Annotated in this window: 50 protein-coding genes and 1 riboswitch (2 of these 51 running past the window's edge); of the genes, 27 read left to right on the forward strand and 23 right to left on the reverse strand. The window is 66.4% G+C overall.

The window, feature by feature from the left end:
* Positions 1-408, forward strand: partial view of an O-acetyl-ADP-ribose deacetylase gene (locus EPO41_RS13150; protein ID WP_296325731.1) — the 3' portion only. Its footprint begins 87 nt before the window's first position; the window shows 408 of its 495 coding nt (coding positions 88-495); its start codon lies off the left edge, out of view; its stop codon occupies positions 406-408.
* 261 nt (positions 409-669) lie between these two features.
* Here the strand turns inward: EPO41_RS13150 and EPO41_RS13155 are convergent, their stop codons facing one another.
* Positions 670-1245, reverse strand: a complete 576-nt coding sequence (locus tag EPO41_RS13155; protein ID WP_296325732.1) for a DUF924 family protein — start codon at positions 1243-1245, stop codon at positions 670-672.
* Positions 1246-1292: 47 nt separating this feature from the next.
* On the opposite strand from EPO41_RS13155, the gene EPO41_RS13160 reads away from it, so the two are divergent.
* The 6 genes from EPO41_RS13160 (at position 1293) to EPO41_RS13185 (ending at position 7149) form a co-directional block, all read left to right on the forward strand.
* Positions 1293-2858: a sulfatase-like hydrolase/transferase gene (locus EPO41_RS13160; RefSeq protein WP_296325733.1), complete on the forward strand. Its 1566-nt coding sequence runs from the start codon at positions 1293-1295 to the stop codon at positions 2856-2858.
* Between the two features lie 14 nt (positions 2859-2872).
* Positions 2873-3880: a glutathione S-transferase N-terminal domain-containing protein gene (locus EPO41_RS13165; RefSeq protein ID WP_296325734.1), complete on the forward strand. Its 1008-nt coding sequence runs from the start codon at positions 2873-2875 to the stop codon at positions 3878-3880.
* A gap of 84 nt (positions 3881-3964) precedes the next feature.
* Complete coding sequence (locus EPO41_RS13170) at positions 3965-4798, forward strand: alpha/beta hydrolase (RefSeq protein WP_296325735.1); 834 nt, start codon at positions 3965-3967, stop codon at positions 4796-4798.
* Positions 4799-4982: 184 nt separating this feature from the next.
* Positions 4983-5969, forward strand: coding sequence for a tripartite tricarboxylate transporter substrate binding protein (locus EPO41_RS13175; RefSeq protein ID WP_296325736.1), 987 nt, complete (start codon positions 4983-4985; stop codon positions 5967-5969).
* 133 nt (positions 5970-6102) lie between these two features.
* Positions 6103-6918, forward strand: coding sequence for a universal stress protein (locus EPO41_RS13180; protein ID WP_296325737.1), 816 nt, complete (start codon positions 6103-6105; stop codon positions 6916-6918).
* A gap of 51 nt (positions 6919-6969) precedes the next feature.
* A complete protein-coding gene (locus tag EPO41_RS13185; RefSeq protein ID WP_296325738.1) occupies positions 6970-7149 on the forward strand; it encodes a hypothetical protein in 180 nt (59 codons plus the stop codon).
* An 84-nt stretch (positions 7150-7233) separates the two neighbouring features.
* Here the strand turns inward: EPO41_RS13185 and EPO41_RS13190 are convergent, their stop codons facing one another.
* The 3 genes from EPO41_RS13190 to EPO41_RS13200 are packed head-to-tail and all read right to left on the reverse strand — an operon-like array spanning position 7234 to position 9014.
* Positions 7234-8142 (reverse strand): hypothetical protein, encoded by a 909-nt coding sequence (locus EPO41_RS13190; protein WP_296325739.1) that lies wholly within the window; start codon positions 8140-8142, stop codon positions 7234-7236.
* A complete protein-coding gene (locus EPO41_RS13195; RefSeq protein ID WP_296325740.1) occupies positions 8139-8543 on the reverse strand; it encodes a phage holin family protein in 405 nt (134 codons plus the stop codon). Before EPO41_RS13195 ends, EPO41_RS13190 begins: the two co-directional genes overlap by 4 nt.
* 9 nt (positions 8544-8552) lie before the next feature.
* The gene (locus tag EPO41_RS13200; RefSeq protein ID WP_296325741.1) at positions 8553-9014 is read right to left on the reverse strand and encodes a hypothetical protein; all 462 of its coding nucleotides are present in this window, start codon (positions 9012-9014) and stop codon (positions 8553-8555) included.
* A 225-nt stretch (positions 9015-9239) separates the two neighbouring features.
* Between EPO41_RS13200 and EPO41_RS13205 the strand changes: the two genes are divergently transcribed.
* Together EPO41_RS13205 and mdoH are read left to right on the forward strand one after the other, a co-directional pair.
* A complete protein-coding gene (locus EPO41_RS13205) occupies positions 9240-10727 on the forward strand; it encodes a glucan biosynthesis protein G (protein WP_296325742.1) in 1488 nt (495 codons plus the stop codon).
* Positions 10728-10755: 28 nt separating this feature from the next.
* Entirely contained in the window at positions 10756-12546 is a 1791-nt protein-coding gene (gene mdoH, locus EPO41_RS13210) for a glucans biosynthesis glucosyltransferase MdoH (protein WP_296325743.1), read from the forward strand.
* On the opposite strand, the gene EPO41_RS13215 is transcribed toward mdoH, so the two are convergent.
* The gene (locus EPO41_RS13215) at positions 12539-13207 is read right to left on the reverse strand and encodes a glutathione S-transferase family protein (protein ID WP_296325746.1); all 669 of its coding nucleotides are present in this window, start codon (positions 13205-13207) and stop codon (positions 12539-12541) included. The genes mdoH and EPO41_RS13215 overlap by 8 nt on opposite strands.
* Positions 13208-13281: 74 nt before the next feature.
* On the opposite strand from EPO41_RS13215, the gene EPO41_RS13220 reads away from it, so the two are divergent.
* Entirely contained in the window at positions 13282-14661 is a 1380-nt protein-coding gene (locus EPO41_RS13220) for a leucyl aminopeptidase family protein (protein WP_296325935.1), read from the forward strand.
* 91 nt (positions 14662-14752) lie between these two features.
* On the opposite strand, the gene EPO41_RS13225 is transcribed toward EPO41_RS13220, so the two are convergent.
* The 5 genes from EPO41_RS13225 to EPO41_RS13245 are packed head-to-tail and all read right to left on the reverse strand — an operon-like array spanning position 14753 to position 21360.
* Entirely contained in the window at positions 14753-15688 is a 936-nt protein-coding gene (locus EPO41_RS13225) for a glyoxylate/hydroxypyruvate reductase A (RefSeq protein ID WP_296325747.1), read from the reverse strand.
* A 58-nt stretch (positions 15689-15746) separates the two neighbouring features.
* A complete protein-coding gene (locus EPO41_RS13230; protein WP_296325749.1) occupies positions 15747-17384 on the reverse strand; it encodes an ABC transporter ATP-binding protein in 1638 nt (545 codons plus the stop codon).
* Positions 17381-18400, reverse strand: a complete 1020-nt coding sequence (locus tag EPO41_RS13235) for an ABC transporter permease (RefSeq protein WP_296325751.1) — start codon at positions 18398-18400, stop codon at positions 17381-17383. The genes EPO41_RS13230 and EPO41_RS13235 overlap by 4 nt, the downstream gene beginning before the upstream one ends.
* Positions 18400-19491: a microcin C ABC transporter permease YejB gene (gene yejB, locus EPO41_RS13240; RefSeq protein WP_296325753.1), complete on the reverse strand. Its 1092-nt coding sequence runs from the start codon at positions 19489-19491 to the stop codon at positions 18400-18402. Before yejB ends, EPO41_RS13235 begins: the two co-directional genes overlap by 1 nt.
* A 15-nt stretch (positions 19492-19506) precedes the next feature.
* Positions 19507-21360, reverse strand: coding sequence for an extracellular solute-binding protein (locus tag EPO41_RS13245; protein ID WP_296325755.1), 1854 nt, complete (start codon positions 21358-21360; stop codon positions 19507-19509).
* Positions 21361-21549: 189 nt separating this feature from the next.
* Between EPO41_RS13245 and EPO41_RS13250 the strand changes: the two genes are divergently transcribed.
* Positions 21550-22476 carry a glycine/sarcosine/betaine reductase selenoprotein B family protein gene (locus EPO41_RS13250; protein ID WP_296325757.1) on the forward strand — a complete coding sequence of 309 codons (927 nt, stop codon included), beginning with the start codon at positions 21550-21552 and terminating at the stop codon, positions 22474-22476.
* A gap of 7 nt (positions 22477-22483) precedes the next feature.
* Positions 22484-23677: a CoA transferase gene (locus EPO41_RS13255; protein ID WP_296325759.1), complete on the forward strand. Its 1194-nt coding sequence runs from the start codon at positions 22484-22486 to the stop codon at positions 23675-23677.
* Positions 23678-23799: 122 nt separating this feature from the next.
* Here the strand turns inward: EPO41_RS13255 and EPO41_RS13260 are convergent, their stop codons facing one another.
* Positions 23800-25110: an OprD family outer membrane porin gene (locus tag EPO41_RS13260; RefSeq protein WP_296325761.1), complete on the reverse strand. Its 1311-nt coding sequence runs from the start codon at positions 25108-25110 to the stop codon at positions 23800-23802.
* A gap of 124 nt (positions 25111-25234) precedes the next feature.
* Positions 25235-25364: riboswitch (TPP riboswitch) on the forward strand.
* Positions 25365-25413: 49 nt separating this feature from the next.
* Here EPO41_RS13260 and thiC point away from each other — a divergent pair.
* The 6 genes from thiC (at position 25414) to EPO41_RS13290 (ending at position 38142) form a co-directional block, all read left to right on the forward strand.
* Positions 25414-27231, forward strand: coding sequence for a phosphomethylpyrimidine synthase ThiC (gene thiC / locus EPO41_RS13265; RefSeq protein ID WP_296325763.1), 1818 nt, complete (start codon positions 25414-25416; stop codon positions 27229-27231).
* 157 nt (positions 27232-27388) lie between these two features.
* Positions 27389-28684, forward strand: a complete 1296-nt coding sequence (locus EPO41_RS13270) for an MdtA/MuxA family multidrug efflux RND transporter periplasmic adaptor subunit (RefSeq protein WP_296325764.1) — start codon at positions 27389-27391, stop codon at positions 28682-28684.
* 12 nt (positions 28685-28696) lie between these two features.
* The gene (locus tag EPO41_RS13275; RefSeq protein ID WP_296325766.1) at positions 28697-31855 is read left to right on the forward strand and encodes an MdtB/MuxB family multidrug efflux RND transporter permease subunit; all 3159 of its coding nucleotides are present in this window, start codon (positions 28697-28699) and stop codon (positions 31853-31855) included.
* Positions 31852-35169, forward strand: coding sequence for an efflux RND transporter permease subunit (locus EPO41_RS13280; RefSeq protein WP_296325768.1), 3318 nt, complete (start codon positions 31852-31854; stop codon positions 35167-35169). The genes EPO41_RS13275 and EPO41_RS13280 overlap by 4 nt, the downstream gene beginning before the upstream one ends.
* Positions 35166-36713 (forward strand): efflux transporter outer membrane subunit, encoded by a 1548-nt coding sequence (locus EPO41_RS13285; protein WP_296325770.1) that lies wholly within the window; start codon positions 35166-35168, stop codon positions 36711-36713. Before EPO41_RS13280 ends, EPO41_RS13285 begins: the two co-directional genes overlap by 4 nt.
* Before the next feature lie 133 nt (positions 36714-36846).
* A complete protein-coding gene (locus EPO41_RS13290) occupies positions 36847-38142 on the forward strand; it encodes a PLP-dependent transferase (protein WP_296325772.1) in 1296 nt (431 codons plus the stop codon).
* A gap of 13 nt (positions 38143-38155) precedes the next feature.
* Here the strand turns inward: EPO41_RS13290 and EPO41_RS13295 are convergent, their stop codons facing one another.
* The gene (locus tag EPO41_RS13295; protein ID WP_296325774.1) at positions 38156-38752 is read right to left on the reverse strand and encodes a nitroreductase family protein; all 597 of its coding nucleotides are present in this window, start codon (positions 38750-38752) and stop codon (positions 38156-38158) included.
* A 43-nt stretch (positions 38753-38795) separates the two neighbouring features.
* On the reverse strand, positions 38796-39272 hold the full coding sequence (locus EPO41_RS13300) for a carboxymuconolactone decarboxylase family protein (RefSeq protein WP_296325775.1): 477 nt from the start codon (positions 39270-39272) through the stop codon (positions 38796-38798).
* 113 nt (positions 39273-39385) lie between these two features.
* On the opposite strand from EPO41_RS13300, the gene EPO41_RS13305 reads away from it, so the two are divergent.
* Positions 39386-39808, forward strand: coding sequence for a GNAT family N-acetyltransferase (locus tag EPO41_RS13305; protein WP_296325776.1), 423 nt, complete (start codon positions 39386-39388; stop codon positions 39806-39808).
* Positions 39809-39821: 13 nt separating this feature from the next.
* Positions 39822-40616 carry an SDR family oxidoreductase gene (locus EPO41_RS13310; protein WP_296325777.1) on the forward strand — a complete coding sequence of 265 codons (795 nt, stop codon included), beginning with the start codon at positions 39822-39824 and terminating at the stop codon, positions 40614-40616.
* Between the two features lie 3 nt (positions 40617-40619).
* Here the strand turns inward: EPO41_RS13310 and EPO41_RS13315 are convergent, their stop codons facing one another.
* The gene (locus EPO41_RS13315) at positions 40620-41624 is read right to left on the reverse strand and encodes a tripartite tricarboxylate transporter substrate binding protein (RefSeq protein WP_296325778.1); all 1005 of its coding nucleotides are present in this window, start codon (positions 41622-41624) and stop codon (positions 40620-40622) included.
* 162 nt (positions 41625-41786) lie between these two features.
* Between EPO41_RS13315 and EPO41_RS13320 the strand changes: the two genes are divergently transcribed.
* From EPO41_RS13320 to EPO41_RS13350, 7 genes are all read left to right on the forward strand, one after another.
* Positions 41787-42656, forward strand: a complete 870-nt coding sequence (locus tag EPO41_RS13320) for a protein-L-isoaspartate O-methyltransferase (protein WP_296325780.1) — start codon at positions 41787-41789, stop codon at positions 42654-42656.
* 179 nt (positions 42657-42835) lie between these two features.
* Entirely contained in the window at positions 42836-45511 is a 2676-nt protein-coding gene (locus EPO41_RS13325) for a hypothetical protein (protein WP_296325782.1), read from the forward strand.
* A complete protein-coding gene (locus EPO41_RS13330) occupies positions 45508-46569 on the forward strand; it encodes an alpha/beta hydrolase (protein ID WP_296325784.1) in 1062 nt (353 codons plus the stop codon). The genes EPO41_RS13325 and EPO41_RS13330 overlap by 4 nt, the downstream gene beginning before the upstream one ends.
* On the forward strand, positions 46566-47114 hold the full coding sequence (locus EPO41_RS13335; protein ID WP_296325786.1) for an HD domain-containing protein: 549 nt from the start codon (positions 46566-46568) through the stop codon (positions 47112-47114). The genes EPO41_RS13330 and EPO41_RS13335 overlap by 4 nt, the downstream gene beginning before the upstream one ends.
* Before the next feature lie 136 nt (positions 47115-47250).
* A complete protein-coding gene (locus EPO41_RS13340; protein WP_296325788.1) occupies positions 47251-48174 on the forward strand; it encodes a serine/threonine dehydratase in 924 nt (307 codons plus the stop codon).
* A gap of 299 nt (positions 48175-48473) precedes the next feature.
* Positions 48474-49055 (forward strand): hypothetical protein, encoded by a 582-nt coding sequence (locus tag EPO41_RS13345; RefSeq protein ID WP_296325790.1) that lies wholly within the window; start codon positions 48474-48476, stop codon positions 49053-49055.
* Positions 49056-49136: 81 nt separating this feature from the next.
* Positions 49137-49535, forward strand: a complete 399-nt coding sequence (locus EPO41_RS13350) for a hypothetical protein (RefSeq protein ID WP_296325792.1) — start codon at positions 49137-49139, stop codon at positions 49533-49535.
* Positions 49536-49544: 9 nt separating this feature from the next.
* Here the strand turns inward: EPO41_RS13350 and EPO41_RS13355 are convergent, their stop codons facing one another.
* The 9 genes in view from EPO41_RS13355 to EPO41_RS13395 are tightly spaced (at most 57 nt apart) and all read right to left on the reverse strand, a layout consistent with a single transcriptional unit that may run on beyond the window.
* Complete coding sequence (locus EPO41_RS13355) at positions 49545-50114, reverse strand: hypothetical protein (protein ID WP_296325794.1); 570 nt, start codon at positions 50112-50114, stop codon at positions 49545-49547.
* Between the two features lie 19 nt (positions 50115-50133).
* On the reverse strand, positions 50134-51075 hold the full coding sequence (locus EPO41_RS13360; RefSeq protein ID WP_296325796.1) for an oligopeptide/dipeptide ABC transporter ATP-binding protein: 942 nt from the start codon (positions 51073-51075) through the stop codon (positions 50134-50136).
* Positions 51076-51077: 2 nt separating this feature from the next.
* On the reverse strand, positions 51078-52064 hold the full coding sequence (locus tag EPO41_RS13365) for an ABC transporter ATP-binding protein (protein ID WP_296325798.1): 987 nt from the start codon (positions 52062-52064) through the stop codon (positions 51078-51080).
* Positions 52061-52915, reverse strand: a complete 855-nt coding sequence (locus EPO41_RS13370; protein WP_296325800.1) for an ABC transporter permease — start codon at positions 52913-52915, stop codon at positions 52061-52063. The genes EPO41_RS13365 and EPO41_RS13370 overlap by 4 nt, the downstream gene beginning before the upstream one ends.
* Positions 52915-53931, reverse strand: a complete 1017-nt coding sequence (locus tag EPO41_RS13375) for an ABC transporter permease (protein WP_296325802.1) — start codon at positions 53929-53931, stop codon at positions 52915-52917. Before EPO41_RS13375 ends, EPO41_RS13370 begins: the two co-directional genes overlap by 1 nt.
* Positions 53916-55520 carry an ABC transporter substrate-binding protein gene (locus tag EPO41_RS13380; RefSeq protein ID WP_296325804.1) on the reverse strand — a complete coding sequence of 535 codons (1605 nt, stop codon included), beginning with the start codon at positions 55518-55520 and terminating at the stop codon, positions 53916-53918. The genes EPO41_RS13375 and EPO41_RS13380 overlap by 16 nt, the downstream gene beginning before the upstream one ends.
* A 57-nt stretch (positions 55521-55577) precedes the next feature.
* Complete coding sequence (locus EPO41_RS13385) at positions 55578-56006, reverse strand: PaaI family thioesterase (RefSeq protein WP_296325805.1); 429 nt, start codon at positions 56004-56006, stop codon at positions 55578-55580.
* Positions 56003-57016, reverse strand: a complete 1014-nt coding sequence (locus tag EPO41_RS13390) for a zinc-binding dehydrogenase (RefSeq protein ID WP_296325807.1) — start codon at positions 57014-57016, stop codon at positions 56003-56005. The genes EPO41_RS13385 and EPO41_RS13390 overlap by 4 nt, the downstream gene beginning before the upstream one ends.
* 2 nt (positions 57017-57018) lie before the next feature.
* On the reverse strand, positions 57019-57671 hold the end of the coding sequence (locus tag EPO41_RS13395; RefSeq protein WP_296325809.1) for a class I adenylate-forming enzyme family protein. 847 nt of this gene lie beyond the right edge of the window; only the last 653 of its 1500 coding nucleotides appear in the window; its start codon lies off the right edge, out of view; its stop codon occupies positions 57019-57021.

Below are 57671 nucleotides of genomic sequence, written 5' to 3' on the forward strand. Positions count from 1 at the left end.
GGCGGTGGCGTCGACGGCGCCATCCATCGCGCTGCCGGTCCCGAACTCCTGGGCGAATGCCGCACCCTGGGCGGCTGCCCTACCGGCGAAGCCAGGATCACCGCCGGCTATCGCCTCAAGGCACGCCATGTCATCCACACGGTCGGCCCGGTCTGGCAGGGCGGCGCGCAGGGCGAGCCCGAGCTGCTGGCCCGCTGCTACCGCAACTCGCTGGCGCTGGCGGTCGTGGAGGGCCTGCGAAGTATCGCCTTTCCGGCCATATCGACCGGCATCTACGGCTACCCGAAGCAAGCCGCCGCCGACATCGCCGTCCGCGAAGTCCGCCTGATCGGCATGCCCGAGCATGTGGTCTTCTGCTGTTTCGATACGGCGACCGCCAATCTCTATCGCGAGATCTTGGGCGGATAGCGTCGAGCCAAGCCGGCCAGGAAGATCCTCACTTAAAGCAAACCGTCGTCTCGACCGAAGCCTCGCCCCTCGAATACCTCGGGGTAAACTCCACGAGGCGTAGCGGAGGGACCTTCGCTCAACCAAAAGCCGGCAAATCGAGGAGAGAAGATCTCTCCGCTCCGCGGCGGAGCCTGCCCCGAGGCATTCGAGGGGCGCTCCGGTCGAGATGACGGAGTTTATCGTTGGCGTCTCTTTAAGCGTTGGTGGGAGCGTGTCTTTTTATTGCCCGTACCGATTGGCGTTCTTCAGGTACTCGAGTTCCTCGGCCGTAGTGCTGCGGCCCAGCACCTCGTTGCGATGGGGGAAGCGGCCGAAGCGGGCGACGACGTCGCGGTGATCGGCGGCTGACTTCAGATTGTCCTCGCCGCCGATCGTCTCGAACAGGGCGCAGGCGAATTGCTGGTCGGCGAGATGCTCGCTGTGGCCGAACGGCATGTAGAAGAACAGCCGCATGTCGACGGGGAACACCGACGGATAGAAGCGCGCCAGCGCGTAACGCGCGATATCGATGGCCTTGGCATCGCCCGCAAAGGCGCGCGCGGTCTTGCGGAAGCAGTTCCGGGTGAACTGGTCGCAGAGGAGGATCAGCGCCAGCGCGCCCTCCGGTGAATCCTTCCAGGCATCGAGCTCACCCGCGATCGCCCGTTCGATCGCGGCACCAAAGCGGCCGACGGTCTCGGCGTCGAATTTCGGTGTGCTCCGCCACCAGATGTCGCGCGGCTTGCCGTGATCGGGATGGCCGAGCGGCAGGAACCAGAAATCGATGATGTCGCGGATGGACGGCGCCTGTGTCATGCGGCTTAGTTAGACAGGGCACGCAGAAGCCGTCGAGAGAGGAAACCGTGGGCAAGGTAAAGAACGTTTTGTTCATCATGTGCGACCAGCTGCGCGCGGACCATCTGTCCTGCGCCGGGCACCCGCACCTGAAGACGCCGGCGATCGACGCGCTGGCGGCGCGCGGCGTGCGCTTCCCGCGCGCCTACGTGCAGTCCGGCGTCTGCGGCCCCAGCCGCATGAGCTTCTATACCGGCCGCTACGTGTCGAGCCACGGCGCCACCTGGAACAGGGTGCCGCTCTCCTTGCGCGAAAAGACCCTCGGCGAGTTCCTGTCGGCTGCCGGGATCAGGGTAGCGCTGGCCGGCAAGACCCATGTGCTGCCCGACCTGGAGGGGCTGGAACGCTTCGGCATCGAGGGCGGCTCGGCGCTCGAAGCGTTGATGCGGGCCGGCCGCTTCGAGGAGCTGGACCGTTACGATGGACACTCGCCGCCCGGCGCGGAGAGCGGCTACGCCGACTATCTCCGGCGGCACGGCTACGTCTCCGACGATCCCTGGAGCGACTTCGTCATCGCCGCCGACGGGCCGGGCGGCGAGAAGGCCTCGGGCTGGTTCATGCGCAACGTCCACCTGCCCGCGCGCGTGAAGGAAGAGCATTCCGAGACCGCCTACATGACGCGCGAGGCGATGCGCTTCATCGACGAGATGGGCGAGAAGCCGTGGTGCCTGCATCTCAGCTACGTGAAACCGCACTGGCCCTACATGGCGCCGGCGCCCTATCATAACCTGTACGGCGCCGCCGACATGCTGCCGCTGAACCGCGACGAGCAGGAGCGCGCAAACGAACATCCCGTTCTCGCCGCCTATCGCGAGATGGAGGAATCGGTCTCCTTCAGCCGGCCCGACGCGCCGGGCATCGTGCGGCCGGCCTATATGGGCCTGATCCGCCAGCTCGACGACTGGCTCGGCCGCCTGTTCGCGCACATGGAACGCGCCGGCCGGCTCGACGACACGCTGATCATCTTCACCGCCGACCATGGCGACTTCCTGGGCGACCATTGGCTGGGCGAAAAGGAGATGTTCTACGATGAGGCGCAGCGCGTTCCCTTCATCGTGGTCGATCCCGACCCAGAGGCCGACCTGACGCGCGGCACGGTCGACGAGCGCTTCGTCGAGGCGATCGACGTCGTGCCGACCATCCTCGAAACGCTCGGCCTGCCGCCGCAGGATCACCTGCTGGAAGGCCGCTCGCTGCTGCCGCTGCTGCGCCGGATCCATCTCGACACCTGGCGCGATGCGGTCTTCTCCGAGCTCGACTATTCCTTCCGCGAGGCCCGCACGATCCTCGGTCGCAAGCCCGATGAATGCCGCGCCATCATGGTGCGCACCGACCGCTGGAAATATGTCTGGTGGCAGGGCTACCGGCCGATGCTGTTCGACCTGGCCAACGATCCGAAGGAGCGCCGCGATCTCGGTGGCGACCTCACCTATGCCCCGATCTTCCGCGAGATGGAGGACCGGCTGAACGCCTGGGCGAAGGCGCGCAAGAGCCGCGTCACCGTCGACGACGCCTATGTCGCGGCGCGCACGGCGAAGCATCGCCAGCACGGCATCTTCTTCGGCCAATGGTAAGAATGAACGGTTACATGAGCACGAACCCCTACATCCTCCACGGCTTCGGCCCCTCGCCCTATTCGGTGAAGATGCGCGCGATCCTGCGCTACCGCCGGCTGCCCTTCATCTGGAAGGCCGTGGGCTGGCCGCGCGACGTCGCGGTCGCGGCCGGATTGCCGCCGGTGATCCCGGCACTGACCTTTCCCGACGGCACGGTGATGAACGATTCGACTCCTCTCGCCCATGCGCTGGAGCGCGCGCATCCCGGCCAGCGCTCGATCGTGCCGGACGATCCGGCGCACGCCTATCTCAGCGACCTCTTGGAGGATTTTGGCGACGAGTGGGTCACCAAGATCATGTTCCACTATCGCTGGTACTATGCGCCCGATCGGAAATTCGCCCAGGATTGGGTGATCACCTCACGCAATCCGCAGATGCAAGAGGCCGAGCGGCGCGCGGCGATGCAGGCCTTCAACGACCGCCAGGTGGGCCGCATGGCGATGGTCGGCTGCACCGACGGCAACCGGCCGGTCATCGAGGACAGCTACCGCTTCATCCTCGACGCGCTCGATCCCCATGTCCGCAAGATGGAGTATCTGTTCGGCTCGCGGCCGTCGCTGGCCGATTTCGGCCTCTTCGGCCAGCTGCAGATCCTCTCGGTCGATCCGACGCCGATGATGGAGATGCGGGAGCGGGCGCCCGACGTCTATTGCTGGCTGCTGCGGCTCGACGATGCCTCGGGCGTCGAGGGCGAATGGCTGACGGCCGATGCGCCGCTGCCGGACGCGGTGACCGCCCTGTTGAAACATTGCGGCGAGACTTACCTGCCGTTCCTCGCGGCCAATCGGGCGGCGCTGGAGAGCGGGGCCCCGTCAGTCGATCTCGACATCCTCGGCCAGCCATGGAGTCAGGCGCCCTTCCGCTACCAGGCCAAATGCTACGACGCGCTGCGCAAGAAGCTGGCGGCGCTGCCGGCCGACGTGCGCCGGCGGCTCGATCCCGTGCTCGACGCGACGGGCTGCCTGCGCTGGCTCGAATAAGGCTCGTCCCTTCCTAGGTCGAATGGCGCATGCACGCCGTGTGAAGTAGGAGTCTCTTCTGATTGAGAGCGGAGGAGAGACGCAGTGACCACAGCGACCGAAGAGACGTTCGAAGGTAAGGGCGACCTCAAGATCTACCTGCGCTCTTGGTCGCCCGACGGCGCGCCGCGCGCCGTCGTCGTGATCTGCCACGGCGTCAATTCCCATGGCGGCCAGTATCTGTGGCCGGCCGGCGAGCTGGTGAAGAAGGGCCTTTCCGTCTTCGCCCTCGATCTGCGGGGGCGTGGCAAGTCGGAGGGCGAGCGGTTCTACGTCGAAGACGTCGCCGACTACGTCTCCGACCTGGCGAGCGCCATAAAGATCGCCAAGGCGCGCCATCCCGGCCTGCCGGTCTTCCTGCTGGGCCACAGCGCTGGCGGCGTCGTCTCCGCGACCTACACGCTCGACAACCAGGCCGAACTCGCCGGCTTCATCTGCGAGAGCTTCGCCTTCCAGGTGCCGGCGCCGGGCTTCGCGCTCGCGGCCATCAAGGGGCTGAGCCACATCGCACCACGCCTGCCGGTGCTCAAACTGAAGAACGAGGACTTTTCGCGCGACCCTGCGGCCGTGGCGGCCCTGAACGCCGATCCGCTGATTGCCCACGAGATCCAGCCCGCCGCCACCGTCGCCGCGCTGGTCCGCGCCGACGAGCGGCTGCGCGAGGAGTTCCCGAAGATCACCTTGCCCTTGCTGATCCTGCACGGCACCGCCGACAAGGCGACGGTCTGCGAGGGCAGCCAGTTCTTCCGCGACACGGCGGGCTCGGCCGACAAGACGTTGAAGCTCTACAAGGACCACTTCCACGACCTGCTGGCCGACACCGGCAAGGAAGGCGTGATGGCTGACATCACCGCCTGGATCGACGCGCATCTGACCTAGGCGCCGGACAGCGGCGGCAACTCGCGCCGGCCCTCTTCAAAAAAACACGTGACTTTCAAGCAAGCGGCCCGCTGAGCGACCTCACGGGCCGCAGCGCGAGCCGTGGCCGCCGGTTCGCGGTGACGCCCATCGGACGGGCTGTTAGCGTCCGCGCACCGATCAAGAAACGTCGTTCGGAGGAAGCATGCCCGTGTTCAAGACCAGCCGTCGCGCCCTGTTGGCCGGCGCCGCCGCCACCCTCGCTGCGCCGAGCCTCGCTCGCGCCCAGGACGCCTTTCCCAACAAGCAGATCAAGTTCATCGTGCCCTACACGCCGGCCGGCGCGACCGACAACATCTCGCGCATCGTCATGGCCAAGGTCTCGGAGATGCTCGGCCAGCAGGTGCTGATCGACAACCGCGCCGGTGGCGGCGGCACGATCGGCACCGACGCGCTCGCCAAGGCGGCATCCGACGGTTACACGATCGGGCTGGTCACCATTTCCATGTTCTGCATGGCCCCGGCCCTCTACGCCAAGCTGCCTTACGATCCAGTGAAGGATTTCTCGCCGATGGCGGGCATGTCGGTCTGGCCCAACATGCTGGTGGTCCATCCCAGCGTGCCCGCCAAGACCGTGCCGGAACTGATCGCCCTGCTGAAGGCCAATCCCGGCAAGTACAACATGGCCTCGTCCGGCTCAGGGACCACAATCCATCTGGCTGGCGAGATGTTCAAGCAGCTCACCGGCACCGACATGCTGCACGTTCCCTACAAGGGCAGCGCCGGGGCGATGCAGGACCTGATCGCCGGCAACGTGCACATCATGTTCGACAACATGCCGAGCTGCTGGCCGCACGTGCAGGCCGGCAAGCTGCGGGCGCTGGGCGTCACCAGCCGTGAGCGCAACAAGGCCGCGCCCGACGTGCCGGCGATCATCGAGTTCGTGCCGAACTACGTGGTCGAGGTCTGGATGGGCTTCGGCGGCCCGGCCGGCGTGCCGCAGCCCATCGTCGACAAGCTGGCCGCCGTCGGCACCAAGGCGCTCGAGGATCCCGACGTGAAGGCCAAGTTCGCGGCCCTGGGCAGCGACCCCTGGCCGATGGCGCCCAAGGGACTGCAGGACCGTATCGTGAGCGAGATCGCGGTCTGGGCGCCCATCGTCAAGGCGAGCGGCGCCAAGGTGGACGGCTGAGGCCGGCCCACCCCGATATCCAACCGGCGCGCCGTTCTCCGCTCGGGAGGACGGCCGTCGCGGCGCTCTTCGATGTGCTCACTGATGCCCGGTTCATGCTAATTCCCTCGTCAACGACGGCGGGGGAGACAGCATGTACAAATCCATTCTGGCGGTTTCCGAGGGCGGCCCCGACGCGGCCATGTCGTTCCGCCTCGCTGCCCGGATTGCCGTCCTGTTCGATGCCATCGTCGACGCGGTCCATTTCTCGGAGGCCCGCCGGGGCGATGCCGACATCGCGCTCCAGTCGATGCCTTTCCTCAAGACCGACTCCGACACGCGCCTCGAGGGCCGCGCCCGCGAGTCCGAGCGCGCCTATCGCGAGCTGATCGCCTCGCTCAAGGGCGCAACGTTCAGCGGTTCGGGCCTGACGCGTGCGCGCCTCGTCGCCATGGGGCGCGAATCGAGCCTGTTGCTGCTCGGCCGTCCCGGCACCGATCCCGAGAACATCGCGCCCGGGACCGTTCATGCCGCACTGTACGAGTGTGCGCGGCCCGTGGTGATCGCGCCACCACATCCCGGCCACCGGCCGATGTCGTCGGTCGTCGTCGCCTGGAACGGCAGTGCGCAGGCGGCCCGTGCCGTGGGCTATGCGCTGCCGTTTCTCGCCAGGGCCGAAAACGTGACGATCCTCGTGGCCGGCGCGGCGCCCGATACCGTCGGCACGCCGTTCCTCGTGCGCACGCTCGGCCGTCATGGCATCGCGGCCGCGGTGGAGACGATGGATCCGGGCGACGTCTCGGGCCGCACCCGCGGCCGCGCGCTGCTGGACTATACAAGGGAGAGGGGCAGCGGCCTGCTGGTCATGGGCGCCTATGGTCACGGCGGGCTGTCGAACTTCCTGGGGCTCGGCGGCGCGACGGCCAAGGTGATCGCTTCATGCCCCGTGCCGCTTCTGCTGGCGCATTGAGCGAGAACGAGAAGGTTCGGACTCCGCGACCGAACACCTGTACAAGGAGCAATGAGCAACGAAGCATTCGGCAAGCACATGGTGTGGACGGTGGACCCGCGCACCCAGTCTGAAATCGGCATCGGCTATTCGAGCCTGGTGGAAGCCCAGGCGGAGGCCTCGAAACTGGAGCAGGTGGGCTACAAGATCCTGCGGATCAGCCCGATGACCCTGCCCAAGCCCAACTCCTGACGACCGCCGCACAAGTTCGGTCGTTTTCGTCGAGACATAAAAGGCCGCCCCTTCGGGCGGCCTTCTTCTTGGCGATGCTGGCGGTTACGCGGGCCGGGAGGTCGAGGTCGGCACCATCGTATCGACCAGCTTGCCAGCAACGTCGCCGACCTTCTCGCCGATATGCGCATCGGCGAGTTGTTCGGTGACCGTATCCTTGGCGGTTTCGAGGACGTCGCGGCCCTTGTCGATCGCCTGGGCACCGACCTTGCCCAGCACATTGCGCTCGGCCTGCGAGACCGGCAGCGCCGCGCCGAAGATCGCCCCCAGCGCGGTGCCGATCGCGGCGACAAGGATGGGCTGTTCTTCCAGCAGCTTCGACACGGCCTGCTTCGTATCGGCGGCAAGCTTCGTCGCGTCCTGTTCGAGATGCTGTGCGGCGTCCTGGCCGTCATGGAGCAGTCGTCTCGCCTGATCGACCTGTTCGCCGGCTCGATCGCGCAGATCGCCCGCGGTCCCGCGCAAAGTGTCGGTGGTCGCGGCGGCGGTCTCCTTGACGGAGTTCGCGGTGTTGGTCGCCAAGCCCGTTACCTTGTCGGTCACCTTGCCGGCCATGTCCGAAACCTTGTGGCTGGCCTGACCTGCCAGCGACTTCGCGGTATCGGCAGCCGTGCCCGCCGCGGTCTTGACGCCGCTTGCCGCGGCGACGGCGGCGTCGGCGCTCGCGGAACTGGCCGCGCGGATTGCGCTGGAGGCAGACGACATCACGTCCGAGCCGGTCGTTTTGGTGAGCATCATGGTGAGCCCTGCGCCGATCAGAAGCGCGGCGCCGGGATTGCTGCGCGCCGAATCGGCCAGGCTCTTCACCAAAGTGAGGCTGCTGTCGCGCAGCACTCCGACGAGTTCGGCCGACAGGGCCTGACTGGTCATGCCGTCGCGGAGCTGGCCGAGCGTGTTGGACAAGCCGGCGCGCTGGGCCTCGGCCTCGCGCTGGAGTTGGGCGCTCTCTCTCATGTCAGGCTCTCCTTCGCCATGCGGGCGTCGTTCTGCAGGGACGTGATGGTACGGGTCGGGGTGGGGTCGACGGCGCCGATCGTCTTCTTGCCGGCAAGGAGGACGACGATGCCGCCCAGTGCGGAACCGCCGGCGACGATCAGGATCGCGAGCGCGGGAGCGACTCCGCTCTCGATCAGTGCCGCGACGACGGCTTGCAGGACCAAGATGACGGCGGCGATGAGGAAGGCCGTGCCTACCAACATCATGGCGAGACCGCTGACGACGCTGGTCTTCAGCGCTTCGGCCTTTTCGCCCAGCTCGACGCGGGCGAGACGGATTTCGGTCTGGATCAGGTCGGCGCTGCGACCCAGGGCATCGGTCACCAAGGCGACCACGCCCGGCCTTTCTGTGGTGTTCATCCCCGCCTCCTAAACGTCGATCCTGCCGACACTGGGCTCGTTCGCCCGCGGTCCCGCTGCTTCCGTCGAGGCGCCCATGCCGGCCTTGACGATGCGGGCGAGCGCGAAGCCCACGATGGCAGAGCCCGCGAGCAGGGCGAGCGGTTGGCGCTTGCCGAAATCGGTGGCCATGGTCAGAAGCTCGCCGGCCGACTTGTCCCGCAGGTCGTCGGCCAGGCGGTCGATGCGCTGGCCGGTCGAGCGCACATAATCGGCAACCGCGGGCGACTGGTCCTGCAACGAGCCGGCGAGCGTGGCCGCGGTCTTGCCCAGCGCCGAGACGGCCGCGGCGCCGCTCTCCGCGGACCGGCTGGCAAGTTCCTCGGCCTTGCCGCTCAGCGCGGTCTTGATTTCGGAAACCGCCGCGCCGAGGTCCGGCCTCGTGTTCCCGGATTCCGGCTGGGTGGTGCTGTCGTGCATGGCGTCGGGCATGATGCGGTTCTCCCTCGACAATCTCGTCTCCGGCGGTAGGCCGTGATGATCGCGGGCTGCCAACGTGCACTTGCCCCTTTTCGTTCCGCCATGATCGAGCGCGGGGACGATCATGTACCCTGGCGAACACAACCGGTGTTCCGGTGGGGCCTCATGGCGAGGGAGGGCAACCGTCCGGTTCCTTGCTGCGTTGCGGCACGACCTTGCCATCGCATGAGGGATTCCGTGGTCCGATTTGTTGCGTTGCTCGTCGTGCTTGTGGGGACCAGCCTCTCGACGGCGCAGGCAAGCGAGTTTTTCGACAAGCTGATCGATCGAGCGCGGCACTCGGCGACGCAGGCTTACACAAAGGGAGCGCCGGTCGCGGACACGGCAAAGCTGGGATACGACGCCTATCGCGGCATCCGCTTTCGGCCGGACTCGATCCTGTGGCGCGACAAGAAAAGCAGCTTCCACGTCGAGTTCTTCCCGACCGGCTTCCTCTATCAGACGCCGGTCAAGATGTACGTGATCCAGCGAACGGGCTCTGAATCGGCGGGAGCGGCGACAGCCCTCTCGCCCTCGCCCGAGATGTTCGACTTCGGCACCGCCACGCCGCCGGCCAATGTCGGCTTCGCGGGCTTCAAGGTCACGCACCCCCTGAACGGCCAGAAGTTCGACGAGATCGTTTCGTTCCTGGGCGCCAGCTACTTCCGGCCGATCGGCAAGGGCCAGGTCTATGGCGCCTCGGCGCGCGGGCTGGCGATCGACACGGCCCAGCCGCGTTCGGAGGAATTCCCCGAGTTTCGGGAATTTTGGCTGGTCGAGCCGGCTCCCGGAGACAAGTCGATCACGATCTACGCGCTTCTCGAATCGCCGGGAGCCAGCGGCGCCTACGCCTTCACGGTAACGCCGGGCGCACGGACCACGGTCGACGTCGATGCGCGTCTCTTCATGCGACATGGCGTGTCGATGCTGGGCATCGCGCCGCTCACCAGCATGTTCCTGTCCGGCAAGTCCGGCCCCTGGCGCGATGACTTCAGGCCCGAGGTGCATGACTCCGACGGGCTGGCACTCCTGACCGGCGGAGGCGAGCGGATCTGGCGGCCCCTGGGCAATCCCGGCTCGCTGCAGGTCTCGTCTTTCGTCGACAACAATCCGCGCGGCTTCGGCCTGCAGCAGCGCGAACGCCGTTTCGATCGCTACCAGGACGGCGTCGCCAAGTACCAGACGCGTCCCAGCCTCTGGATCGAGCCGAAGGGCGACTGGGGTGAGGGCGAAGTCCGTCTGGTCGAGATCCCGACACCGTCCGAACATCACGACAATATCGTCGCCTTCTGGGTTTCGCGGTGGCCGGTCGAGAAGGGCGCGGCGCTGGAATACCGCTATCGCCTTTCGGCCTTGAGTGACGAAGCGTCGCTGGCACCCGAAGCGCGCGTCGTTGCGACGCGACAGGCATCCGTCGACGGCAACGACAAAGCCCGCCGTCTCGTCGTCGAGTTCGAAGGCGACGTTTTGACCAGGCTACCGGAGGAACGGGTGGTGGAGTCCAACGTAGAGGTGAGCGGTGGCAAGCTGTTGCGGGCCGAGATCGACCGGCCCTCTGGCTCCGCCAACCGCCGCCTCTTCCTCGACGTGGAGCCTGAGAGTCGCCGTACCGCCGACATTCGGGCCTTCCTGACCGTGGATGGCAAACGATCGAGCGAGACTTTCAGCACCCAGCTTCGGCCCTGATACCCATTGCCCGCGGAGGGCGCGTCTCATGCAAGCCACTGAAGACCACAGCCTCTGGAACCTCGACCGCCTTGCAGGTCGCGCGGGCTGGCGGCGGTTCCTCCTGCTCGCTCTCGCCGCCGCGACCACCGCTGCTGGCATTCATCTGCTGGCCACGGCGCTTGGTCCGCAGGTTCCCTACGGACTTGCCGTCGCCCTGCTCGTGGTATTCGCGCTGGGCTTCGGCTGGATCGCGCTCTCCTTCTGGGCCGCCCTGATCGGCTTCGTGTTGAAGGCCAGCGGCCTGCATCCTCTTTCGCTTCGCCGTAAGGGTGCCGGCGATGGCGAGGTTCCGGCGCTCCGCGGCCGAACGGCGATCCTGGTGCCCGTCTACAACGAAGCGCCGGACGAAGTCTTCGCCCGCCTCGCGACGACCTGGCGCTCGCTGGAGACGACCGGCCGGTCCGATGCCTTTGAGCTCTTCGTGTTGAGCGACACGACCAACGACGCGATCGCGGCCGAGGAAGCGGCGGGCATCGAGGGGCTGCGCCAGCAGTTGGGCATCGGTGAACGCCTGCACTGGCGCCGCCGCGCCAGGAATGTCGGCCGCAAGGCCGGCAACATCGCGGATTGGCTCGACAACCAGGGCGCCCGCTTCGACCACATGATCGTGTTCGACGCCGACAGCGTGATGTCGGGCGACACGATGGTGCGTCTCGCCGCTTTGATGGAGGCGAGTCCGCAGACCGGCATTATCCAGACCCATGCGGTAGCGATGGGACGCGAGACGCTGTTCGCCCGCGTGCTGCAATTCTCGTCGCGCCTGTATGGTGGCATGCTCGCCACCGGCCATGCCTTCTGGCAGATGGGCGAGGCCAATTACTTCGGCCACAACGCCATCATCCGCGTCGCGGCGTTCTCCCACCATTGCCGCCTGCCGGTGTTCAAGGGCCGCGCGCCGTTCGGTGGCGAAATCCTGAGCCACGATTTCGTCGAGGCGGCCTTCATGCGTCGCGCCGGTTTCTTCGTCTGGAACCTGCCGACCCTGGGCGGCAGCTTCGAGGAGCTGCCTACCAACGTCATCGACTATGCGGTGCGCGATCGCCGCTGGATGCAGGGCAACCTGCAGCATGCGCGGTTGGTTCCCGCGCGCGGCCTGCACTGGATGAGCCGGCTCCACCTGGTGATGGGAATCATGGGCTATCTCGCCTCGCCTCTCTGGCTGGGTTCGCTGCTGCTCAGCGCCGCCATCGTGCTGGAACACGAGATCGTCGGCCCGGTCTATTTCGGCAACCTGCCGTCGCTGTTCCCCAACTGGCCGCAATACAATACCGGCCACGTCCACGGGCTGCTGCTGGTGACGGCGCTGATGCTGTTCCTGCCCAAGCTGCTTGCGATGGTGCTGGGCCTGTTCTCGCCGGCGCCCGCCTATGGCGGACGGCTGGCGCTGATCGGCAGCGTACTCCTCGAGACGCTGTTCTCGATGCTGCTGGCACCGGTGATGATGCTGTTTCACTCGACATTCGTGCTGGGCATCCTGGCCGGGCGCGCGGTTGGCTGGCCGCCGCAGGCCCGCGGCGATCGCGGCATGACGTGGGATCTCGCGCTGGGCCGGCACCTCGGCCAGATCGTCCTGGGAGTCGCCGCCGTCGCGGTGATGGGCTACTGGGCGCCGTCGTTCCTCTACTGGCTGCTGCCGGTGGTCGCGGGTCTGCTCCTGGCGCCGCTCCTCGCTGTTTTTTCCAGTCGGCGCAGCCTGGGCGTCGGGGCGCGCCGCTGGCGCATGTTCATGACGCCGGAGGAACGGCAGGACAAGACGCCGAGCCTGCCGGCTACTTGAACTCGTACTTGTCGATCAGCCAGGGCTCGTGCTCGGCGGCATCGATCCATTCCCTCATGGCGGGATGGGCCAGCACAGCCTTGCAATAGGCGTCGGCGTCATTGTCGAGGGTGACGCCGTAGGTCTTGAAGCGCGTCGCCACGGGGGCGAACATCGCGTCGGCGGCGCCGAAAGTGCCGAACAGGAATCCTTCGTCCTTCTGGAAGGCGCCGGCAAAGCGCTTCCGGCAGTCGCGCCACAGGAAGGTGATGCGCTCGATATCGGCGCGCACGCCCGGCGTCATGCCCTTGCCGGGAAACGAGGCGCGGATGTTCATCGGCATGTTGTCGCGGAGATCCGTGAAGCTCGAATGCATCTCCGCCGAGATCGAGCGGGCATGGGCGCGGGCGGCGGCGGAGGGTGGCCACAGGCCGGCCTCGGGCTTGAGGTCGTTCAGGTATTCCGCGATCGCCAGCGAGTCCCACACCGCGAGTCCGCGATGCAGCAGCACCGGCACGCGGCCCGACGGCGAGTGCTTGCGGATCGCCGCCTGCGTCTCGGGCCTGTCGAGGGGCACGACAATCTCATCGAACTCGATGCCGGCGATCCTGACCATCAGCCAGCCGCGCAGCGACCACGACGAATAATTCTTGTTGCCGATCACAACGGTGAATTCGGCCATGTACGCCCTCCTTGCCAGCCATGGAGTTTGGCCGGCAATGTTAACCGTTCTCCTTGAATATTGTGAGCATGGCCATGTCGCTGCCGTTCGTCGACCGTTCTTCTTCCTCCTTACCCCTGCAGTTTGTGGGTCGTTCGAAGTGGGGTGCCTGGCTGAAGGCGCAGTCCGCGGCGCGGCGTGCCTGGGTCGACTCGCTGGGGATCTCCGGATCTCCGGGCGAAGTCGCCGTGTTGCCGGGCGATGACGGCAAGGCTTCCGGTGCAGTGCTGGTGATTCCCGACGCCCCGACCCTGTGGGATTTCGGTGCACTCGCGTCGAAACTGCCGGCCACGACGTGGCGCCTGGACGGCGAGACCGCGCCGGTCTCGATGACAGACGTCGCCGTGGCGATCGGGCTCGGCGCCTGGAAGTTCGAGCGCTATCGCGCGACCAAGAGCAAGGGCGGCCCGCGCTTCGTGTGGCCTGCGACTGCGGACAAGAAGCGCGCGATCGCCATCGTCGAGGCGATCTCGATGGCGCGCGACCTGATCACCACGCCGTCCTCCGATATGGGCCCGGCCGAGCTGGCCGCGGCGGCGCAGGGCCTCGCCAAGGCGCACAAGGCCAAGGTGAAGGTGATCGTGGGCGACGATCTCCTGAAGCACAACTATCCGACGATCCATGCGGTTGGCCGCGCCTCTGCGCGCCCGCCGCGGCTGATCGATCTCACCTGGGGCAAGGCGAGCCACCCGAAGGTGACGCTGGTCGGCAAGGGCGTGTGCTTCGACACCGGCGGCCTCGACCTCAAGCCCGCGACCGGCATGCTGATGATGAAGAAGGACATGGGCGGTGCGGCGAACGTGCTCGCGGTCGCATCGATGATCATGGCGACCGGCCTGCCGGTGCGGTTGCGCGTGCTCGTGCCGGCGGTCGAGAATTCCGTGGCTGGCAATGCCTTCCGCCCGATGGACGTGATCAAGACGCGCAAGGGCATCACCGTCGAGATCGGCAACACCGATGCCGAGGGCCGTCTGATCCTGTGCGATGCGCTGCATGAGGGCGCGTCGGAGAAGCCGGCGATGATGATCGACTGCGCCACCCTCACGGGCGCGGCGCGCGTGGCCTTGGGGCCGGACCTGCCGGCGCTGTTCTGCAACGACGACGCGCTGGCCGACTCGCTCATCGCGGCGGGCAAGGAGGTCACGGACCCGATGTGGCGGATGCCGCTGTTCGCGCCCTATCGCCAGATGCTGTCCAGCAAGGTGGCCGACATCAACAACGTCTCGGCGGGCGCCTTCGGCGGCTCGATCACGGCCGCGCTCTACCTCAAGGAATTCGTGCCCGACGACGTGCCGTGGGCGCATTTCGACATGATGGCCTGGAACAACAGCAGCCGGCCGGGCCGGCCGGAAGGCGGCGAGGCCCAGGTGGCGCGCGCGATCTACCGCACGATCGCCGACAGGTTCGGGAAGTAGCAGGGGAGCGCGCCATTCCAGTGGCGCTCATACCTTTTGCCTGATCAACGAAGCTTGAGTGCCACTGGAGTGGCGCGCGCCGATGAGAGGCTCAGTACCCCGTGACCGGGTCGACCGTGTTGAGCAGCGGCTGGCCGATGCGCACGCGCTTGATGTTCTCGATCACGCCGGGCGAGGCGGTGCGCGGGTTGGTGGCGCCGGCGATGTGCGGCGTCACCTTGACCTTGGGATGCGTCCAGTAGGGATGGCTTTCGGGCAGCGGCTCGGTGTTGAACACGTCGAGCGCCGCGCCGGCGAGGTGGCCGGAATCGATCGCGGCCAGCAGGTCGGCGTCGACCACGTGGCCGCCGCGGCCCATGTTGATCAGGTAGGCGCCCTTCGGCAGCGCCGTGAACAGCTTGGCGTCGAGCAGCCCCTTGGTGTCGCGCGTGAGCGGCAGCACATTCACCAGGATGTCGGTGCGGGCGAGGAAAGCCGCCAGCCCGTCGGGGCCGTGGAACGTCTCGACGCCGGGCAGGCTCTTCTGCGTGCGGCTCCAGCCGGCGGTCGGAAAGCCGAGGGCCGTGAACTTCTTCGCCGTGTCCTGGCCGATCGTGCCGAGGCCGGTGATGCCGATGCGGCGATGGATGGTGTCGACGAAATCCTCGGGCTTCCACCGCTTCGCCCGCTGGCTCTCGCCATACTTGTCGATGTCGCGGTGGTGACGCAGCGCGAAGTAGATGGCGTATTCGCTCATCTGACCGACCAGCCCGTCGTCCATGATGCGGGTGATCGGTACGCCGGCCGGGAGCTGGTCGTCGGCCAGCAGGTGGTCGACGCCCATGCCCAGCGACACGATCAGCTTCACGTTGGGGAAGGAGGCGATCAGGCCGCGGTCCGGCTTCCAGGCCAGGACGACCTCGATCTCGTCCTTGTTGCCGAGATTGTCGCGGGTGCGGAAATCGAGTGGACCCAGGCCCGCTTCGAGGACCTTGTTCCAGAGGACGCCGTCGGTATCGCGGCTGAGATAGGCGATAGCGCCGGCCATGCGGTCTTTTACTGGGCGAGCATCGCCGGGTCGAGCCCCATTCCCTCTTTCTTCGCGACTAGGTGGCGACGACCCGGCTGTCGCCGCCGATCGCTTCGAGGTTGAAGGCCGCGGCGATGAGCGCCTGCGTGTAAGGAGTCTGGGGTGCCTCGAAGATCTGGGTCGCCAGTCCCCGTTCGACCACCTTGCCGTGACGCAGGACGACGACCTCGTCGGCCAGGGCCCGCACGACCTTCAGGTCGTGGCTGATGAAAAGATAGGCAAGCTTGTGCCGCTGCTGGAGGTCGCGCAGCAGGTCGACGATCTGGGCCTGGACGCTCATGTCGAGTGCCGAGGTCGGCTCGTCGAGCACGATCAGGCGCGGCTTCAGGACCAGCGCGCGGGCGATCGAGATGCGCTGGCGCTGGCCGCCGGAGAATTCGTGCGGGTAGCGTTCGCGGCTCGACGGATCGAGGCCGACCTCGCGCAGGACTTGGTCGATCAGGACGTCGCGCTCCTGCTTCGTGCCGATGCGATGGACTTCCAGTCCCTCGCCCACAATCTCGCCCACGGACATGCGCGGGCTGAGCGAGCTGAACGGGTCCTGGAAGACGATCTGCATCTCACGGCGCATCGGCCGCAGCTCGCGCTGACCGAGCCCCTGCAGCTCGCGGCCGTCGAACCGGATGCCGCCCTCGCTGCGCTCCAGTCGCAGCAGAGCGAGGCCGAGGGTCGTCTTGCCCGATCCCGATTCGCCGACCAGGCCGATCGTGTGGCCCTCACGCAAGGCGAGGCTGACGCCGTCGACCGCCTTCACATGGCCGACCGTGCGGCGCATCACGCCGCGCCGGATCGGGAAATGCACCTTGAGTTCGTCGAGCCGCAGGATCTCGGGCGCCGCCGGGTCGGCCGCCGCCGGCCGGCCCTTGGGTTCGGCCGAGAGAAGATGCTGGGTGTAGCTGTGCTGCGGCCGGTCGAAGACCTCGGCGACCGGGCCCTGCTCGACGATGCGGCCCTGGGTCATCACGCACACGCGGTCGGCCATCTTGCGCACGATGCCGAGGTCGTGGGTGATGAACAGCAGCGCCATGCCGTAGCGGGCCTGCAGCGACTTGAGCAGCTTCAGGATCTGCGCCTGGATGGTGACGTCGAGCGCCGTCGTCGGCTCATCGGCGATCAGCAGGTCGGGTTCGTTGGCGAGCGCCATGGCGATCATCACGCGTTGGCGCTGGCCACCCGAGAGCTGGTGCGGGTAGGCGTCGAGCCGGTTGGCGGCGTCGGGAATGCCGACCTGCTCCAGCAGTTCGAGCGTGCGCTTGCGCGCCGCCTCGCGCGACAGGCCCTTGTGCAGGATCAGCACCTCGTTCACCTGCCGCTCGATCGTGTGCAGCGGGTTGAGCGAGGTCATCGGCTCCTGGAAGATCATCGAGATCCGGTTGCCGCGCACCGACAGGAGCTCGCGTATCGAGGCGCCGACCAGCTCCTTGCCCTGGAAGCGGATGCTCCCCGTGGGATGGCTGGCGGCCGGATAGGGCAGGAGCTGCAGGACCGACAAAGCCGTCACCGACTTGCCGGAGCCCGATTCGCCCACCAGTGCGACAGTCTCGCCGCGTTTGATGTCGAAGCTGACGCCGCGCACCGCGCGTACCGCCTTGTCGCCGGTGCCGAAGTTGACGGAGAGGTCCTTGACCTCGAGCAGGATGGGATCGTCGCTCACGCCAGCACCTTGCGCGGGTTGAAGGCATCGCGCACCGCCTCGCCGATGAATACCAGCAGCGACAGCATGAGGGCGATTACGAAGAAGCCGGTGAAGGCGAGCCACGGGGCGGTGAGATTGTTCTTGCCCTGCAGCAGCAGCTCGCCCAGCGAGGGCGAGCCCACCGGCAGGCCAAAGCCCAGGAAGTCGAGCGAGGTGAGCGTCGTCACCGACCCCGCCAGGATGAAGGGCAGGAAGGTGAGGCTGGCCGTCATCGCATTGGGGAGGATGTGCCGGAACATGATGCGCGCATCCATCATACCCAGCGCGCGGGCGGCGCGGACATAGTCGAAGTTGCGGCCGCGCAGGAATTCGGCGCGCACCAGTCCGACCAGCGCCATCCAGCTGAACAGCAGCATGATGCCCAGCAGGACCCAGAAGCCCGGCTGGATGAAGCTTGCCAGGATGATCAAAAGATAGAGCGTCGGCATGCTCGACCAGATCTCCAGGAAACGCTGCATCAGGAGGTCGACCACGCCGCCGAAATAGCCCTGCACCGCGCCGGCGGCGATGCCGATCACCGTGCTGGCCACCGTCAGCGCCAGCCCGAACAGGACGGAAATGCGGAAGCCGTAGATCAGCCGGGCCATCACGTCACGACCGCTGTCGTCGGTGCCCAGCCAGTGCTGCCGCGAGGGTGGCTGCAGGGTGGTGCGGCCTTCGCCCTTCAGCACCGTGTCGTAGCTGTAGGGGATCGGCGGCCAGAGGATCCAGCCTTTCTCCTCGATCAGCTTCCGCACTTCCGGGTCGGAGTAGACGGTGTTGGTCGGGAAATCGCCGCCGAAGGTCGTCTCGGGATAGTCCTTCACCAGCGGCGAATAGAAGGCGCCGTCGTAGCGGATGAGGATCGGCTTGTCGTTGGCCAGCAGCTCGGCGAACAGCGAGAGGAAGAACAGCAGGCCGAAGATCGCGAGCGAGATCATGCCGCGCTTGCTGGAACGGAAGGCCGCGAGCCGGCGCCGGTTCATCGGGTTCATCAGCCGCGCGCCTCGAAATCGATCCGGGGATCGACCACCGTGTACATGATGTCGCCCAGGATCCCCATCACGAGGCCGATCAGGCCGAAGAAGTAGAGCGTGCCGAACATGATCGGATAGTCGCGGTTCAGGGCCGCCTCGAAGCCCAGCAGGCCGATCCCGTCGAGCGAGAAGATCACCTCGATCAGCAGCGATCCGGTGAACAGGACGCCGACGAAGGCGGCAGGAAAGCCCGCGATCACGATCAGCATGGCGTTGCGGAAGACATGGCCGTAGAGCACGCGACGCTCGACCAGGCCCTTGGCGCGGGCGGTCAGCACGTACTGCTTGTGGATCTCCTCGAGGAAGGAGTTCTTGGTGAGGAAAGTGAGCGTGGCGAAGCCGCCGATCACCATGGCGCCGATCGGCAGCGCCATGTGCCAGAAATAGTCGAGCACCTTGTCGACGGGCCCCAGCGAGCTCCAGTCGTCGGAGACGAGGCCGCGCAGGGGGAACCACTTGAAGTAGCCGCCGCCGGCGAACAGCACGACGAGCAGGAGGGCGAAGAGGAAGCCCGGGATGGCGTTCAGCACGATCAGGGTGGTCGACGTCGACACGTCGAAGCGCGAGCCGTCGCGCACCGCCTTGGCGATGCCGAGCGGGATCGACACGAAATAGATCAGCAAGGTGGTCCAGAGGCCAAGCGAGATCGACACCGGCATCTTGTCGATAATGAGGTCGACCACCCGCTTGTTGCGGAAGAAGCTCTCGCCGAAATCGAAGACGAGGTAGTTCTTCATCATCAAGAGGAAGCGCTCGCCGACCGGCTTGTCGAAGCCGTACATCTTCTCGATGCGCTCGATCAGCTCCTTCGGCAGGCCGCGGGCGCCGCGATAGGTGCCGCTCGACGAGTCCCCCTTGCGCAAGGTCTCGCCGCCGCTCGAACTGCCGGAGAAGCGCTCCGTGGCGTCGACCGCGGTGCCCTGGATCTGGGACAGCATCTGCTCGACCGGGCCGCCGGGGGCGGCCTGGATGATGAAGAAGTTGATCACCATGATGCCGAACAGGGTCGGCACCACCAGCATGAGACGGCGCAGGATGTAGGCGATCATGGAGCGGCCGGACGCCTACTTCCTGTCGCGCTGCAGGGCGCGGTCCTTGGCCTCGTCGATCCACCAGGTGTCGAAGGCGACCGGGGCGTACTTGGCGCTCTTGGCCGGCCGGTCGAACCGGTTCCAGTAGGCGACGTAGGCGGTGTTGCTGTGCCAGTTGGGCACGACGAAGCTGCTCCACAGCAGCACGCGGTCGAGCGCGCGCGTGACGTTGATCAGGCTCTCGCGGTCGGGCGCGGCGATCAGGGTCTCGATCAGCTGGTCGATCGCCGCATCCTTGATGCCGATCGTGTTGCGGCTGCCCTTGCTGTCGGCCGCCTTCGAACCCCAGAAGTCGCGCTGCTCGTTGCCCGGCGACAGCGACTGGCCGAAGCCGTCGACCATCATGTCGAAGTCGAAATCGTCCTCGCGGCGCTTGAACTGCGCGGTGTCGACCGTGCGCACGGTCATGTCGATGCCGATGCGCTCGAGGTTCTGCTTGTAGGGCAGCACGACCCGCTCGAAGCTGGCGTCGCCCAGGAGCATCTCGAAGGCGAGTTTCTTGCCCGTCCTGGTCTCCGTCATCTTGCCGTCCTTGATCTCCCAGCCGGCCTCCTTGAGGAGGGTCAGCGCACGGCGCGCCAGGTCGCGGACGTTGCCGGTGCCGTCGGTCTCCGGCAGCTTGAATTCCTTGGTGAAGACTTCCTCGGGGATCTTGCCGCGCAGCGGCTCGAGGTACTTCAGCTCGGCAGGCGTGGGCAGGCCCGACGAGGCGAGCTCGGAGTTGCCGAAGAACGAGATGTTCCGCTTGTACATGCCGTAGAACAGGTTCTTGTTCGCCCAGGCGAAGTCGAACATCGTGGCGATGGCCTCGCGCACGCGCTTGTCCTTGAAATAGTCGCGGCGCGTGTTGAAGGCGAAGCACTGCATGCCGGTCGGCAATTCGTGCGGGATCTCGGCACGCTGGATGCGGCCGTCGCGCACCGCCGGGATGTCATAGGCGGTCGCCCAGTTGCGCGCGATGTTCTCCTGGCGCAGGTCGAGGTCGCCGGCCTTGAAGGCCTCGAACTGGACGGTGACGTCCCGATAGTACTCGTAGCGGATCACGTCGAAATTGTTGCGCCCGCGATTCATCCAGAGGTCCTTCGCCCACCAGTCGTCGACGCGGCGATAGGCGATGGAGCGGCCGACATCGAACGAGTCGACCTTGTAGGGGCCGCTGCCCAGCGCGGGCTCGAGCGACACCTTCTCGAAGTCGCGGCTGGCCCACCATTTGGAGGGCAGGATGGGCAGCTGGCCGATGATCAGCGGCAGCTCCTTGTTGGTGTCGTCGCGGAAGGTGAACTTCACCTTGCGGTCGCCCACCTTCTCGGCCTTGAGCACGTCGTTGTAGTAGAAGGCGTAGTTCGGCAGTCCCTTGGACTTCAGGATGTCGAGGGAGAAGATCACGTCCTCGACCGTGATCGGGCTGCCGTCGTGCCAGCGCGCCTGCGGCCGGAGCGTGAAGGCCGCCCACGACCGGTCCTCGGGCCATTCGATCGTCTCGGCGATCAGCCCGTATTCGGTCGAGGCCTCGTCGCGCGAGTTCCAGCAGAGCGTGTCCCAGAGCTGGGTGATGCCGGCCGCCGGAACGCTCTTCACGATGAAGGGGTGCAGCGAATCGAAGGTGCCCCGTGCGCCCAGCCGGACGGTGCCCCCCTTGGGGGCGTTCGGGTTCAGGTAGTCGGGCGGGCCGGCATCGGCCTTGTACTTGGGCTCGCCGTGCATGGCGAAACCGTGACTGACGTGAATCTTGCCCGCCGGCGCCGCAGTCTGGGCCCGCAGAATCGCCGGGGCGCCGACCCAAAGGGCCGCGCTGCCCGCCAATACGCTGCGCCGTCTGATCGCCATGCGATGCGCTCCCCAGCCTGTCCGGTCTCGTTTCATATATAGCGCGACGGAGTTGGGCGGCACTATGGCCGGGGGGTTACATCGGGGTCAGCTTTCCAGCCCCTGGAACACCCTTGCCCGACATATCGTCATGCGAACACCGGCGTCTGCTCGTTTGACTTCGCGCGTCCCAGCGCTCAGTTTTCGACCATGGTCGATACGATAGATTTCGCGCCGGAATACGACGCGCCACTGGAATACATGCGTCGGACTCGCGAGTATTACCTCGCCCTGGGTTACGACAATCCCTATCGCTGGGCGCACTATACCGATGCGCCATTCACGCCCCTGAAGAAGCCGTTGAAGGACAGCACGCTGGCGCTGATCTCGACGGCGGCTCCCTACCAGCCGGACAAGGGCGACCAGGGTCCGGGCGCGCTCTACAACGCCTCGGCCAAGTTCTATTCGGTCTATTCGGGCGATACCGCCCAGGACCATGACACCCGCATTTCCCACATCGGCTACGACCGCAAGCATACGACGGCGACGGACAGCAACACCTGGTTCCCGCTGCCGCTGATGCGCGAGTTCGCCAATCAAGGTCGCTTCAAGCTGGCGGCCCGTTTCCACGGCGCGCCGACCAATCGCAGCCAGCGCGTCACGCTGGAGACCGACGCACCGGAAATCCTGGCGCGCTGCCGCCAGGACCAGGTCGACGCCGCGCTGCTTGTCCCTACATGACCCGTCTGTCACCAGACCGTGAGTCTGGTCGCACGATATCTGGAACGGAACGGCATCCCCACCGTGGTGATGGGGGCGGCGAAGGACATCGTCGAATGGGTGGGCGTGCCGCGCTTTCTGTTCAGCGATTTCCCGCTCGGAAATTCCTGCGGCAAGCCGCACGAGCCCGATACCCAGCGATTCACGCTGGATCTCGCGTTGAAGGTCCTGGAAAGCGCCATCGGCCCGCGCACGACGGTCCAGTCGCCGTTGCGCTGGAACGACGACGGGGACTGGAAGAACGACTACAACAATCTCGAGCGCATGCCGCCCGAAGAGGTCGCCAAGCGGCGGGCCGAATTCGACAAGGTCAAGCAGGTCGCGCTCAGCCAGCGCCAGAAGGCGGGCGTGGCGTAGGAGTGACATGAGCAAGCCGTTTACGGGCGTAAAGGTCGTCGATTTCACGCGTGTGCTGGCGGGCCCTTACAGCTCCTACCAGCTCGCCCTGCTCGGGGCCGATGTCGTCAAGATCGAGTCGCGCGAAGGCGACGACATGCGTTTCGGCACCCGGTCCAACGACTGGGAGAAGCGTGGCCTCGCGGCGCCCTGGGTCGCGGTGAACGGCAACAAGCGGTCGATCACCCTCGACCTCAAGCAGCCCAAGGCGATCGAGGTCGTGAAACGTCTGGTCGAGACGGCAGACGTGGTGGTCGAGAATTTCCGCCCCGGCGTGATGGACAAGCTCGGCATCGGCTACGAGACGCTGAAGACGATCAATCCGAAGCTGATCTATTGTGCCGTGTCGGGCTTCGGCCAGGTCGGACCTGAGTCCAGGACCGCGGCCTTCGACGGCATGATCCAGGCCATGTCGGGCCTGATGTCGATCACCGGTTTCGAGAACAACGGCCCCACTCGGGTGGGCTTCGCCGGCGCCGACGTGATGTCGGGCGCGACCGCCGCGCTGGGCATTGCGTCGGCCCTCTACCAGCGCACGCATACCGGCAAGGGCCAGCTCGTCGACGTCGCCATGATCGATGCCGTGATGGGCTATCTGGCGCAGCAGTTCACCGAGCACATGATGACCGGCCGGGTCCACGGGCAGGCCGCCAACCTGTCGGTGACGCGCAAGCCGACGGGCAATCTCTTCAAGACCCGCGACGGCTGGATCGTGCTCGCCGTGATGACCGATCCGCAGTTCAAGCGGCTGATGAAGGTGCTGGGCCGCGAGGATGCGCTGGACGATCCGCGCTTCGTCGACTGGGCGACGCGCATCGCCAACAACACCGCCCTGCACGAGATCGTCGAAGGGGCGATGAAGACCGAGGATTCCGGCACCTGGATCGAGCGCTTCGCCAAGGCGGACGTGCCGGCCGGCCGCGTGCACTCGATCCCGGAGACGGCGCAGCTCGACTTGTTCAAGCATCGCACCGTGCTGCAGACCGTCGAGACCGAGCATGGGCCGATCAAGGTCGTGGGCTCGGGCTTCCGGCTGGAGCATGGCGGCGGCTCGATCGACCGCCCGCCGGCGACGCTCGGCCAGCACACCGACGAGGTGCTGAAGGAAGCCGGGTATTCTGATGCCGAGATCGCCGAGATGCGCACCGGCCAGGTGGTTTAGAGCGGGTCGGTCGTTCCTTCGTCAGTCATCCTGAGCGAAGTGAAGGATCTCACGCCAGCCACGTAGTCGTCCGGTCGTTCCGTCAGGTCCTTCGCTGCACTTAGGACGACAGATAAGCACTTCTATTGCCGCAGGCGTGGACCTTTCCAGGTCAGCTCGTAGTTCAGCTGCACGCGATACTCCGTATAGGAGGTGAGCGTGTTGTTGAGATACTGATCCACGAAGGCGACGCGGTTGCGCAGGTTGAGGGGTTTCAGCCAGTCCGGCGCGTCCGGCATGGCGTCACCCCGGATCGCAAGCTCGAGATCGTATTCCCAGTTGTTCGACAGCGCGGCGTGCGTCTGCGGATTGACGGCGCTGCCGCCATAGGTCGCCGTCGCGAGGAAGATCACGCCAGGGAGGCCTGCACCCTTGAAGTCGTAGCTCGCGCCTGCGGTCACGGCCATCTCGCCGGCCCTGTTGAAGTCCAGCGACTGCATCTTGTTGTAGCCGATGAAGATGCCGTAGGGGTTGCGCCAGGCGGCGGCCGAGCCGATCTGCGTGTAGGACACGCGGAAGGCCATCGGCCCCCAGAAAGCATCTGCGCGGAAGCCGCCCCAGAAGGTGCTGAAGGGCGTGCCGGTGAGGAGGTTCATGCCGTTGCTGCCCTGCACGGCGAACTGCGCCGCTAGCTGGACGCGCAGGTCTTCGTTCACCCTGATCGTGCCGCCGACATCGCCGTAGCTCGACCAGAGGATGTCCGGGACGAAGTAGGTCGAGGCGCGGGCCTGCAGCTCGTTCATGCTGCCGTACTTCGCGCTGAAGAGACCCATGCCCTTGTTCACGTTCGGCGCGCCGGCCGCTTCACCCATGTTGATGAAGGCCGAATAGTCGCGAGGCTTGATGGCGGCGACGTAGCCCGCGAAGTAGTTCACCGGTCCGAGGACGCCGCGCAGCGCATAGGCCTCGAAGGTCTGGGGGAGTTCGCGGTCGTCGCGCGGATTCACTTCGAGTTCATCGAGATACTGCCGGAACACGGTGGCGGTCTGCTTCTGCCAGCGGACCGAGGCGTAGGCCTGGCCGAGGGTGAAGTAGCCGTAGCCGCCCGGCTTGAGGAGCGACGTGCCATCGGAGGTGGTGTCGCGGCCCTGCGGCGCCCAGACCGGTTGCGTCGTGTAGCCGACTGCGCCGAGCTGCAGCGTGTCGTAGAACCATCCGGTCTGCAGGCCGACCCAGCCGCCGGTGACGATGGCCGCCAGATTGGGCGGCCTCTGATTTTGCCGGTCGAAGAGGTAGCTGCGAAAGTGCAGGACGGCCGTCGCTTCATCGTAGAGGAAACGTTGCAGTTCGGCCTTGAGGCCGGTGTCGGCCGTCTGCGCCCATGCCGTCGCGGGCAGCGACAGGACCGGAAGGAGCCAGCCGGCCGCCGTGGCGAACAGTGTAGCGCGCGACATCGATGACCCCCGCCCTTGCGGTGCCGAAGCTAAAGAGCGGGGGTTAAGGATTTGCGCAGGTTGAGGGACAGTTTACGAACGCCTGGGAGGCCGCTTGTCGTCGGCCCGCGACCGCTCTAGGGTTCGCGTGTCCAAGGGGGGTCCCGTCAAGGGGCTGAGATACCGATGGTCGCCAGTCCAGCTGGCGTCGGCGCGGTGACCCTTTGAACCTGATCCGGGTCATGCCGGCGAAGGGACTGGATACATCCTTTGCACGACACAACACCGGATCTCCGTCTGCCAACCAGCCACGGGAGATCCATCATGGACACCATCGTCACCACCACCGCCCCGACCGTCACGACGGGGCCGCTGCCTGCGTCCCGCAAGGTCTACGCGACGCCCGACGCCGCGCCCGACCTGCGCGTTCCCCTGCGCGAGATCGAGCTGTCGTCGACGGCCGAGCCGCCGGTGCGCGTCTACGACACGACCGGTCCCTACACGGACACCGACGTCGCGATCGACGTGCGCAAGGGGCTCGCCCAGACTCGGCGCGCTTGGGTTTTCGAACGCGGCGGCGTCGAGGAGTATGCCGGCCGCACCATCCAGCCGATCGACAACGGCAACGTGAAGGACTCTGTGCTGCGGCCGTTTCCCCATACGCCGCGGCCGCTGCGCGGTCTCGACGGCAAGCCGATCACGCAATTCGAATGGGCGCGTGCGGGCGTGATCACCAAGGAGATGATCTATGTCGCCGCGCGCGAGAATCTCGGGCGCAAGAAGGTGCTCGACGAGGCCGAGGCCCGGCTGGCCGATGGCGAGAGTTTTGGCGCGGCATTGCCCGCGTTCATTACGCCGGAATTCGTGCGCCTTGAAGTGGCCGCGGGCCGCGCCATCATCCCGACCAACATCAATCACACCGAACTGGAGCCGATGATCATCGGCCGGAACTTCCTGGTGAAGATCAACGCCAACATCGGCAACTCGGCCGTTTCCTCCTCGATGGAGGAAGAGGTCGAGAAGATGGTGTGGGCGATCCGCTGGGGCGCCGACACCGTCATGGACCTGTCGACCGGCCGCAACATCCACGACACGCGCGAATGGATCGTGCGCAATGCGCCGGTGCCGATCGGCACGGTGCCGATTTACCAGGCGCTCGAGAAGGTTGGGGGCGACCCGACCAAGCTGTCGTGGGAAGTCTTCCGCGACACGCTGATCGAGCAGGCCGAGCAGGGCGTCGACTACTTCACGATCCATGCCGGCGTGCGCCTGGCGCACGTGCCGCTGACGGCCAGCCGGGTCACCGGCATCGTGAGCCGCGGCGGCTCGATGATGGCGCAGTGGTGCCTCACCGAGCATCGCGAGAGCTTCCTCTACGAGCATTTCGGCGACATCTGCGACATCATGCGTAAGTACGACGTCTCCTTCTCGCTGGGTGACGGGCTGCGGCCGGGCTGCAATGCCGACGCCAACGACGCCGCGCAGTTCGCCGAGCTGGAGACGCTCGGTGAACTGACGAAAGTCGCCTGGGACAAGGGCTGCCAGGTGATGATCGAGGGGCCGGGCCATGTGCCCATGCACAAGATCAAGGCCAACATGGACAAGCAGCTGCGCGAATGCGGCGAGGCGCCGTTCTACACGCTGGGGCCGCTCGTCACCGACATCGCGCCGGGCTACGACCACATCACCTCGGGCATCGGGGCCGCCATGATCGGCTGGTTCGGCACGGCGATGCTCTGCTACGTGACCCCCAAGGAGCATCTCGGCCTGCCCGACCGCGACGATGTGAAGGTGGGAGTGATCACCTACAAGATCGCGGCCCATGCCGCCGATCTGGCCAAGGGCCATCCCGCAGCCCGACTGCGCGACGACGCGCTGTCGCGAGCACGCTTCGACTTCCGCTGGCGCGACCAGTTCAACCTCTCGCTCGATCCCGCCACGGCAGAGAAGTTCCACGACGAGACGATGCCCAAGGAAGCCCACAAGACCGCGCATTTCTGCTCGATGTGCGGGCCGAAGTTCTGCTCCATGCGCATCACCCAGGACATCAGGGACTATGCCAAGAAGGGCATGGACGAAATGAGCGCCAAGTTCCGGGCGGGCGGCGGCAGCCTCTACGTGGCCGACAAATCGGCCGGGTGATCGCATTTCTGGGGCGTCCGAGGGGTCTTTTCAGCCTTTCGGACGTTTAGACCCCTGTTGACCGGCAGTCGCCTTGCGTCTGCCATTTCAGTGGGGGAGACTCCACGATGCCGGCTCGTATGTGGTTACGGGCTGGTTTTCTGGAGTGTATGGGCGAATGACGCGGCTGCGAACCCTTCTCGGGATCGGTGTCGGCCTGGCCATCGTGGCTGGCGCAGGCTGGTACATTTCGCAGTCCGGCTCTGCGCCGCCTGCGCGGCAAGGACCAGGCGGCCGTTTCGCTGCGGGCGCGGCGGTCCCGGTGGGGGTCGCCACCGCCAGCCAGGGCGACATTCCCATCGTGTTGCGCGCGCTGGGCACGGTGACGCCGCTCCAGACCGTCAACGTGAAGACCCAGATCACTGGTCAGCTCACCGACGTCTATTTCAAGGAAGGCCAGATGGTGAAGCAGGGCGACCTGCTGGCCCAGGTCGACCCACGGCCCTACGACGTGGCGCTGCAGCAGGCGATCGGCCAGCAGCAGCGCGACGAGGCGCTGCTCAAGAACGCGCAGATGGACCTCGAACGCTACCGCAAGCTGGTGCAGCAGGACTCGATCGCGCGGCAGCAATACGACACGCAGATGTCCCTGGTGCGCCAGTACGAGGCGGCGCTGGTCATCGATCAGGCGCAGGTCGATGCCGCCAAGCTCAACGTCACCTATACAAAAATCGTCGCGCCCCTCACCGGCAAGATCGGCTTGCGCATGGTCGACAAGGGCAATTACGTCACGATGGGAGACGCGAGCAGCATCTGCGTGATCATCCAGGTGCAGCCGATTTCCGTGCTGTTCACGATCCCCGAGGATTCCCTGCCGCTGGTGCGGCAACGGTTGAAGACCGGTGAAAATCTCGAAGTCCGCGTGCTCGATCGCGCGCAGAAGAACGAGCTGGCCGTTGGTCGCCTCGATACGACCGACAACGTGATCGACCAGACGACCGGGACCGTGAAGCTGCGCGCGATCTTCGACAATGCCGACGAATCGCTGTTCCCGAACCAGTTCGTGAACGTCCGCCTGCTGGCCGCCACGGTGAAGGATGCCGTCGTCGTACCCGTCGCCGCCATCCAGCGCGGCCAGCCCGGAACGTTCGTCTATCTCGCGAAGGCCGACGATACGGTGGAGATCCGCGTCGTGGAGACCGGTGCGACCGATGGTGACAAGGTGGCGATCCTCAAGGGCCTCAAGGTCGGCGACCAGGTCGTGATCGACGGTGTCGACCGCCTGCGCGATGGCGCCAAGATCCGCAAGCCCTTGCCGGCGCCGCGCGCCTCGGCAGGACCGCCGGTCGCCAACGCGCCGCCCGACGCCCAGGCGCCGGCAGAGGGGCAGCGCCGGCGTCAGCAGGTCAACGGTGGTACCGGAGCGAATCCCGCAAGCGGCGTCGGCCGCCCTGCCACGCAGACCAACCAGTAGAGCGGCCGCGACATGAATCCGTCGCGGATCTTCATCGAACGGCCCGTCGCGACCTCGCTTTTCATGGTTGCGATCATGCTGGTCGGCATCATCGCGTACCGCTTCCTGCCGCTTTCGGCCCTGCCGCAGGTCGACTATCCGACGATCCGGGTCCTCACGATCTATCCCGGAGCCAGCCCGGAGGTGATGACGACCTCGGTCACCGCACCGCTGGAACGGCAGTTCGGCCAGATGCCCGGCCTCAACCAGATGACTTCGACCAGCTCGGCCGGCGCCTCGTCGATCACCCTGCAGTTCGACCTCAAGCTCGGCCTCGATGTCGCCGAGCAGCAGGTCCAGGCGGCGATCAACGCCGCCGGCAACCTGCTGCCGGGTGACCTGCCCTCGCCGCCGATCTATGCCAAGTTCAATCCGGCCGACGCGCCGGTGCTGACGCTCGCCGTCACCTCGAAGACCGAGCCGCTCACCAAGGTCCACGACCTCGTGGATACCCGGCTGGCCCAGAAGATCTCCCAGCTTCCCGGAGTCGGACTGGTGAATCTCGAGGGTGGCCAGAAGCCCGGCGTGCGCATCCGCGCCAACCCGACCGCGCTCGCCGCCTACGGCCTCAACATCGACGACCTCCGCACCACGATCTCCAACGCCAACGTCAACACGCCCAAGGGCAATTTCGACGGGCCGGCGCGCGCGCTCACCATCAACGCCAACGATCAGATCACCGACCCCGATACGTTCCGCGACATCGTCGTAGCCTATCGCAACGGCGCGCCGGTGCGCGTTCGCGACGTGGCGACGGTCGAGGAGGGGCAGGAGAACACCCGAATCGCCGCCTGGGCGAACAACACGCAAGCCGTGATCGTGAACGTCCAGCGGCAGCCCGGCGCCAACGTCATCGAGGTCGTGGATCGCATCAAGGCCCTGCTGCCGACCCTGCGCGAGACGTTGCCCAACTCTCTGGACATCACCGTTCTTACCGACCGGACCCTGACCATCCGCGCTTCCGTCCGCGACGTGCAGATCGAACTGGGTTTCGCGGTCGTCCTGGTCGTGGCGGTGATCTTCGCCTTTTTGGGCGATGCGCGGGCGACGGTCATCCCGAGCCTGTCGGTGCCACTATCGCTCGTCGGCACGCTGGCGGTGATGTATCTCGCCGATTTCAGCCTCAACAACCTGTCGATCATGGCGCTCACCATCGCCACGGGCTTCGTGGTCGACGACGCCATCGTCATGATCGAGAACATCGCGCGCTACATCGAGCGCGGCGACGATCCGAAGACGGCGGCGCTCAAGGGCTCGAAGCAGATCGCCTTCACTGTCGTCTCGCTCACCGTCTCGCTGATCGCCGTGCTGATCCCGCTGCTGTTCATGAGCGACGTGGTCGGCCGCCTGTTCAGCGAGTTCGCCGTCACCCTGTCCGTCACCATCCTGATCTCCGCCGTGGTGTCGCTCACCCTCGTGCCGATGCTGTGCGCCCAGTTCCTGCGCCAGCGGCCGCATGAGGCGGCGGTCGCGACGCGCGAGACGGCGCCGGTCGCCCTCGAGTCGGAGACGATGGGTACCGGCTGGTTCTCCCGTGTCATCCGCTTCTACGACCGCTGCCTGGTCGTGGTGTTCCGGCACCAGGCGCTGACCCTGCTGGTCGCGGTCGGCACGGTGGTGCTCACGGTGGCGCTCTACATCGTCATTCCCAAGGGCTTCTTCCCGGTGCAGGACACCGGCCTGATCCAGGCCGTGACCGAGGGGCCGCAGAGCGTCTCCTTCGCCGCGATGAGCCAGCGCCAGCGTGCCCTGGCCGAGGCGATCCTGGAGGATCCCGACGTCGAGAGCCTGACGTCCTTCGTCGGCGTCGACGGCACCAATCCCACGCTCAATTCGGGTCGCATGCTGATCAACCTCAAGCCCCGCAGCGAGCGCTCGCTGACGGCGGCCCAGGTGATCCGCCGGTTGCAGCGCGAGACTGCGGGAGTCCAGGGCATCTCCCTCTTCATGCAGCCGGCGCAGGATCTCACCATCGATTCGACGGTGAGCCGCACGCAGTACCAGTTCGTCCTGGAGTCGGCCAATGCCGCCGAATTCGACGCCTGGGTGCCGCGCCTGATGGACCGGCTGGCGAAGCAGCCGGAACTCGTCGACGTGACCAGCGACCTGCAGAACAAGGGCCTGTCGATGTTCATCCGGATCGACAGGGATGCCGCGGCGCGGTTCGGCATCACGGCCGCGACGGTCGACAACGTGCTCTACGACGTGTTCGGCCAGCGCATCGTCTCGACCGTCTACACGCAGTCCAACCAGTATCGGGTCATCTACGAGGTCGAACCCGAGATGTCGCGTTCGCTCGCCTCGCTCAACGACCTGTATCTGCCGAGCTCGACGGCCGGCAAGCAGGTGCCGCTGTCGGCGATCGCGACGTTCGAGGAGCGCACCGCGCCGCTGCGGCTCGACCGGTTCGGCCAGTTCCCGGCCACCACCATCTCATTCAACCTCGCCCCGGGCTTCGCGCTGGGGCAGGCGGTCGACGCCATCGTCGCGGCCCAGCGCGAGATCGGCATGCCGCGCTCGATCACGACGCACTTCCAGGGCGCGGCGCTGGCCTTCCAGAAGTCGCTCGACAGCCAGCTCCTCCTCATCCTGGCCGCCATCGTCACCGTCTACATCGTGCTGGGTGTGCTCTACGAGAGCTACATCCACCCGATCACGATCCTCTCGACCCTGCCCTCGGCCGGCATCGGCGCGCTGCTCGCCCTCATGCTGGCCGGCACCGACCTCAGCATCGTGGCCATCATCGGCATCGTGTTGCTGATCGGCATCGTGAAGAAGAACGCGATCATGATGATCGACTTTGCCCTCGATGCCGAGCGCAACGAGGGCAAGGCGCCGCGCGAGGCGATCCACCAGGCCTGCCTGCTGCGCTTCCGGCCGATCCTGATGACCACGGTCGCGGCCCTGGTCGGCGCGCTGCCGCTGATGCTGGGCAGCGGCACGGGGTCCGAGCTGCGCCAGCCGCTCGGCCTCACCATCGTTGGCGGCCTGATCGTCAGCCAGCTGCTGACGCTCTTCACGACGCCGGTCATCTATCTTGCCTTCGACCGGATCGGTCGCCGCCTGCGCGGTGTGCCGCTCGATACGCCGCTGCACCCGGCACGGGGCGGGGCGGGAGAGAGCACGCCGTGAACCTGTCGGCGCCCTTCATCGCGCGCCCCGTCGCCACGACGCTGCTGACGATCGGCCTGGCCCTGGCCGGCCTGGTGGCGTTCTTCGGCCTGCCGGTATCGCCGCTGCCGAAGATCGACTTCCCGACCATCCAGGTGACGGCGACCTTGCCGGGCGCGTCGCCGGAGACCGTGGCGACCAGCGTGACGACCCCGCTGGAACGGCGGCTGGGCGCGATCGCCGGCGTGACCGAGATCACCTCGTCCAGCACGGTCGGCAATTCGCGCATCACCCTGCAGTTCGACCTGTCGCGCGACATCGACGGCGCGGCCCGCGACGTCCAGGCGGCGATCAGCGCCGCGCGGGCCGACATGCCCGCCGACCTGCGCAGCAATCCGCAGTATCGCAAGATCAACCCGGCCGACGCGCCGGTCATGGTGATCGCTCTCACGTCGAACACGCTGGGCCAGGGCCGGCTGTTCGATGCCGGCTCCAACATCCTGCAGCAGAAGCTGAGCCAGGTGAGCGGCGTTGGCCAGGTCCAGCTGGGCGGCAGTTCGCTGCCGGCGGTGCGGGTGGAACTGAACCCGACGGCGCTGAACAAATACGGTATCGGCCTCGAGAGCGTGCGGGCGGCGCTCGCGGCCGCAAACGCCAATTCGCCCAAGGGCGCCCTCGAGGTCGGCGACCAGCGCTTCCAGATCTATTCCAACGACCAGGCCGCCGTCGCGGACGAATACCGGCCGCTGATCATCGCCTGGCGCAACGGCGCCCCGGTCAGGCTCTCGGACGTGGCGGAGGTGATCGATTCGACGGAGAACATCCGCAACGAGGGCCAGGCCAACGGCAAGCGGTCGGTGCTGGTCATCATCTACAAGCAGCCCAACGCCAACATCATCGAGACCGTCGACGAGATCAAGGCGCTGCTGCCCGAGCTGCAGGCCTCGATGCCGAACGACGTCGAGCTGCAGGTGGTGAGCGACCGCACGACGACGATCCGCGCGGCCCTCAAGGAAGTGGAACAGGCGCTCGTGATTGGCGTCGTGCTCGTGGTTCTGGTGACCTTCGCCTTCCTGCGTTCGGCGCGGGCCGGTTTCATCGCTGCGGTGACGGTGCCGGTGTCGCTGGTCGCCACGTTCGGCTGCATGTACCTGCTGGGCTACAGCCTGAACAACCTGTCGCTGATGGCACTCACCATCGCGGCGGGCTTCGTGGTCGACGATGCGATCATCGTGCTCGAGAATGTCACCCGCCATCTCGAGGCCGGCATGTCACGGATGGAGGCCGCCCTCAAGGGCGCCCGCGAGGTCGGCTTCACCGTCGTGTCGATGAGCGTCTCGTTGATCGCGGTCTTCATCCCGATCCTGCTCATGAGCGGGATCGTCGGCCGCCTGTTCCGCGAGTTCGCGGTGACCCTGTCGATGGCGATCCTGATCTCCATGGTCGTATCGCTCACGACCACGCCGATGATGTGCGCCTACGTGTTGCGACCGCCGGGCGCCCACCGCGCGCCCGGCTTCTTCGCACGATTGAGCGAGCGCGGGCTGGGCGGCCTGCAGCGGCTCTACGGACGCAGCCTCGGGCTGGTGCTGCGCCATCCGCTGCTCACCATGTTCGTGTTCCTGGCGACGGTGATCCTCAACATCCATCTCTACGTGACGATTCCCAAGGGCTTCTTTCCGCAACAGGACACGGGTCGCATCATGGGCGGCATCCGCGCCGACCAGAGCATTTCCTTCCAGGCCATGCGCCGGAAGTTCCGCCAGTTCGTCGAGATCGTCCGGTCCGATCCGGCGATCGAGAGCGTTGCGGGATTCACCGGCGGCGGGCAGACGAATTCGGGCTTCATCTTCGCCACGCTGAAGCCGCTCAGCGAGCGCGATGCCACCGCCGACGAGGTGATCGCGCGCCTGCGGCCAAAGCTCGGCCAGGTCCCCGGCGCCATGCTGTTCCTGCAATCCGTGCAGGACATCCGGGTGGGTGGGCGTCAGGGCAACGCCCAATATCAATTCACGCTGCAGGCCGATTCGCTGTCGGACCTCTATACCTGGGGCCCGAGGCTCACCCAGGCCCTGCAGGCCGACACGTCGGTGATCACCGACGTCGATTCCGACCAGCAGCAGCGCGGGCTGCAGCTCAACCTGACGATCGATCGCGACGCCGCAGCCCGTCTCGGCATATCGACGCGCAACATCTCCGCGACGCTCTACGATGCCTTCGGCCAGCGCCAGGTCTCCACCATCTACAACGCCCTGAACCAGTATCACGTGGTCATGGAAGTGGCGCCGCAATGGTGGGAGAGTCCCGAATCGCTTAAGGACATCTATGTCAGCAAATCCGGCGGCGCCCTGAGCGGCACGCAGTCAACGGGCGGCATTACCTCCTCGACCACGGGTTCCACCTCGACCGGGGCGGCCGGTACCGGCGCACTGACCATCGATCCGGCGCAGGCGGTGCGCAACCTGCGCACCAACCAGATCGCCGTCAGCGGCCGCGGCTCGGCCTCGACGGGTGCGGCGGTCAGCACCACGCCCGAGACGCTGGTGCCGCTGTCTTCGGTGACGCGCTGGGACTACGGCACGACGCCGCTGGCCGTGAACCATCAGAGCATGTTCGTGGCCAGCACCGTCTCGTTCAATCTCGCGCCGGGCAAGACCTTGAGCGATGCCGTGCAATACGTGAACGACACGATGCGCGAGATCGGCATGCCGACCACGCTGCACGGGTCGTTCCAGGGGACGGCGCGGGCCTTCCAGCAGTCTCTCAACAACCAGCTCCTGCTGGTGCTGGCGGCGCTGGCCGCCGTCTATATCGTGCTCGGCATCCTCTACGAGAGCTACATCCACCCCATCACGATCCTGTCGACCCTGCCGTCTGCCGGCATCGGCGCGCTGCTGGCGCTGCAGTTCTCGGGTGTCGAATTCAGCATCATCGCCATGATCGGGGTGCTGCTGCTGATCGGCATCGTGAAGAAGAACGCCATCATGATGATCGATGTGGCGCTGGAGCGTGAGCGCGGCGAGGGGCTCGAGCCCTCCGTCGCGATCCATCAGGCGGCCCTTCTGCGCTTCCGGCCCATCCTCATGACGACGATGGCCGCGATCCTCGGCGCCCTGCCGCTGGCCATCGGCTATGGTGATGGCGCGGAGCTGCGCCGACCCCTCGGCATCTCGATTATCGGCGGCCTTATCGTGAGTCAGATCCTGACCCTGTACACAACACCCGTGATCTACCTTTATCTCGACCGCTTCCGCCGCCGCGATCGCGACCGGCCAAGCCGCGTCGCGCGCGCGCTGGGGAGTGTTGGGGCGGGCAACGGCGGAGTGCCGGCATGAAGCGCAGCGCGGCGCTTCTTCCCCTGCTGCTGGTTTCGGGTTGCCTCGTCGGGCCCAACTACGAGCGCGCGCCGCCGGCCAGCCCGGTGGCGCCTCAGTACAAGGAAGCGGAACTGCCGCCCGGCACGGCTTCGCTCTTCCGGCCGGCCCAGCCGCGCGACGGTGCGGATCGCGGGACGTGGTGGCAGGTCTACGGCGATCCGACGCTCGACAGCCTCGCGGCGCAGATCGACGTCTCGAACCAGAACCTGAAGATCTTCGAGGCCAACTATCGGCGGGCACGGGCGCTGATCCGGCAGGACCAGTCGGCGCTCTATCCAAACATTTCCGGCACCGGTTCGGCGCAGCAGACCGGCACCGGTGCCCAGCGCGGCACCGGCACGAGCAGCACCTCGACGGTGACACGCTTCGATTCCACGGTGGGCCAGTTCTCGACCGGCTTCACCCTCAACTGGGAGCTCGACCTCTGGGGCACGATCCGCCGCCAGGTCGAGAGCGATTCGGCGGCGGCGCAGGCCAGCGATGCCGATCTCGCCAACGCGCGGCTGTCGGCACAGACCGATCTCGTCACGAACTATGCCTCGCTGCGCATCTCCGACGACCGCAAGCGGCTCTACGAGGCGACCGTCGCGGCATACCTGCGCTCGATGCAGATTGCGCAGAACCAGGTCGACGCCGGCATCGTTTCGCGGGTCGACCTCGTGCAGGCGCAGACCCAGTACGAGCAGACGCGCGCCCAGCTCGTGAACGAAAGCATCAACCGCGCGCTGCTGGAGCATGCGATCGCGCTCCTGGTCGGCAAGGCGCCGTCGGAAGTGAGCATCGAGCCGGCGCCCACGCGGCTCACGGTGCCGACGGTCGATTCAGGCGTTCCCTCGATCCTGCTGGAGCGCCGTCCCGATATCGCCTCGGCCGAGCGCCAGATGGCGGCGGCCAATGCGCAGGTCGGCGTCGCCAAGGGCGCCTATTATCCGCAGATTTCGTTGGGTGCGACGATCGGCTTCCTGAGCGGCGGCCTGGGCTCGCTGCTGCAGCTCGGCACGGCGGCCTGGTCGGTGGGGCCGCAGATCGCCGGCACCATGGTTGACGGCGGCGGCCTCGCCGCGCAGGTCCAGGGTGCGCGCGCGAGCTACGACGCCACGGTTGCGACCTATCGACAGACCATCCTGACGGCCTTCCAGCAGGTCGAGGACGCGCTCGCGCAGCAGCGTATCCTGGTGCAGCAGGAGCAGGTGCAGCGGGCCGCGGTTGCCGCCGCCCGCGAGGCCGAGCGCCTTTCGCTCAACCAGTATCGGGTCGGCACGGTTCCCTACACGACCGTGGTGCAGACCCAGACCGCCGCGCTCGCCGCCGAGCAGACCCTGCTCACCATCCGCCTCAACCGGCTCACGGCCAGCGCCAATCTGGTGAAGGCGCTGGGGGGCGGCTGGCGCCAGGAAGACCTGCCGCCGCCCGTGCCGATCGGCGGGCTCAACCAGCCCAATCCGGCGCCGCCGGCCTTCCCGCCGCCCGCCGCGCAGACGGTCGCTTCGCCCCGGCAGTAGAGAAGATTTTTCTGCGGCGATCGCGACGGGAAGGCTGATTTCGTCGCCCGCCTGTCGGACGTCGGCAGCCATTCCCTTTGACTGCGCCGTCGCTTGCCATGAGTTTGGCCGCTCGTCGCAAAGCGAGGCCATCATGACCAATTCCCGCCATCCCGAGACCCTGTCGCTGCACGCCGGCTGGCGCGCCGACGCCACGACCGGTTCGGTCGCCGTGCCGATCCACCAGACCACCTCGTACCAGTTCCGCGACACCGAGCACGCGTCGAACCTGTTCGCGCTGAAGGAGCTCGGCAACATCTACACGCGCATCGGCAATCCCACGGTCGACGTGCTGGAGCAGCGTATCGCCGCCCTCGAAGGCGGCGCCGCAGCGCTGGCCGTCAGCTCGGGGCAGGCGGCCTCGGCCTTCGCGATCCAGAACCTGGCCAGGGCCGGCGACAATGTCGTGAGCTCGACCGATCTCTACGGCGGCACCTGGAACCTGTTCGCCCATACGCTGAAGGACCAGGGGATCGAGGTCCGCTTCGTCGATCCGTCCGATCCGCAGGCCTTCGCCCGCGCCACCGACGATCGCACCCGCGCCTACTACGCCGAGACGCTGCCCAACCCGAAGCTCGCGGTCTTCCCGATCAAGGAAGTGGCAGACATCGGCCGGCCGCTCGGCATCCCGCTGATCGTCGATAACACGGCAGCGCCGATCCTGACGCGGCCGCTCGATCATGGCGCGGCGGTCGTGGTCTATTCCGGCACCAAGTATCTCGGCGGCCACGGCACCTCGATCGCCGGCCTGATCGTCGATGGCGGCAACTTCGACTGGGCGGCGCATCCCGGGCGGCAGCCGGCGCTGAACACGCCGGACCCCAGCTATCACGGCGCCGTCTGGGTCGAGGCGGTGAAGCCGATCGGCCCGGTCGCCTACATCATCAAGGCGCGCACGACGTTGCTGCGCGATCTCGGATCGGCGCTGTCGCCGTTCAATGCCTTCCTGATCCTGCAGGGCATCGAGACGGTGACGCTTCGCATGGAGCGCCATGTCAAAAACGCCCAGGCCGTCGCCGACTTCCTGGCCAAGCGGCCCGAGGTCGCGAAGGTCATCCACCCGTCGCAGCAGAAGGGCGAGACGCGGCGCCGCGCCGACGCCTATCTCAAGGGCGGCTACGGTGGGCTGGTCGGCTTCGAGCTGACGGCGGGCCGCGAAGCGGGACGGCGCTTCATCGATTCCCTGAAGCTCCTCTATCACGTCGCCAACATCGGCGACGCGCGCAGCCTGGCGATCCATCCGGCCTCGACCACACACTCGCAGCTCTCTGCGGAGGAGCAGCTCGCGACGGGTGTTTCGGACGGCTATGTGCGGCTGTCGATCGGCCTCGAGCACATCGACGACATCCTCGCCGATCTCGCCCAGGCGCTCGACGCGGCCGGCAAGTAGGGCACAGTCCGGCTCAGCCGGGCCTCCATTCGGTGACGTGCGCGGCCCGGTCGGGTCGCGCCGGAGCCGGGGCGGTCGAGGGGGCTGGGGTGCCGACGGTGAGGTGGCCGACGAGGCGCGACGGCGCTTCGAAGCCAAGCAGCCTGTTCACGTTCGGGTCGTAGGCGTTCGGGCCGGTCACCCACATGGCGCCGTAGCCCAGCATGTGCGCGGCGTTCAGCATGTTCATCGCCGCCGCGCCGGCCGCCAGCAGCTGTTCGATCTCGGGGATATTGCCCGGCTTCACGATGGCGCCGACGGCGATCAGCATCGGCGTGCGTCGCACCCAGGCGCGATACCGCTCGGCGAGCGTCGCGGCATTGGCCGGATCGCGCACGGCGACGGCCTCGACCAGCTTTTCGCCGTAGGCGAGGCGCGCCTCATCGCGGATGATGACGAAGCGCCAGGGCTTCAGCCGTCCGTGATCGGGCGCGCGCAGGCCGGCATCGAGGATCAGGTCGAGGTCGGCGCCTTCGGGTGCCGGCTCCTGCAGGAGGCCCACCGAGCGGCGGGCCAGCAATTGGTCGAGGGCGAGCAGACGGGGCTCGCGCGCATGGGTGATATCAGGCATGACAGCATCTCTATCTTAATTGCAAACGATTGTCATTTGCATATTAGGCGACTGGCCGCGCCGTCTTCTGGATCGGCGGGGCGAAGCGGAAGGCGGCTCCCAACCGGTTCCAGGCATTGATCGTGGCCACCGAGACCGAGAGGAACACGACTTCCTCCTCGCTGAAGTGCCGGCGCACGGCTTCGTATGCCTCGTTCGAGACGCTGTGGCCGACGAGGCGCGTGAGCGTCTCGGCCCAGGCGAGCGCCGCGCATTCCCGCTCGGAGAAGATGCCGGCTTCTTCCCAGGTCGCGACCAGGTCGAGTTTCTCCTGCGGCACGCCGAGCTTGCGCGAGACGTTGAGGTGGATCTGCAGGCAGAAGGCGCAGTTGTTGAGCTGCGAGACTCGCAGCTTCACCAGCTCGATGATCTGCTTGTCGATGCCCGATTCGTCGGCCTGCCGGCCCATGGCGATCAGCGACTGCTGGGCGACGGGCGCGATCTTCGCGAAGGCATCGTAGGTGAGACGCGGCTGGGACATCGAGGGCTCCATATATCAGAGTACTGATATTAAGCCTGGGCCGCCGCTTGGCAAGGTCCGGAGCGCCGCCTACCGTGCATCGCACCCGCACCCCTACGTGAGGCCACGACCATATGATCGTTCGCGACGCCGGCAAGGACGACCTTGCCGTTGTCCATCGCCTGATCGGGCAGTTGGGCTACCCCGTCGATCCGCTGGAATTCCAGGCGCGCTTCGACCGCGTCGCGGCGACGTCGGATCATCGGATTTTGGTCGCCGAAGAAAGTGGCCGTGTCGTCGGCGTGCTCCACGCCTTCGTGCGGCCGGCGCTGGAAAAGCCTTGCGAGGTCGTCGTGCAGGCACTCGTCGTCGAAGCCGAGCGGCGCAGCGCCGGCGTCGGCGAGGCGCTGATGCGCGAGGCCGAAGCGTGGGGTGCCGGCCAGAGCCTGCCCTCGACCGCTCTCTACACCCGCATCGACCGCGACAGGTCGCGGGCTTTCTATGAGCGCCTCGGCTATCGGCTGAAGGGAACATCGCATCTCATGGGACGGCCCTGAGGAAGGAAATGCCATGGATCTGGGACTTGCCAACAAGCATGCGCTTGTCACCGGCTCGACGGCCGGCATCGGATACGCCATCGCCAAAGGTCTCGCCGCAGAAGGGGCGAGCGTGGTGATCACGGGCCGCGGGCGGGCGGGCGTCGACGACGCGTTGAGGCGGCTGAAGGAAGCCGTGCCGGAAGCCAAGGCCACGGGCATCGCCGCGGATTGCGCCACGGCAGAGGGCGCCGCAGTCGTGTTCGGCAAGGTGCCGCAGATCGACATCCTGGTGAACAATCTCGGAATCTATGGCCGCAAGCCGGCCTTCGAGATCGACGACGGCGAATGGCAGCGCTTCTTCGAGGTCAACGTCATGAGTGGTGTGCGCTTCACGCGCCACTACGCGCCTGGAATGGCCGGACGGGGCTGGGGCCGTGTCGTCTTCGTCTCCAGCGAATCGGCGCTGAACATTCCCAGGGAGATGATCCACTACGGCATGACGAAGACCGCGCAGCTTTCCCTGTCGCGCGGCTTCGCCATGGAACTGGCGGGCACGGGGGTCACGGTGAACGCCTTGCTGCCCGGCCCGACCCACACCGAAAATACCGACCGGATGCGTGCGGAGCGGGCTGCGGCCTCGGGCGTGAGTGTGGCAGAGATCGAGGCCGGCTTCCTGCGCGACTTCCGGCCGACCACGCTGATCCGCCGCTTCACCTCCCCGGAGGAGGTGGCGGCGCTGGGCGTCTATCTCTGCAGCGAAGCCGCGTCCGGCACCTCCGGCGCCGCCATGCGCGTCGATGGCGGCGTCGTGAACCAGATCATGTGAGCCTCAGTTCACGTCGAGCTTCAGGCCTTCCTTGTCGATGACGCCCTTCCATTGCGCGATCTGCGCGTTGACGAAGGCGTTGAACTGCTCGGGCGTGCCGTAGGCGGGGAAGCCCGCCATGGTCTTGATGCGCTCCAGGGTCTTCGGGTCGGCGAGCCACGCCTTCATCTGGGCGTTGAGCGAATCGACGATGGGTTTGGGCGTGTTGGCCGGCAGGAACACGCCGAACCAGGTCGAGACGTCGAACGGCTTCAGCTCCGGCATGGTCTCGCAGATCGGAACCAGATCGGGGGTGAGCGGGTTGCGCTGCGCCGAGGTGAGGCCGAGCGCCCTGAGCTTGCCCGCGCGCACGAACTCGATCGCGGTCGTGAGATTGTCGAAGAAGAACTGGGTGACTCCGGCCGTCAGGTCGTTGAGCGCCGGCGCCGCGCCGCGATAGGGGATATGCTCGGCCTTCGTGCCCGTGAGCTGCAAGAACCAGGCGCCGCAGAGATGGGGCGACTGGCCGGTGCCGGACGAGGCATAGGAGGCCTTGCCGTTCTGGGCCTTCAGCCAGGCTACGAACTCGGGCACCGTCTTGGCCGGTACCGATGGGTGGACGACCAGCACGTTGGGGGCGGTGATGGCGTTGGACACCGGGATCAGGCTGGCTGGCGTGTAGGGCATGTTGCGGTAGAGCGAGTAGGCGATCGACTGCGGCCCGATGTTGCCCATCAGGATCGTGTTGCCGTCGGGAGCCGCCTTGACGACCTCGGTCGAGCCGATGACGCCGCCCGCGCCCGACTTGTTGTCGACGACGCAGGACTGGCCCCAGGCCTCGGTGAGGTAGGCGGCCAGCAGGCGGGCCGCGATGTCGGTGGTGCCGCCCGGCGCCGCCGGGACGACCATGCGCACGTTCTGCGTCGGCTTCCACGCGGCCTGGGCCTGCACTCCCCGGGGCAGCAGGGCGGCCGCAGGCAGGGCGGCCGCGGCGCCCAAGGCGGCGCGGCGGGACAAATTACGGCTCATGATTCCTCCCGTGATTCGTATTTGTTACCGATCCCCTAGCATGGCCGCGCTGGCAAATCCGCCACAATTCCCGTATCTATTTGACGTGCGGCCGCCTCGAATCGCCGGGCTTTTCCGGCGGTTTCTCCCTCTCTCAATGTGTCCGCGCCAAGGAGGAATATCTTGAAGAGACGTACCTTCGTCTCCGGCTCGGTTGCGCTCGCCGCCGGTGCCCTGGCCGCCCCGGCCATCGCTGCCACGATCAAGCCCTACAGCTGGGATCTGAACCCGCCGATGGATTCGCGCGAGAATTTCATCGCCTGGGGCAAGGCCCGCGGCGAGGACCCGGTGTTCCTTGGCCAGCGTTGGGATCGCTTCCAGGCGCTGATCAAGAACAAGGACATCTGGGGCCAGGCGACCATGCGTGCCTTCCTGCTCACCCCGCGCGAGGAATTCTCGGCGATCAGCCCGGCGATCGCCAAGCGCGCCTATGAGCACGCCTTCCTCGACATCGGCTATGGCGTGACCATGTCCGGCCCGCATGTCCAGGGCCGCATGACCAACGTCATCGACGTCAAGCGCGGCGAGAAGGTGCTCGAGATCGGCACCGGTTCGGGTGTGCAGTCGGCGTACATCGCCAACCTGACCGAGAACGCCTACACGATCGAGATCATCGCGCCGCTCGCCCAGCGCACGCGCGGCCTGTATGACAAGCTGATCGACAAGGGCTACACCGAGTTCAAGCACATCAAGGCCAAGACCGCCGACGGCTTCTACGGTTGGGAGGAAGCCGGTCCGTTCGACAAGATCATCGTGACCTGCGGCATCGACCACGTGCCGCCGCCGCTGCTGCAGCAGCTCAAGTCGGGCGGCCTGATGGTGATCCCGGTCGGCCCGCCGGGCGCGCAGCGCGTGCTCAAGGTGACCAAGACGCAGGCTGCCGACGGGTCCATCACGACGAGCCGCGAGGACATCTACGGCGGCAAGATCGTGCCGTTCGTGCCCTTCACCAAGCTCGAAGGCGACAAGATCGTCGGCACGCACAACCGCTAAAGGTTGTGTGGACGGCGTCTCGGTACCGGTGTCATCCCGAGCGAAGTGAGGGACCTTTCGCGCACAGCAAAGGTCCCTCGGCCTGCGGCCTCGGGATGACAATCAAGATCGGAACGGCCGAAGGTCGTCCCCTCTAGAGATCGCACAAAGCGATCCAACAAAAACAACGGAGATCCCCCTTGTCCATCACGGTCGATCTCGATCATCGCCCGCCGCTCGCTTTCTATCTGTCCGTAGGCCTGGTCGCCGGCAGCATCATCGCGCTGCAGATCGGCATCATGCGCGTGTTCTCCGTCGGCAGCTGGGCCCATTTCGGCTCGCTGGTGGTGAGCCTCGCCATGTTCGGCTTCGGTCTCACCAGCGCCGTGATGTGCGTCGGCAAGAGCTGGTTCGAGCGTCACTGGATCGGCTCCGTGAAGGGCGCGCTGCTGGCCTTCGGGCCGCTGATGGTGGTGTGCAACCTCGCCGCCCAGCAGGTCCCGTTCAACGCGATCTTCCTGATCTCCGACCCGATGCAGAAGTGGCGGCTGTTCGCCAACTTCGTGCTCTATTTCCTGCCGTTCCTCGCGGGGGCGCTGTATCTCGGCGTCATCTTCCTGAAGGCGCAGAAGACCTTCAACCGCGTCTACTTCGCCGATCTCGTCGGCTCGGGCCTGTGCGGCCTCACCGTGCTGTTGGCGATGTATGCCTGGCGGCCCGACGACCTCATCATGGCGCCGCTGCTCCTGTGGCTGGCCGGCGGCATCCTGTGGTTCGTGGCGCTGGGCGATCGCCGCGGCACCGCGGCCATCGTCGTCGTCGCGATCCTGTCGGCGGCCGTGCACCATCTGGCGCCGCAGCTCCTGAGCGTGCCGAAGCTCGCCGTGTCCGACTACAAGGGCGTCTCCTACGCCCGCAAGTTCCCCGATGCCGTGCGCGTCTACGAGCGCGCCTCGCCGTTCGGCTACATCGAGGTCTATTCCAGCTCCTACCTGCATTTCGCGCCGGGCCAGTCCGACAACGCGGCCTTCAACCTGAAGAAGATGCCGTCCAACGCCTATCTCGGCCTCTATATCGATTCCGAAGGCCCCGCCGGCATCATCAAGGACCTGCCGGCCGACGAGACGGCGTACTTCAAGTACCTGCCGATGTACTATCCGTACCTGCTGAAGAAGGACCCCAAGACCTTCGTGGTCCAGTTCGGCGGCGGCATCTCGACGGCGGTGGCGCTGAAGTCGGGCTCCAGCCAGGTGACGGTGGCCGAGGGCAATCCCGCGCTGCTGACCGCCTTCCGCGAGGACAAGTTCCTGCGCGACTTCACTGGCGACATCCTGAACAACCCGAAGGTCAACGTCGTTGACTATGACGGCCGTCTCTATGTCGCGCATACCAAGAACCGCTACGACGTGATCGACCTGTCGCTGGCCGATTCGGCCGGCCTGTCGAGCCCAGGCGGCTTCTCGATCGTCGAGAAGTATTCCTACAGCCGCGAGGCGATGAGCGCCTACATGCGCGCGCTGACGCCGGGCGGCGTCCTGTCGGTGACCTTGTGGAACAAGGAAGAGCCGCCCAAGTCGGTGCTGAAGCTCTATGCCACGATGGCCGCCGCCGCACGGGACGTGGACGGCGGCAAGGACATCGCGCAGAAATTCTACGTCGTCTCGTCCTATCTCTCGACCGCCACCGTGCTCTACAAGCGCGACGGCTTCTCGCCGGCGGAGATCGAGCTGCTCAACGCCCACACCAAGGCGATGTCGTTCGACGAGATCTACTATCCCGGCTTCAAGGTCGATACGGCCGACCTGAAGCAGATCCTGCAGGACTATCGCGACCAGTTCTTCTTCGCGGGCCAAGCCGTCGATCCCACGGCGCCCGCGGAGACGGAGCCCAACGACAAGCCGCCCCCCGGAGTGAGTACAGGGGGAGCGCCCGGGGCGACCGAAGCCAAGGTCGACGGCCCGCCGCCCGCGCCGGTCGTACCGGCAACCGTGCTCGGCCGTCTCGCCTGGCATTATCTGCTCGAGGGCGGCTGGCAGAAGGTTGCGGACGAATATGTCTTCGACACCCGCATCCTGACCAACCACCAGCCGTACTTCGCCGCCTACATCAAGGTGCCCGACCTGCTGAAGTTCACCGACCGGCTCGAGCTGGTGCAGGACGAGTGGGGCTACCTGCTTCTGTGGGCGACGCTCGGCATCGCCACGGTCTTCGCGCTGACCCTCGTGCTGTTCCCGGTCGTGTTCGGCTGGCGCACGATCTTCAGCCGCTACCCTGGCAAGGCCGGCACGATGCTCTATTTCCTCTGCCTGGGGCTCGGCTACATCATCGTCGAGGTGGGCATGATCTCCCACTTCATCCTGGCCCTCTCCAACGCCACGGTCTCGGCCTCCGTGCTGATCACCGGCATGCTGGTCTTCTCCGGCATGGGCAGCTTCTTCTCCGAACGCTTCCTCGATCGGGCGCGTAGCTTCATGCCCAAGGTCTTCCTGGCGATCTTCGCGATCCTGGCGACCTATGCCTTCACCATCGACTATGCGCTCGACTGGATCGGCACGCTGCCCTACGCGCTGCGCATCCTGCTCTGCCTGCTGATCGTGTTCCCGCCGGCTTTCCTCATGGGCTTCCCCATGCCGACCGCGATGACGATGCTCGGCCGCCTCGGCAAGGATCACATGTTCCTGTGGGCCTGGGGCATCAACGGCTGCTTCTCGGTGATCGGCGCCGCGCTGGTGCCGATCGTGGCGACCAGCTTCGGCCTGCCGGCCGTGGTGCTGGTCGGTGCCTTCGCCTATCTGATCGCGCTGCCGGCCTTCTTCTCCGTTATCATGCCGCTCCAGCCCCGGGCGACGGGGGGAGCGCGGTCCGCCGTCGCGTGAAGCGGCGGGCGCTGCTGCTGGGGGCTCTCCTGATGCCGACCGCCGCGCACGCCCAGCCGAAGAAGCCCAAGAAGCCCAGCAAGCGGCAGGCCCCCAAGCCTGCCGCGAAGACCGCTCCGGTGCATGCCGCGAAGCCTGCTCCGGCCGCGCCGCCGCTTGGCCTGAAAGAACCTAAGACGCAGCTCGCGGCCTTCGACGCCTCGCCCTTTCCCTATCGTGGCTTCATCCCGGACACGACCAAGCCGTTCCTCGACGCGCGCGACGGCAAGCGGCGCGGTCATACGACTGGCCGCGGCGACGTCTACTGGGAAGACGTGGCCTACAGTGATCGTCGTTCGCTGCTCTACCTGCCACAGGGCTTCGATCCGGCGCGACCGGTGCTGATCCTGCTCTTCCTCCACGGTCAGGGCGCCACCCTGGAGCGCGACGTGGTGCTGCGCCAGGCCGTGCCGCGACAGGTCGACGAGTCGGGGAAGAACATCGCCCTGGTGGCGCCGCAGCTCGCCTACGATGCCCTGGATTCGAGCGCCGGCAATTTTTGGCGCGGCGGACATTTCGCCAGATATGTCGACGAGGCGGCGGAACGGCTGATGCGTCTCTACGGCAACCGCAGCGCCGGCCGTGGCCTGAACCTCGCGCCGGTGACGATCGCCGCCTATAGCGGCGGCTACCTGTCGGCGGCCTATGCGCTGGAGCGCGGCGGCGCCAACCATCGCGTGAACGGGCTGATCCTGCTGGATGCGCTCTACGGCGACGAGGACAAGTTCGCTGCCTGGTTCGCCGCCCGCCGCCGGCAGGCGTTCCTGCTGAGTGCCTTCACCGATTCGACCAAAGACGAGAACGCCACCCTTCAGGGGCTGCTGGCCAAGCGCCGCATTACCTCTACTCGCACTGTTCCGAAAGCGCTGACACCGGGCACCGCCTGCTTCCTGGGGCCGACGGGCGGACTCGACATGCATGGCGATTTTGTTACGCGCGCGTGGCAGTCGGACCCTTTGAAGCAGGCGCTTTCCATGATTCCCGGCTTCGCCCCGGTTCATGGTAAAAAGAGTGCATGAGCGATCCACTGCGCCAGGAACTCCTGGAAATCTTCGCCGGCCGAGCCACGCGGCGTTACGGCCTCTCCGACATCAACCAGCTTCAGCACGCGCTGCAGGCGGCGGCGCTGGCCGAGGCCGACGGTGCGCCGCCGGCGACCGTGCTGGCCTCGCTGCTGCACGATGTCGGACACATGATCCACGGGCTTGGCGAAGACCCGGCCTCGCAGGGCGTCGACGACGTTCATGAGGAGCTGGGCGCGCAATGGCTGGCCGAGCGTTTCGAGCCCGCGGTCAGCGAGCCGGTTCGCCTGCATGTGACGGCGAAGCGCTATCTCTGCACCGTCGAGTCCGACTATTTCGGCAAGCTGGCGCCCGACTCGGTGCGCAGCCTGGAGCTGCAGGGTGGCCTGATGTCGCCCGACGAGGTCGACGCCTTCCGCGCCAATCCGTATCACGCCGAAGCGGTGCGGCTCAGACGCTACGACGAAGAAGCCAAGGACCCGCGCGCCAGCACCCCCGACTTCGACTACTACCTGCGGCACGTCCCGGCCTGCCGGAAGTAAACGCCTCCCCATTCAAATGGGGAGGTGCCCCGTCTTACGGGGCGGAGGGGTCATTGATGCCTCTCTGCCTATGACCCCTCCGTCCCCTTCGGGGACATCTCCCCCGCTGACGGGGGAGGAGAAGCGAAGAGGCCGCATGATCTCCCGTTCCAACGTCGAGGCCGCCTGGGGCCTGATCCGGCCGCATGTGCGTCGCACGCCGGTCATCGAACTCCCTGCCGGCTCGCTCAGCGTGACGGTATCGCTGGCGCTGAAGCTCGAATCATTGCAGGTCAGCGGCTCGTTCAAGGGACGCGGCGCGTTCCACAAGCTGCTCGCCTCGAAGGTGCCGGCGGCCGGCATTGTCGCGGCGTCAGGCGGCAATCACGGTGCCGCAGCGGCCTATGCCGCGCGCGCCCTGGGCCACAAGGCCGAGATCTTCGTGCCGACCATCGCCGCGCCGGCCAAGGTGGCGCGGCTGCGCAGCTACGGCGCGGTCGTGAACCAGATCGGCGCTGTGTATGCCGAAGCCCGCGCCGCCTCCGAAGCGCGCGCCGCGGAGACCGGCGCGCTGATCGTGCCAGCCTATGAGGACGAGGTCGTGTTCGCGGGCGCCGGCAGCGTCGCGCTGGAATTCGCCGAGCAGGCCGAGTTCGACACGCTGCTGATCGCCGTCGGCGGTGGAGGCCTGATCGCCGGCTGCGCCGCCGCGATCGGCTCGGTGAAGAAGATAGTCGCCGTCGAGACCGAGGGCACGCCGACCCTGCACGAGGCGCTGAAGGCCGGGAAGCCGGTCGACGTCGCGATCTCCGGCATCGCCGCCGACGCGCTGGGCGCCAGCCGCATCGGCACGCCCAACTTCGAGGTCGCCCGCATGCTAGTCCGCGACTCCGTGCTCGTCACCGACGAGGCCGTGCGTGAGACGCAGCGCGCGCTGTGGGACGAGCTTCGCATCGTCGCCGAACCGGCCGGCGCAACCGGCCTCGCCGCGCTGCGCGCCGGCGCCTATCGTCCCGCGCCGGGCGAGCGTGTCGCGACGTTGATCTGCGGCGCCAACACCGATCCAGGTTCGGTGGTGTAGCGCAAAATTGAGATTGAGCAGAAATCTGCTATACTACCCGCAGGTTTCGACGCAATGCGTCGGCCGTGTCTGCCCGGTCACGATCAGTCTTCAGCGTTTAAAAGGTCAGCCCCCTTATCGATGATGGGGTTGTGCTGCTTCGTTCGAAGCACGTCGTGCCGGCAGTGCCAGCACTCTAGGAAAACGCCAACCGCGAACGGTCTCGTCGCACGCGCCTCCGCTCATTGCGGAAAGTTCGGCGCGCGTGGAGCCGAAGCCTTCGCTTGGCATGCCTCGTAACCATTCCGAAGGAAAGAACGATGACCGACCGTAGGGCCGCCGAGATCATGTATCCCAACCAGGAAGGAGACTGGCAGATCGAACTGAGGCAGCGACCGATTGCCCATCGCGGGCATGCCTTTCTGGCGCTTGTCCATAAGGGCCAGATAGTCAGTGAACTTCATGGCTTTGGTCATTCAAGGCATACGGACAAACGGCAGATGCTGGCAACCGATGGAGCTCACCTGCGGGGCACGGAATCCAATCCAGATACGCTCGGGGATACGAAATCTGTCGGAGTAGTGAAGTCCGGCAGCAGGGAAGAAATCGAGAAAATCTGGGCGAAAGGTGCCGAAGCGGCTTCAGCTATCACGGAGCGAGACCTCGACTACAAAGCGTATGACCCATCGTACGAGCTTGGCACCGACGGTGGCCAGATCCAGAACAGCAATTCGGTCGCCTACACGATCGCCAAGGCCATGGGGGTGGAGGCTGCCGCCGATCGCGTTCTGAAGGAGCAAGACGAGAGCCGCCGCTTCTCCGGGTGGAAGCGTGACCTGCTCGATCCGAAGTACAAGCGTTACGTGGCGCCGCCGGTCTTCCCGGTGAGAGACGCTCCGTGATGCCTTGGTCTGATTGCAACCATAGATTGGTGGAACGAAAATGAATGCCCGGCATGCTGCGCTTTCACAACGAGGTGCGGCATGCCGAGATTCTTCCAATGTCGTCTTGCGTCTGTCCTTGCTTTCTTGCTCGCTATCGGTGGCTGTACGTTTTTCTGCGATAATATCGAGCAAGCTTCCACCAAAACCCGGGTGACTGGCCCCTTTCATTACACGCTGCCGGCCAATACCTGGATCGACAACACTCGAATGGCCTCTTACCTTCGTGGGGTCATCGAATCGAAGGGACGGCAGCAACTCACCTACTCGGGGTACGATTGCTCGCCCCGCCCGGTTGCGGACTGCCCGGATTGTCTTCTGTGCACCGAGAAAATTCGCGGCGTCAATAATGCCCAATGCAAGCCGGAAGGCGACCTGTTCATCCGGGCCTATGTCGGTCCCGGCTCGAACGTGCAAGCCCAGACGTACTGGCGGAAGTAAGCCAGCGCTCTACCGCGTGACCTCGGTCACGACCGCGCGGTTGGCCTTGCCGGCGCCGTCGCTGAAATCGTAGCGGATGGCGAACTTGTCGGCGGGGGAGATCCACCAGCGAGAGATCGTGCGCTGACCCTTGTCGCCGGTCTCGTTCATCTCGATCAGGAACGTGTCGATCATCTTGTCGCCCGGCCCGGTGCGCCGCTCATAGCGCGCCACCGCGAGCTGGTAGGTCCAGGTGCCGCTGCCGATCTTGTAGCTCGCCTCGATCTTCTTGCCGACTTCGAGCGGCCACAGGCGCTCCGGCCGAAGGGCGGCGATGTAGGCGGTGAGGTCGGCGCCGTCGGCCGAGGGATTGTCGAACAGCAGCGCGCGCAGCTTGAAGGGCTTCCCGCCGACGCGGTCCATGATGCAGTCCATGCCGTCGCGGCTGCGGGCCACGACCTTGACCCCGCTGTCGTAGGTGAAGGTCGTGCCCGGGTCGGGGCAGGCAAACTGCATGGTCTGGGCGGAGGCGGCCCCGGGAAGCGCAACGGCGCAGAGCAGGGCGGCCGACAGGGCGGACAAGGCTACGGGCAGTCTCATGGCCCGGATCATAGCCAAATCAGACGAAATGGCACGCCGCCTGCGCGCCGTTGCTAACCGGCCGCAGTACCGGCTTCTCGACCCGGCAGCGGTCCTGGGCCATCGGACAGCGGGAGTTGAAGGGGCAGCCGGGCGGTGGGTTGAGCGGGCTGGGCAGCTCGCCCTGCAGGACCGTGCGCTGGCGGGCGCGGGCGAGCTTCGGGTTGGCGATCGGCGCGGCGGCCAGCAGGGCCTTCGTGTAGGGGTGTTGCGGGCTCTTCCAGATCTGGTCGCGGCCGCCGATCTCGAACAGCATGCCGAGATACATCACCGCCACCCGGTCGGCGATGTGCTCGACGACGCTGAGATCGTGGCTGATGAAGAGGTAGGAGACGCCGAACTGGCTCTTCAGATCCTCGAGGAGATTGATCACCTGGGCGCGCACCGAGACGTCGAGCGCCGAGACCGGCTCGTCGCAGATGATGAGTTTGGGGCTAAGCGCCAGGGCGCGGGCGATGCCGATGCGCTGGCGCTGGCCGCCGGAGAATTCGTGCGGGTAGCGCTGCTTGGCGTCGCTCGGCAGGCCGACCCAGCGCAGTAAGGTCTCGACCCGCTCAGCCGTCGCGTCGGCCTTCCAGCCGGCCAGCACCAGCGGCTGTGCCACCGAGCGGCCGACCGTCGAGCGCGGGTTCAGCGATCCATACGGGTCCTGGAAGATCATCTGCACCTTGCGGCGCATCTCGGTGAGCTGCTCGCGGTTGAGCGGTGCGATGTCGACGCCCTCGACCACGATCTCGCCGCCGGCGACGGGCACCAGCTTCATGATAGCCTTGCCCAGGGTGGACTTGCCGCAGCCGGATTCGCCCACGAGGCCCAGCGTCTCGCCGACCGCGAGGTCGAGGCTGACGCCGTTCACGGCACGCACGACGCCGCCCGCGGTGTTGAACTGGACGCGCACGTCGCGCAGGGAGAGCAACGACATGGTCAGCCCCCTTCCGCCGCGAAGCAGGCGACGAGGCGGCCCGCGCCGGGAACCGTGAGGTTGGGCTTCTCGGTCAGGCAGCGGTCCATCACCCGCTTGCAGCGCGGCGCGAAGGCGCAGCCCTGGGGCAGGGCATTGAGCGGCGGCACCATGCCGGGAATGTCGGCCAGCCGCTCGGCACGCGCGGCTCCCGGTGTAGGCGTCGCCCCGATCAGGCCCACCGTATAGGGATGCAGCGGGCTCTCGAACAGCTCGTCGACCGAGGCTTCCTCGACCTTGCGGCCGGCATACATGACGACCACCCGGTCGGCGGTCTCGGCGACGACGCCGAGATCGTGGGTGATGAAGATCATCGCCATGCCGGCATCGGCCTGAAGTTTCTTCAGGAGCGCCAGCACCTGCGCCTGCACCGTGACGTCGAGCGCCGTGGTCGGCTCGTCGGCGATCAGCACCGACGGGCTGCAGGCGATCGCCATGGCGATGATCACCCTCTGGCACATGCCACCGGAGAGCTGGTGCGGGTAGGCGTCGAGGCGGCGCGCCGCGTCGGGCATGCCGACCAGCTCCAGCAGCTCGTGCGCCCGCACCCTCGCCTGGCCGCGGCCGAGCTCGGTATGGGTCATCAGAACTTCGACGATCTGCTTCTCGACCGTGGCGACCGGGTTCAGCGAGCTGAGCGGGTCCTGGAAGATCATGCCGATCTCCTTGCCGCGGATGCCGAGCATGGTCTCCTCGGGCAGGGGCACGATGTCCCGGCCGTTGAGCTTGACCTGGCCGCCGACGATGCGCGCCGGCGGATCGGGCAGCAGGCGCATGATCGAGAGCGCCGACAGCGACTTTCCGCAGCCGGATTCGCCCACCAGCGCCACGGTCTCGCCGGCGCCGACGGTGAGGCTGAGCCCGTCGACCGCCTTCATCTCGCCGCGGCGGGTGAAGAGCGTGGTGCGGAGGTCGGTGATTTCGAGAGGGAGAGCCGAGCCGCCCATCACCGGTCCCTCAGCTTCGGATTGAGCGCGTCGTTCAGCCCGTCGCCCACCAGGTTGAGGCAGAGCACGGTGATCATGATCGCGATGCCCGGGATGGCGCAGATGTACCAGGAACTGCGGATGAGCTGCCGCCCGTCGCCGACCAGCCGGCCCCAGCTCGCGACGTTGGGATCGCCCAGGCCGAGAAAGGAGACGGCCGATTCGAACAGGATGGCGCCCGCCACGACCAGGGAGGACAACACGATCACCGGCGGCAGGGCGTTGGGCAGGATCTCCGAGACGATGATCCGAAAGTCGCTCATGCCCATCGAACGGCAGGCCTGAACGAACTCGCGATCGCGCAGCGACAGGAACTCCGCCCGGGTCATGCGCGCGATCGGCGTCCAGCTCACGATGCCGATGGCGATCACGATATTGGTCAGGGTCGAACCCAGGATCACCACGATGGTGAGCACGAAGATCAGGTTCGGAATGGTCTGGAACAGCTCGGCTGCCCGCATCGAGACCTCGTCGACCCAGCCGCCGAAATAGCCGGCGATCGCACCGACGCCGACACCGATGATCGTGGCGACCGCCGAGGCGAAGAGCCCGATCAGCAGGGTCGCGCGCGCGCCGTGGACGATCATCGAGAGGATGTCGCGGCCCAGCGAATCGGTGCCCAGGGGGAATTCCGGGTCCTCACCGGGCCACAATTCGGGCAGGCCAACGATCCGGAGCGGATCGGTCGGGAAGAACACCGAGGCGAAGATAGCCATCAACGCGACGACCAGGATCAGGCAGGCGCCGACCAGGGCGCCGCGGTTGCGGGCGAAGCGGCCGACAAACTCGAAGCGGGGGAACTCAAAGCGTTGCATCAGCGGATCTCGATGCGCGGGTCGAGCCACATGTAGACGAGGTCGACCGCGATGTTGGCCGCGATGACGACCAGCGAGCCCAGCACCATGATGCCGAGCACGACCGGATAGTTGCGCGAGCTCACGCTGTCGAACAGCAGCGAGCCGACGCCCGGCCAGCTGAACACGCTCTCGATCACGACGCTGCCGGCCAGCACGGTGCCCATCTGCACGCCCAGGATCGTCACCACCGGCAGCAGCGCGTTGCGCAGCACATGGTGGATCGTGACCTTGTTGCGGCTGAGGCCCTTGGCACGCGCCGTGCGCACGAAGTCGAGCTGCGCGACCTCCAGCATCGAGGAGCGCATGACGCGGGTGTAGATCGCGGCATAGAACAGGCCCAATGCCAACGTCGGCAGGATCAGGTGATGCAGGATCTCCAGCACGCCACCGGTCCCGCCGATCTTCATCATGCCGCCGACCGGCAGCCAGCCGAGCTTCACCGAAAAGAGCACGATCATCATGATGCCGAGCCAGAAGCTGGGCGCGGCGTAGAAGAACATGGCGGCGATCGAGACCAGGCTGTCCCAGAAGGTGCGGACCTTCATCGAGGCCACGACGCCCGCCGCCACGCCGATCGTGACCGCGAGGGTAATGCTCGACACCATGAGCAGGATCGTCGCCGGCAGGTGGATCCAGATCGCCTGGATGACCGGCATGTTCTGGCGATAGGAGAAGCCGAAGTCGAAGTGCAGCAGCGCCCAGATGTATTTCAGCAGCTGCATCCACACGGGATCTTCCAGCCCGTAGGTCTTGCGCAGCAGCTCGACCGTCGCCGGATCGCTCACCTGGTTCTCGGCCGTCATCAGCTCGAGGAAGCTGCCCGGCGCCATCTGGATCAGGCAGAAGTTGATCACCACCACGCCCAGCATCAGCGGTACGGCCTGGATCAGCCGTCGCCGCAGCAGCCGCAGCGCCGCCGTGCGGCGTGCGGAGCCGCGAAGGGCGGGCGTCGGCGAGACTAGCTCGCCAGCCATAGGTCTCCCCAGCTTGCCGCGAGGAAGTTCGGGTCGTTCGAGTGGTTCTGCACCTTGGTGCTGGCCAGGGTGATCGACTCCAGTTCGACGAGCGGCAGGAGCGGGGCTTCCTGCGCGATGATCTTCTGGAACTCGACGACCAGCGCCTTGCGCTTGGTCGGGTCGGTTTCGACCTTGATGCTGGCGACCAGCTTGTCGACGTCGGGATTGGAATAGCCCGAGGCGTTGCGGAACGGCACGCCCTTCAAGATGCCGTCGGTCGTGAAGTATTGCGTGGTCGACGGCACCGGCTCCGACGGATTGGCCTGGTTGGAGATCGCCAGGTCGTAATCGTAGTCGGTGTAGATGCGCTTGAGGGATGTCGGGCGATCGGGGACCGTGAGGTTGATGCCGACGCCGACATCCTCGAGCGCCTGCTTCACATAGGCGCCGACCTTGCCGTTCTCCTGGAACCAGCCCGCCGAAAGCAGGTTCAGGGTGAAGCGCTTGCCGTCGGCCTTCTTCGGGAAGCCGGCCGCATCGAGCAGGGCGGCCGCCTTCTTCGGATCGAAGCCGGTCTTGAACGTGTCGGCGGTGTAGAACTCCTTGTTGGGAGAGTAGATCGGGCTCGTGCCCGGCCGCGCGTAGCCGTAATAGACCGTCTTGGCGATGAACTCGCGATTGACGGCGTGGAACATCGCCTGCCTGACCTCGCGCTTGGCGAAGACCGGATTGCGCATGTTGCACTCAAGCGTCGTCGACCAGACCGCTTCCTCATAGCCCTTGGGCGTGGCCACGAACTTGCCGGTTCCCGTGAGGCGCTTGATGTCGGGCGGTGCGACGGGATTGAACACGCCGATATGGATGTCGCCCGCTTCCATCGCCGCAGCGCGGCCCGCCGGATCGCGCACGTAGCGGATGATCAAACGGTCGAGATAGGGTTCGTCCTTCTTCCAGTAGTTCTCGTTCTTCACGTACTCGAAGTGACTGCCGCGCACCCACTCCTTGAACTTCCACGGGCCGGTTGCGATCGGCGCGTTGTTGGCGGCATTGGTGACGGGGTCGCTGCCGGCATAGATGTGCTTGGGCAGGATGTAGGAGACGGTGCCGCAGAGCGTCGACGCGAAGAAGAATTCCGGCGTCGGATTGTTGTACTTGAAGACGACCGTCTCGGCGTCGGGCGCCTCGATGCCCGCGAAGTCGGTGAGCGCCGAGGCCGCGGCATACTTCTTCCAGATCTCGCCGACGGAATAGACGACGTCGTCGACGGTCATGTCCTTGCCGTCATGGAACTTCACGCCCTTGCGGATCTTCACCGCATAGGACTTGAAGTCGGCAGACGGCTTCCACGACTCGGCCAGCACGCCCTCGAACTTGCCGTCCATTCTCCTCAAGGCGAGCCGCTCGAACAGCTTGGACGAAGAAAAGGTCGGGCTCGAGCCGCCGCCGGCCGGCACGTAGCAGGCCTGCGGCTCGCCGCCGCCCCAGGTCGCCACCAAGGTGCCGCCCCGCTTGGGCGTGCCCTGCGCAAACGATCCCCTGGACGTGCCGACCATACCGGTCGCCAAGACACCCGCGCCAAACACGCGGCGTGAAACCTTGATCGTCATGACACCCTCCGTTCCCCAATCCCCAAGGCAGACGAAGCAAACTTCATACCGTGTGGTCTAAGCCTGCAGCGTCGAATAGGTCGCACGGCCCACGGCGAGGAGAGCCTTCTGTTCGTTGAACACGTCGACATCGACGACGCCCACGCTCTTGCCGGCGCGGCGCACCCGCGCCGTCGTGATGAGCGATGTCTTGATGGCGGGTCGGAGATAGTCGACGCGGAAGTTGATGGTCGGCAGGGGGCGGCGCAGCGCCATGATCAGCGCATAGTCGCCGACCGTGTCGATGATCGCCGCAAGCGGGCCGCCGTGCCACTGGCCCGTGCCGGCGCCGCGCTCGAATTCCGGCCGCATGGAGCAGGTCATGGTGACCTCCTCCTTCGCGGGATCGGCTGCGATCACTTTCAGGCCGAGAAAGGCGATGAAGGGCGAGCGGTCGAGCTGCGCCTGCATCTCCTCCGGAGTCAGCGGCTGGAGCTTGTCGCTCATGGCGCCACCACGATCTTGCCGAACACTTCGCGGTCCTCGATCACGCGCAGCGCCTCGCGCGCCTCGGCGAGCGGGTAGATCTTGTCGACCAGCACCTTGAGCTTGCCGCTCTGCACCAGCTCCAGAAGCTTCTCGATGTCGGTGCGCATCCAGCCATTGGAACCCAGGATCTTGAGCTCGAAGGTCCAGATGAAGCGGATGTCCTCGGTCGGCGCATAGCCGGCGGTGGCACCGCAGGTCAGCAGACGTCCGCCGACCTTGAGCGTCTTCAACGACGGCACCCAGGTGTCGCCGCCGGTATAGTTCACAACGACATCGATACCCTGATGGCTGAGCGAGCCGCGGCGCGTCGGCTTGCCGTACATCGCCCAGGCTTCCTTCATGAAATCCTTCTCGACGTAGTTGATCGTCTTGTCGGCGCCGAGTTCGGCCAGGCGCTTGGCCTTGGCATCGGTGCCGGCGCAGGCGATCACTTCGCAGCCGGCGAGCTTGGCGAGCTGCAGGCAGCAGACGCCGACGCCACCCGAGGCGCCCAGGATAAGGACCTTCTCGCCCTTCGCGATGTGGCCGTTGGTGACCATCATGCGCAGCGCCGTGCCGTAGGCGACGGGAAGTGCCGCGGCGTCGGCGTAGCTCACGCCGTCGGGGATCTTGATCAGCTGGTGGGCGCGCGCCTTGCACAGTTCGGCCAGACCGCCATGCACCGTCTCGCCCATCAGGCCGCCTTCGACCCGGTTGATCGGGTCGACCAGCACCCGGTCGCCCTTCTTCCAGCCGGTGACGCCGGGACCGACCTCGGCGATCTCGCCGGCGACATCGAGGCCCATGATCGCGGGCATCGGAACCTTGATGCCGGGCATGCCGCGGCGGGTGAAGACATCGTGATAGTTCAGCGACGAGGCCTTCACCGCGACGATCACGTCGCCCTCGCCGGGCGTCGGGTCGGGGAAGCTGGTTTCGAAGACGAGGCGGTCCGGTCCACCATGTTCACGGACGACGGCTGCTTTCATTTTTATACTTCTCCGGTTGGGATCTGCTTTGCGAGAACGCGTTTGTCGATCTTGTTGGTGCCGGCGAGGGGCATCTCGTCGACGAACAGCACCCGTCTCGGATGCTGGTAGGCCGGCGCATTGGCCAGCGCATAAGTCTTCACCGCCTGCTCGTCGAGATCGGCGCCGGCCGCCTTGACGACGAAGGCGATCGGTTTGTGGCCCTTGAGTTCGTCGGGAACGGGAATCACCGCGGCCTGGTGGATGCCGGGATGCCGCTCGAGCATTTTCTCGACCTCGCCGGGATAGATGTTCTCGCCACCACAGACGAACATGTCGTCGACCCGGCCCACGAAATAGAAGAAGCCGTTCTCGTCGCGCCGGAAGACGTCGCTGGTCCGGTAGTAGCCGTCCGGCGTCATCACCTCGGCGGTCTTGGCGGGCAGCTTGTGGTAGTGCGTCATCAGCGCGCCGCACTTCATCTCCAGCGCGCCTTCGTCCTGCACTTCCTTGCCGTCGCGCACCAGGCGCAGCTGCACGGCGGGATGCGGATAGCCGGTCGAGAGTTCCGGCTGGGGCAATCCCTCGGGATGCGGGCCGAACACGACGGGGCCGGCCTCGGTCGTGCCGTAGCCGTTGCTGATGGCCGCCTTGGGAAACACCTCGCGAACCTGGT

Source organism: Reyranella sp., assembly GCF_004297265.1.
Taxonomy (GTDB): Bacteria; Pseudomonadota; Alphaproteobacteria; order Reyranellales; family Reyranellaceae; genus Reyranella.

What these genes read in the sequence shown, in the direction of transcription:
- EPO41_RS13155 (WP_296325732.1), bottom strand. Translation starts at nt 1,245, where the DNA reads ATGACACAGGCGCCGTCCATCCGCGACATCATCGATTTCTGGTTCCTG.
- EPO41_RS13165 (WP_296325734.1), top strand. Translation starts at nt 2,873, where the DNA reads ATGAGCACGAACCCCTACATCCTCCACGGCTTCGGCCCCTCGCCCTAT.
- EPO41_RS13175 (WP_296325736.1), top strand. Translation starts at nt 4,983, where the DNA reads ATGCCCGTGTTCAAGACCAGCCGTCGCGCCCTGTTGGCCGGCGCCGCC.
- EPO41_RS13180 (WP_296325737.1), top strand. Translation starts at nt 6,103, where the DNA reads ATGTACAAATCCATTCTGGCGGTTTCCGAGGGCGGCCCCGACGCGGCC.
- EPO41_RS13185 (WP_296325738.1), top strand. Translation starts at nt 6,970, where the DNA reads ATGAGCAACGAAGCATTCGGCAAGCACATGGTGTGGACGGTGGACCCG.
- EPO41_RS13190 (WP_296325739.1), bottom strand. Translation starts at nt 8,142, where the DNA reads ATGAGAGAGAGCGCCCAACTCCAGCGCGAGGCCGAGGCCCAGCGCGCC.
- EPO41_RS13195 (WP_296325740.1), bottom strand. Translation starts at nt 8,543, where the DNA reads ATGAACACCACAGAAAGGCCGGGCGTGGTCGCCTTGGTGACCGATGCC.
- EPO41_RS13200 (WP_296325741.1), bottom strand. Translation starts at nt 9,014, where the DNA reads ATGCCCGACGCCATGCACGACAGCACCACCCAGCCGGAATCCGGGAAC.
- mdoH (WP_296325743.1), top strand. Translation starts at nt 10,756, where the DNA reads ATGCAAGCCACTGAAGACCACAGCCTCTGGAACCTCGACCGCCTTGCA.
- EPO41_RS13215 (WP_296325746.1), bottom strand. Translation starts at nt 13,207, where the DNA reads ATGGCCGAATTCACCGTTGTGATCGGCAACAAGAATTATTCGTCGTGG.
- EPO41_RS13220 (WP_296325935.1), top strand. Translation starts at nt 13,282, where the DNA reads ATGTCGCTGCCGTTCGTCGACCGTTCTTCTTCCTCCTTACCCCTGCAG.
- EPO41_RS13225 (WP_296325747.1), bottom strand. Translation starts at nt 15,688, where the DNA reads ATGGCCGGCGCTATCGCCTATCTCAGCCGCGATACCGACGGCGTCCTC.
- EPO41_RS13235 (WP_296325751.1), bottom strand. Translation starts at nt 18,400, where the DNA reads ATGAACCCGATGAACCGGCGCCGGCTCGCGGCCTTCCGTTCCAGCAAG.
- yejB (WP_296325753.1), bottom strand. Translation starts at nt 19,491, where the DNA reads ATGATCGCCTACATCCTGCGCCGTCTCATGCTGGTGGTGCCGACCCTG.
- EPO41_RS13245 (WP_296325755.1), bottom strand. Translation starts at nt 21,360, where the DNA reads ATGGCGATCAGACGGCGCAGCGTATTGGCGGGCAGCGCGGCCCTTTGG.
- EPO41_RS13255 (WP_296325759.1), top strand. Translation starts at nt 22,484, where the DNA reads ATGAGCAAGCCGTTTACGGGCGTAAAGGTCGTCGATTTCACGCGTGTG.
- EPO41_RS13260 (WP_296325761.1), bottom strand. Translation starts at nt 25,110, where the DNA reads ATGTCGCGCGCTACACTGTTCGCCACGGCGGCCGGCTGGCTCCTTCCG.
- thiC (WP_296325763.1), top strand. Translation starts at nt 25,414, where the DNA reads ATGGACACCATCGTCACCACCACCGCCCCGACCGTCACGACGGGGCCG.
- EPO41_RS13270 (WP_296325764.1), top strand. Translation starts at nt 27,389, where the DNA reads ATGACGCGGCTGCGAACCCTTCTCGGGATCGGTGTCGGCCTGGCCATC.
- EPO41_RS13275 (WP_296325766.1), top strand. Translation starts at nt 28,697, where the DNA reads ATGAATCCGTCGCGGATCTTCATCGAACGGCCCGTCGCGACCTCGCTT.
- EPO41_RS13285 (WP_296325770.1), top strand. Translation starts at nt 35,166, where the DNA reads ATGAAGCGCAGCGCGGCGCTTCTTCCCCTGCTGCTGGTTTCGGGTTGC.
- EPO41_RS13290 (WP_296325772.1), top strand. Translation starts at nt 36,847, where the DNA reads ATGACCAATTCCCGCCATCCCGAGACCCTGTCGCTGCACGCCGGCTGG.
- EPO41_RS13295 (WP_296325774.1), bottom strand. Translation starts at nt 38,752, where the DNA reads ATGCCTGATATCACCCATGCGCGCGAGCCCCGTCTGCTCGCCCTCGAC.
- EPO41_RS13300 (WP_296325775.1), bottom strand. Translation starts at nt 39,272, where the DNA reads ATGTCCCAGCCGCGTCTCACCTACGATGCCTTCGCGAAGATCGCGCCC.
- EPO41_RS13305 (WP_296325776.1), top strand. Translation starts at nt 39,386, where the DNA reads ATGATCGTTCGCGACGCCGGCAAGGACGACCTTGCCGTTGTCCATCGC.
- EPO41_RS13310 (WP_296325777.1), top strand. Translation starts at nt 39,822, where the DNA reads ATGGATCTGGGACTTGCCAACAAGCATGCGCTTGTCACCGGCTCGACG.
- EPO41_RS13315 (WP_296325778.1), bottom strand. Translation starts at nt 41,624, where the DNA reads ATGAGCCGTAATTTGTCCCGCCGCGCCGCCTTGGGCGCCGCGGCCGCC.
- EPO41_RS13335 (WP_296325786.1), top strand. Translation starts at nt 46,566, where the DNA reads ATGAGCGATCCACTGCGCCAGGAACTCCTGGAAATCTTCGCCGGCCGA.
- EPO41_RS13340 (WP_296325788.1), top strand. Translation starts at nt 47,251, where the DNA reads ATGATCTCCCGTTCCAACGTCGAGGCCGCCTGGGGCCTGATCCGGCCG.
- EPO41_RS13345 (WP_296325790.1), top strand. Translation starts at nt 48,474, where the DNA reads ATGACCGACCGTAGGGCCGCCGAGATCATGTATCCCAACCAGGAAGGA.
- EPO41_RS13350 (WP_296325792.1), top strand. Translation starts at nt 49,137, where the DNA reads ATGCCGAGATTCTTCCAATGTCGTCTTGCGTCTGTCCTTGCTTTCTTG.
- EPO41_RS13355 (WP_296325794.1), bottom strand. Translation starts at nt 50,114, where the DNA reads ATGAGACTGCCCGTAGCCTTGTCCGCCCTGTCGGCCGCCCTGCTCTGC.
- EPO41_RS13360 (WP_296325796.1), bottom strand. Translation starts at nt 51,075, where the DNA reads ATGTCGTTGCTCTCCCTGCGCGACGTGCGCGTCCAGTTCAACACCGCG.
- EPO41_RS13370 (WP_296325800.1), bottom strand. Translation starts at nt 52,915, where the DNA reads ATGCAACGCTTTGAGTTCCCCCGCTTCGAGTTTGTCGGCCGCTTCGCC.
- EPO41_RS13375 (WP_296325802.1), bottom strand. Translation starts at nt 53,931, where the DNA reads ATGGCTGGCGAGCTAGTCTCGCCGACGCCCGCCCTTCGCGGCTCCGCA.
- EPO41_RS13380 (WP_296325804.1), bottom strand. Translation starts at nt 55,520, where the DNA reads ATGACGATCAAGGTTTCACGCCGCGTGTTTGGCGCGGGTGTCTTGGCG.
- EPO41_RS13385 (WP_296325805.1), bottom strand. Translation starts at nt 56,006, where the DNA reads ATGAGCGACAAGCTCCAGCCGCTGACTCCGGAGGAGATGCAGGCGCAG.
- EPO41_RS13390 (WP_296325807.1), bottom strand. Translation starts at nt 57,016, where the DNA reads ATGAAAGCAGCCGTCGTCCGTGAACATGGTGGACCGGACCGCCTCGTC.